Genomic DNA, 57,265 nt, shown 5'->3' with positions numbered 1-57,265 from the left:
GCCCAAGGCAGCGGCCTCACCAACAAATACGCCGAAGGCTACCCAGGCAAGCGCTACTACGGTGGCTGCGAGCATGTGGACAAAGTTGAAGCCCTGGCCATCGAGCGCGCCAAGCAGCTGTTCGGCGCCGATTACGCCAACGTGCAGCCACACTCCGGCTCGTCCGCCAACAGCGCTGTGTACCTGGCCCTGCTGAACGCCGGCGACACCATCCTGGGCATGAGCCTGGCCCACGGCGGTCACCTGACCCACGGCGCCAAGGTGTCGTCCTCGGGCAAGCTGTACAACGCGGTGCAATACGGGATCAACACCGACACCGGCCTGATCGATTACGACGAAGTCGAGCGCCTGGCGGTGGAGCACAAGCCGAAAATGGTCGTGGCCGGTTTCTCCGCCTACTCCAAGACCCTGGATTTCCCACGCTTCCGTCAGATCGCGGACAAAGTGGGGGCGCTGCTGTTCGTCGACATGGCCCACGTCGCCGGCCTGGTTGCCGCCGGCCTGTACCCGAACCCGCTGCCCTACGCCGATGTGGTCACCACCACCACCCACAAGACCCTGCGCGGTCCTCGTGGCGGCCTGATCCTGGCCAGGTCCAATGAAGAGATCGAAAAGAAACTCAACGCCGCCGTATTCCCCGGCGCCCAGGGCGGCCCGCTGATGCACGTCATCGCCGGCAAGGCCGTGTGCTTCAAGGAAGCGCTGGAGCCAGGCTTCAAGGCTTACCAGCAGCAAGTGATCGACAACGCCCAGGCGATGGCCAGCGTATTTATCAAACGCGGCTACGATGTAGTGTCCGGCGGCACCGATAACCACCTGTTCCTGGTCAGCCTGATCCGTCAGGGCCTTACCGGCAAAGAGGCGGACGCCGCCCTCGGTCGCGCCCACATCACCGTCAACAAGAACGCCGTGCCGAATGACCCGCAGTCGCCGTTCGTGACCTCGGGCCTGCGCATCGGCACCCCGGCGGTGACCACGCGTGGTTTCAAAGTGCCGCAGTGCATCGAACTGGCCGGCTGGATCTGCGACATCCTCGACAACCTCGGCGATGCCGACGTCGAGGCCAACGTGGCCAAGCACGTGTCTGCCCTGTGCGCTGATTTCCCGGTTTATCGCTGAGCGCGGTTTTGGAGTAATGACTATGCAACGCTACTCGGGCTTCGGCCTCTTCAAGCACTCCCTCAGCCACCATGAAAACTGGCAGAAGATGTGGCGCACGCCGACCCCCAAGAAAGTCTACGACGTGGTCATCGTCGGCGGCGGCGGGCATGGTCTGGCGACCGCCTACTACCTGGCCAAAGAGCACGGCATCACCAACGTGGCCGTGGTCGAGAAAGGCTGGCTGGGCGGCGGTAACACCGCGCGCAACACCACCATCGTGCGTTCCAACTACCTGTGGGACGAGTCGGCGCACCTGTACGAACACGCGATGAAGCTGTGGGAAGGCCTGTCCCAGGACCTCAACTACAACGTGATGTTCTCCCAGCGTGGCGTGTACAACCTGTGCCACACCTTGCAGGACATCCGTGATTCCGAGCGCCGTGTGAGCGCCAACCGCCTCAATGGCGTGGACGGCGAATTGCTCAATGCCAAGCAAGTGGCCGACGAGATCCCATACCTCGACTGCTCGAAAAACACCCGCTACCCGGTGCTCGGCGCCACCGTGCAACGGCGCGGCGGCGTGGCCCGTCACGATGCCGTGGCCTGGGGCTTTGCCCGTGCCGCCGACGCCCTTGGCGTGGACCTGATCCAGCAGACCGAAGTGATCGGCTTTCGCAAGGAAAACGGCGTGTGCATCGGCGTGGAAACCAACAAGGGCTTCATCGGCGCCAAGCGCGTCGGTGTAGTCACTGCCGGTAATTCCGGGCACATGGCCTCGCTCGCCGGGTTCCGCCTGCCCATCGAATCCCACCCGCTGCAAGCGCTGGTGTCGGAGCCGATCAAGCCGATTATCGACAGCGTGATCATGTCCAACGCCGTACACGGCTACATCAGCCAGTCCGACAAGGGCGACCTGGTGATCGGCGCCGGTATCGACGGCTACAACGGCTACGGCCAGCGCGGCTCGTACCCGGTGATCGAACACACCATCCAGGCCATCGTCGAGATGTTCCCGGTGCTGTCCCGCGTGCGCATGAACCGTCAGTGGGGCGGCATCGTCGACACCACGCCGGATGCGTGCCCGATCATCTCCAAGACTCCGGTGCCGAACATGTTCTTCAACTGCGGTTGGGGCACCGGGGGCTTCAAGGCCACGCCGGGCTCAGGCAACGTGTTTGCCGCCAGCCTGGCCAAGGGTGAAATGCACCCATTGGCGGCACCTTTCTCCATCGACCGTTTCCACAACGGTGCGTTGATCGACGAACACGGCGCTGCGGCCGTCGCCCACTAACAGGAGAAATTCCCTATGTTGCATATCTTCTGTCCTCACTGTGGCGAACTGCGCTCCGAAGAGGAATTCCACGCATCCGGCCAAGCGCATATTCCGCGCCCGCTGGACCCGAATGCCTGCACCGATGAAGAGTGGGGCGACTATATGTTCTTCCGCGACAACCCGCGCGGCCTGCACCACGAACTGTGGATCCACGCTGCCGGTTGCCGCCAGTACTTCAACGCGACCCGCGACACCCTGACCTACGAAATTCTTGAAACCTACAAGATCGGTGAGAAGCCACAATTCACCGCCAAGGCCTCTGGAGAGAAGGTATGAGCCAGACCAATCGCCTGTCCAACGGTGGCCGGATCGACCGTAATAAAGTCCTGACGTTTACCTTCAACGGCCAGAGCTACAAAGGCTTTGAAGGCGACACACTGGCCGCAGCCCTGCTGGCCAACGGCGTCGACATCATCGGCCGCAGCTTCAAGTACTCGCGCCCTCGCGGCATCTTTGCCGCTGGCGCCGAAGAGCCGAACGCGGTGCTGCAGATCGGTGCCACCGAAGCCACCCAGATTCCCAACGTGCGCGCCACGCAACAGGCGCTGTACCAAGGCCTGGTCGCCACCAGCACCAACGGCTGGCCGAACGTCAACAATGACGTGATGGGCATCCTCGGCAAGGTCGGCGGCAAGCTGATGCCGCCGGGGTTCTACTACAAAACCTTCATGTACCCGCAATCGTTCTGGATGACCTACGAGAAGTACATTCGTAAGGCCGCCGGCCTCGGCCGCTCGCCGACCGAGAACGATCCGGACACCTACGACAACTTCAACCGTCACTGTGACGTGCTGGTCGTCGGCGCCGGTCCTGCGGGCCTGGCTGCCGCACTGGCCGCCGCCCGCAGCGGTGCCCGCGTGATCCTCGCCGACGAGCAGGAAGAGTTCGGTGGTTCGCTGCTGGACTCGCGTGAAAGCCTCGACGGCAAGCCGGCTGTGGAATGGGTTGCCAGCGTCATCGCTGAACTCAAGGCCCTGCCGGACGTGGTGCTGTTGCCCCGCGCCACCGTCAACGGCTACCACGACCATAACTTCCTGACCATTCACGAGCGCCTCACCGATCACCTCGGTGACCGTGCGCCGATTGGCGTGGTGCGTCAGCGTATCCACCGTGTGCGTGCCAAGCGCGTGGTGCTGGCGACCGGCGCGTGCGAGCGTCCGCTGGTGTACGGCAACAACGACGTGCCGGGCAACATGCTGGCCGGTGCGGTCTCCACCTACGTGCGTCGCTACGGCGTGGCACCGGGCAAGAAGCTGGTGCTGTCGACCAACAACGACCACGCCTACCGCGTTGCCCTGGACTGGCTCGATGCCGGCCTGCACGTGGTGGCCGTGGCCGATGTACGCCACAACCCACGCGGCGCGCTGGTGGAAGAAGCCCGCGCCAAAGGCATTCGTATCCTCACCGGCAGCGCCGTGATCGAAGCCCGTGGCAGCAAGCACGTGACCGCCGCCCGCGTGGCTGCGATCGATGTGAAAGCGCATAAAGTCACCAGCCCAGGCGAATGGCTGGAGTGCGACCTGGTAGCCAGCTCCGGCGGCTACAGCCCGGTAGTTCACCTGGCTTCGCACCTGGGCGGCAAGCCGACCTGGCGTGAAGATATCCTCGGTTTTGTACCGGGCGAAGCGCCGCAGAAACGCGTGTGTGTCGGTGGGATCAACGGGGTCTACGGCCTTGGCGACTCCCTGGCGGATGGTTTTGAAGGCGGCGTGCGCGCGGCCAGCGAAGCCGGTTTCGCGCCGGTGGAAGGCACCTTGCCCAAAGCGCTGAGCCGCCTGGAAGAGTCGACTTTGGCGGTTTACCAAGTACCGCACGACAAGCCGACTGCACGGGCGCCGAAGCAATTCGTCGACCTGCAGAACGACGTGACCGCCGCCGCCATCGAACTCGCCACTCGCGAAGGTTTCGAGTCGGTCGAGCACGTCAAGCGCTACACCGCGCTGGGCTTCGGCACCGACCAGGGCAAGCTGGGCAACGTCAACGGCCTGGCCATTGCCGCCCGCTCGCTGAACGTGACCATCCCGCAGATGGGCACCACCATGTTCCGTCCCAACTACACGCCGGTGACTTTCGGCGCCGTAGCGGGCCGTCACTGTGGGCACATCTTCGAACCGGTGCGCTACACCGCGTTGCACGCCTGGCACGTGAAGAACGGTGCCGAGTTTGAAGACGTCGGCCAGTGGAAGCGCCCTTGGTACTTCCCGCGCAACGGTGAAGACCTGCACGCCGCCGTCAAACGCGAATGCCTGGCCGTGCGTGACAGCGTCGGCCTGCTGGATGCGTCCACCCTCGGCAAGATCGACATCCAGGGCCCCGACGCGCGGGAGTTCCTCAACCGCATCTACACCAACGCTTGGACCAAGCTCGACGTGGGCAAGGCGCGCTATGGCCTGATGTGCAAGGAAGATGGCATGGTCTTCGACGACGGCGTGACTGCCTGCCTCGCCGACAACCACTTCCTGATGACCACCACCACCGGCGGCGCTGCCCGTGTGCTGCAATGGCTGGAAATCTACCAACAGACCGAATGGCCAGACCTCAAAGTGTATTTCACCTCGGTCACCGACCACTGGGCGACCATGACCCTGTCCGGTCCCAACAGCCGCAAGCTGCTGGCGGAAGTCACCGACATCGACCTGGACAAGGACGGGTTCCCGTTCATGACCTGGAAAGAAGGTCTGGTCGGCGGCGTACCGGCGCGGGTGTTCCGCATTTCGTTTACCGGTGAGCTGTCATACGAAGTCAACGTGCAGGCCGACTACGCCATGGGTGTGTTGGAAAAAATCGTCGACGCCGGCAAAAAGTACAACCTGACCCCGTACGGCACCGAGACCATGCACGTATTGCGGGCCGAGAAGGGCTTCATCATTGTCGGCCAGGACACTGACGGCTCGATGACCCCGGATGACCTCAACATGGGTTGGTGCGTGGGCCGTACCAAGCCGTTCTCGTGGATCGGCTGGCGTGGCATGAACCGTGAAGACTGTGTGCGTGAAGAACGCAAGCAACTGGTGGGCTTGAAGCCGGTCGATCCGAAGGTGTGGCTGCCGGAAGGCGCGCAACTGGTGTTTGATCCGAAGCAATCGATCCCGATGAAGATGGTCGGTCACGTCACCTCCAGCTACGCCCACAACTCCCTCGGCTATTCGTTTGCGCTGGGTGTGGTCAAGGGCGGCTTGAAGCGTATCGGCGAGCGGGTGTTCTCACCGCAGGCCGATGGCAGCGTGATCGAGGCGGAGATTGTTTCTTCGGTGTTCTTCGACCCCAAAGGCGATCGCCAGAACATCTGACAGGCCAAGCCCCTCCCTCAAGTTGAAATGCATTCCCCTGTGGGAGGGGGCTTGCCCCCGATGAGGTCAGCAGCCTCACAATAGAATTCAGAACAGGTGCTTTATGACAGCAGCCAATGTTTACCAACAACGCCCCACCTCCGGCGCCAAGGCCGAGTCGTCGCTGCACCACGCCGACCTCGCCAGCCTGGTCGGCAAGGGCCGCAAGAACGCCGGCGTGACCGTGCGTGAAAAGAAACTCCTGGGCCATCTGACGATTCGTGGCGACGGCCATGACGCAGCTTTCGCCGCCGGCGTGCACAAAGCCATCGGCATCGAGTTGCCCGGCGCGCTGCAAGTGATCGTCAAGGGCGAAACCAGCCTGCAATGGCTCGGCCCGGATGAGTGGTTGCTGATCGTGCCGAGCGGTGAAGAATTCGCCGCCGAGCAAAACCTGCGCGCCGCCCTGGGCGACCTGCATATCCAGGTCGTCAATGTCAGCGGCGGCCAGCAGATCCTCGAACTCAGCGGCCCGAACGTGCGCGATGTGCTGATGAAGTCCACCAGCTACGACGTACACCCCAACAACTTCCCGGTGGGCAAGGCAGTGGGCACGGTGTTCGCCAAGTCGCAACTGGTGATCCGCCACACGGCTGAAGACACCTGGGAGCTGGTGATCCGTCGCAGCTTCTCGGATTACTGGTGGTTGTGGTTGCAGGATGCATCGGCCGAGTTCGGCCTGAGCGTCCAAGCCTGAGGAATGAGCCATGAGCCGCGCACCCGATACATGGATTTTGACCGCCGACTGCCCCAGCGTGCTCGGCACGGTGGACGCGGTCACCCGCTACCTGTTCGAACAGGGTTGCTACGTCACCGAGCACCACTCGTTCGATGACCGGCTTTCGGGCCGGTTCTTTATCCGCGTGGAATTCCGCCAGCCCGATGGTTTTGACGAACAGGCGTTCCGCGATGGCCTGGCCACCCGTGGTGAAGCCTTCGGCATGATCTTCGAGCTGACGGCGCCGAACTACCGGCCAAAAGTGGTGATCATGGTCTCCAAGGCCGATCACTGTCTCAACGACCTGCTGTATCGCCAGCGCATCGGCCAACTGTCGATGGACGTGGTCGCGGTGGTGTCCAACCACCCCGATCTGAAACCCTTGGCCGACTGGCACCAGATTCCCTACTACCATTTCCCCCTCGACCCCAACGACAAACCGTCCCAGGAGCGTCAGGTGTGGCAGGTGGTGGAAGATACTGGCGCCGAATTGGTGATCCTTGCGCGCTACATGCAAGTGCTGTCGCCGGAGCTGTGCCGCAAGCTCGATGGCAAGGCCATCAACATTCACCACTCGTTGCTGCCGGGGTTCAAGGGCGCCAAGCCGTATCACCAGGCGTACAACAAGGGCGTGAAGCTGGTAGGCGCCACGGCGCATTACATCAACAACGACCTGGACGAAGGCCCGATCATCGCCCAGGGCGTGGAGGTGGTGGATCATAGCCACTATCCCGAGGACTTGATTGCCAAGGGGCGTGATATCGAAGGGCTGACGTTGGCCCGGGCGGTGGGGTATCACATTGAGCGGCGGGTGTTTTTAAACGCCAATCGGACGGTGGTGCTCTGACTGACGCCATCGGGGGCAAGCCCCCTCCCACCTTTGGAATGCGGTCGAATGTGGGAGGGGGCTTGCCCCCGATGAGGCCCTCACTAACAACGCAATAACAGCATCTGTACCCGAGCACTTAAACGCGCTGCCCACCCCATGGGCAACGCAGTTCCATAAAAACAACAGCGAGGTGAAAGCATGTCTGGTAATCGTGGTGTCGTGTATCTCGGCAACGGCAAGGTCGAAGTACAGAAAATCGACTATCCCAAAATGCAGGACCCCCGTGGCAGGAAGATCGAGCATGGCGTCATCCTGCGCGTGGTCTCCACCAACATCTGCGGCTCCGACCAGCACATGGTGCGTGGCCGCACCACTGCCCAGACCGGCCTGGTGCTCGGTCATGAAATTACCGGTGAAGTGATCGAGAAGGGCAGCGACGTCGAGAACCTGAAAATCGGCGACCTGGTTTCCGTGCCCTTCAACGTAGCCTGTGGCCGCTGCCGCTCGTGCAAAGAGCAGCACACTGGCGTGTGCCTGACCGTCAACCCGGCCCGTGCCGGTGGTGCCTACGGCTACGTCGACATGGGCGACTGGACCGGCGGCCAGGCTGAATACGTGCTGGTGCCGTATGCCGACTTCAACCTGCTCAAACTGCCGGATCGCGACAAGGCCATGGAGAAGATCCGCGACCTGACCTGCCTCTCCGACATTCTCCCGACGGGCTACCACGGGGCCGTCACTGCCGGCGTTGGTCCGGGCAGCACTGTGTACATCGCGGGTGCCGGTCCTGTGGGCCTGGCGGCTGCCGCCTCCGCCCGCCTGCTGGGCGCCGCAGTGGTGATCATCGGCGACGTCAACCCGGTCCGCCTGGCTCACGCCAAGGCTCAGGGCTTCGAGATTGCTGACCTGTCCAAGGACACCCCGTTGCACGAACAGATCGCCGCACTGCTGGGCGAGCCGGAAGTGGACTGCGCCGTCGATGCCGTGGGCTTTGAAGCCCGTGGTCATGGTCATGAAGGCGTCAAGGCGGAAGCGCCGGCCACTGTGCTCAACTCGCTGATGGGCGTGGTGCGCGTGGCGGGCAAGATCGGTATCCCTGGCCTCTACGTCACCGAAGACCCGGGTGCTGTGGACGCTGCGGCAAAAATGGGCAGCCTGAGCATCCGCTTCGGCCTGGGCTGGGCTAAATCCCACAGCTTCCACACCGGGCAGACGCCGGTGATGAAGTACAACCGCCAACTGATGCAGGCGATCATGTGGGACCGCATTAACATTGCCGAAATCGTGGGCGTGCAGGTGATCAGCCTGGATGACGCACCGCGCGGTTATGGTGAGTTCGATGCGGGCGTGCCGAAGAAGTTTGTGATTGATCCGCATAAGTTGTTCAGTGCGGCGTAAGGCAAACAGCTGAAAAAATGGCGACCGTGGAGGTCGCCATTTTTTATGGGTTATTTGAGGGTTGAGAGTCGCAGGTAGGGATCGGCGACCTCACCGTTCTTGATCAGCCGCTGGCCGCCGTAGTCGCAATGAAACTTGCCGTCTCGTTCATTGATCTCCTCGGCTTTGAGTTCATACTCCGGGCCCAGATAGTCGTCTTTGGTTGCGGCCGTTTGTCCTGTCCACGTCTTGCCTTTGGCCGTGGCGGTGTATTGATAGCCCTCGCCATAGGGTGGTGGGAGGTCGGGGTCTGTGTAGGGCTTTGATTGAATATCACCGACGGCGGGGCATTGGTCGATCCCGGTGGCCTCGGGCCGTGAAGCCTGGTCTTGCCCGCGTGCTTGCAAATGGTTGATTGCGCTGAAGGCAGCATAAAAATTAGGTATCAATCCGATCATGATCGTTACAGCTCCTTGTTCAATTGGGCTGTCTTCCCAGTGTGTATTACCGAGAGGACTGCCCTGAGTGGCTGTCACGGTGTTTGAGTTCCGGAAAATCCTATACTGCCGTTTGCGCTCATCGCGGTCATCAGCTTCAACGTGTTGCAAGGGCGCCCTGATAGACAGTTGGCCCCGTCGGCTGCTTGCTCAGCGACCCACCCTTGGTCTCCGAACTCACCATCAACTCCACCGGCTTGCGGATGCTTTTCTGCTGGCGTGGGTTGAGTCCGATAATGCCTTTGCCATCTTCCGGTAACAGCCCCAGGGAAACCGGCGCGCTGCCTTCTGGAATGGCCCAGAGTTCCAGGCTGCGGTCCGGCTCCGGGGCCGCCGTGGCGATCGGTTCAACTTCGAGGTAATCCTTGTGCGCAATGATTTGAGCGGCCGGCTGCTGGGCCGTGGTCACCAGGGTGGCGGCGGACTTGACGTTATCCTGGGTGTAGAGCGCGCCACCGAGGCCGGCGACGATGGCCATGCAGGCGCCGATAAACACACGTGGGCGGCTCCAGAATGGGGACGTTGGCTCAATCACTTGGGGGCGTGTGGCGCTCATATGGCTATTCCTGGCTGTGTTGAAGTCATTTCATGGACTCTGGTATTCCCCTTGGGTTCCTCGGCCCGCCCGGAACAATGCGTCGGATACCCAGTCAAACGCCTGCTTTCACCCCTACACCCAGAGGTTGTTTCGATGAAGATTTCACGCGGTTTCGCCCTTTCCTGCCTGATGACCCTGGCAGCCGGCCCGGTGCTTGCCGCAGGGTTCAGCCTTGGCGACGCGGCCAATGCCATTTCCGGCATGCAGGGTGGTAACAACAAGGCAGCGGCAGCAGCGCCGTCGTCCGAGACGGCCGGGTTGCTGAGCGCCCTGACCTCGCAACTGAACATCACCCCCGAGCAAGCGGTCGGCGGCACGGGCGCCATGCTGGGGCTGGCCAAGAACAAATTGAGCGGCAACGACTATTCGCAACTGGGTAATAGCGTGCCTGGCCTCGACCAACTGTCGGGCAATAATGCGTTGGGCAGCCTCGGGGCCTTGAGCGGGATGCTCGGCCAGGCTGGCGGTAGTAAGACCAGCGGCCTGGATGGCCTGCTGGGTAACGTGAAGAACACCAACGACCTGAATACTGCGTTCAGCGCCTTGGGCATGGACAGTGGCATGGTCGGCCAGTTTGCCCCGGTGATCCTGCAATACCTGGGTGGCCAGGGTGCCAGCAGCTCGGTGCTGGGCAAGCTGGCCCAGGCCTGGGGCACCGGCAGTTAAAGGCGCTCCGCGCGCAGTTGTTCGATGCGTGCGTCCTTCTCCGTCCAGAGCTGGTTCACCCAGTCCTGGACGGTCTGGCGAAATGCCGGATCATTCTCGTAATCTCCTTGCCACAGCGCCGGGTCTAGCTCACGGGTGCGGATATCGATGATCACCTTCGGTACCGATCCGCAAATCAAATCCCAGAACCCTGGAATCCTGTCTTGCGGGTAGACCACCGTCACATCGAGCACAGCATCCAGTTGTTCACCCATCGCCGCCAGCACGAATGCCACACCGCCCGCCTTGGGCTTGAGCAAGCGGGTGAAAGGTGAGCCCTGCTGTTTGCGCTTGGCCTCGCTGAACCGCGTACCTTCCAGATAATTGACCACCGTCACCGGCTGGCGCTTGAACAGCTCGCAGGCCTCTTTGGTGATCTTCAGATCCTGCCCCGCCAGTTCCGGATGCTTGGCCAGGAATGCCTTGGTGTAGCGCTTCATGAACGGGTAATCCAGCGCCCACCAGGCCAGGCCCAGGAAGGGCACCCAGATCAGCTCTTTTTTCAGGAAGAATTTGAAGAACGGCGTACGCCGGTTGAGGGCCTGGATCAAGGCCGGGATGTCAACCCAGGATTGGTGGTTGCTGATCACCAGGTAACTGGTGTCACCCCGCAGATCGTCGCCGCCGCGAATGTCCCACTGGGTCGGGATGCACAGCGAGAAAATCAGCTTGTCGATCTCGGCCCAGGTCTCGGCGATCCACATCACCGCCCATGACATGTAGTCACGCAAGCGCCCCGGGGCTACCAGCTTGAGCAGGGCAAACACCATCAACGGACCGAACAGCACGAGGGTGTTGAGCAAGAGCAGCAGGGTGACGAAACAGCCGGTGAGCAGGCGGCGCATAAGTAACTCTTGGAATCTTGTGGGCGGGCCATCATAAGCAAGGTGAGTCTAGAGGCCAAATCGCAAATCACCGTACGAATGTTTCACAATGTGCCGGGTATGGTGGGGTTAGCTAACTAACCGGCGCTTTTGCGGTCTAGAATCCGCCTACTTCTTTCCGAGGACATCACTTCGTGAAACTGCTTCTTGCCTCCCTCGCCCTGGTTGCCGTGCCGGTCATGGCCGCCGAACCGACCCTCTACGGTCGCTACGAATATATCCAGTTGCCGGAGATCGGCGAAACCTTCAAGGCCAAGATGGACACTGGCGCGCTGACCGCCTCGCTGTCGGCCCGCGACATCCAGACCTTCACCCGTGACGGTGACGATTGGGTGCGTTTCCGCCTCGGCGGCAAGGACGCGTCCGATAAGGTCTACGAGCACAAAGTCTCGCGCATCAGCAAGATCAAGAGCCGCGCCGACGAAGATGAGGACAAGGACGAAGCCACCGTGGCCAAGCGCCCGGTGATCGACCTGGAAATGTGCCTGGGCGACGTCAAGCGCACCGTTGAGGTCAACCTCACCGACCGCAGCAGCTTCAACTACCCGCTGCTGATCGGCGCCAAGGCTCTGCGCGAGTTCGGCGCTGCGGTCAACCCGGCGCGTCGCTACACTGCTGACAAACCGGACTGCTGACGGACCACCATGCCCCACATCCTGATTGTCGAAGACGAAGCGGCGATAGCCGACACGCTGATATTCGCCCTGCAAGGCGAGGGCTTCACCACCACCTGGCTGACACTCGGCCAGGCGGCGTTGGAGCATCAACGCCAGACGCCGGCCGACCTGATCATCCTCGACATCGGCCTGCCGGACATCACCGGGTTTGAAACCTGCAAGCAACTGCGCCGGTTCAGCGAAGTGCCGGTGATGTTCCTCAGCGCACGGGATGGCGAGATCGACCGGGTGGTGGGGCTGGAAATCGGCGCCGACGATTATGTGGTCAAGCCCTTCAGCCCTCGGGAAGTGACGGCGCGGGTCAGGGCGATCCTCAAGCGCATTGGCCCAGGAGCTGCGCCGGTGGTGTTCCAGGTAGACCTGGAGCGCATGCAGATCATGTATCGCGGCCAGCCGTTGAGCCTCACGCGTCACGAATTCCGCCTGCTGCAAAGCCTGCTGGAACAGCCTGAACGTGTATTCAGCCGCGAGCAGCTGTTGGACGCGGTCGGCGTGGCGGCGGATGCCGGTTACGAACGCAACATCGACAGCCATATCAAAAGCCTGCGCAGCAAGTTACGCAACGTGGCTGCCGACGCCGAGCCGATCCAGACCCATCGCGGCCTCGGCTACAGCTACAGCCCGGGCAACAGCTGATGCGCCTGGGGCTGCGGATCTTCCTGGTGTACGCGCTGTTTATCGGCCTGACCGGCTACTTCGTGCTCAGCACCGTGATGAAGGAAATCCGCCCTGGCGTGCGCCAGTCCACCGAAGAAACCCTGGTGGACACCGCCAACCTGCTGGCCGAAATCCTGCGCGACGACGTGAAGAACGGCACCCTCGGCCAAAGCCACTGGCCCGAACTGCTCAAGGCCTATGGCAATCGCCAGCCGGGCGCGACCATCTGGGGATTGCCGAAAAACCAGGTCAACCACCGCATCTACGTGACCGACGCCAAGGGCATTGTGTTGCTCGACTCCACGGGCGAAGCGGTGGGGCAGGACTATTCCAAATGGAACGACGTGTACCTGACCCTGCGCGGCGAGTACGGTGCGCGCTCCACCCGCAGCGAGCTGGATGACCCCACTTCCTCGGTGATGCACGTGGGCGCGCCGATCCGTGACAACGGCCAGATCATCGGCGTGGTCACCGTGGCCAAGCCGAACAGCTCGTTGCAGCCCTACGTCGACCGCACCGAGCGGCGCCTGCTGTGGTACGGCGCGGGCCTGGTGATTCTCGGCCTGTTGCTCGGCGCGCTGCTGTCGTGGTGGCTGAGCGTTGCGCTGCGTCGCTTGACGGCTTACGCCGAGGCGGTCAGCGAGGGCCGGCGCGCCGAGTTGCCGCACTACCGTGGCGGTGAACTCAAGCAGTTGTCCACCGCCGTCGAGCACATGCGCACGCAGTTGGAAGGCAAGGCTTACGTCGAACACTACGTGCACACCCTGACCCACGAATTGAAGAGCCCGCTGGCCGCGATACGCGGCGCGGCAGAGTTGTTGCAGGGCGACATGACCCGTGAGCAACAGCAGCGTTTCGTCGGCAATATCGACAGTGAAAGCGCGCGCCTGCAGCAGTTGATCGAACGCCTGCTGAACCTGGCGCAGGTCGAGCAACGCCAGGGCCTGGAAGAGCAGGTGAGCATCCCGCTGGCAGCCATGGTCGATGATGTGCTCAAGGCGCAATGTGCGCGGATCGAAGGCGCCGGGTTGCACGTTGAACAGACGATTGCGGCGGATGTGAAGGTGTACGGCGAACCCTTCCTGCTGCGCCAGGCCCTGGGCAACTTGCTGGATAACGCCCTGGATTTCACACCGCCTGGCGGCACCTTGAGATTCAGCGCGCAGACCCGGCACAACGACGTACAGGTGAGCCTGTTCAACCAGGCTGCGCCGATTCCCGACTACGCCCTGCCGCGCCTGAGCGAACGGTTCTACTCGCTGCCACGCCCGGCCAGTGGCCGCAAAAGCACCGGCCTGGGCCTCAACTTTGTCGAGGAAGTGATGAAGCTGCACGGCGGCGCGTTGCAGATCGGCAACGTGCAAGGCGGCGTGCAAGTGGTGCTGCATCTCCACACAGTCTCCACATTGCCCACATAAATCTCCCACACAGGCTGCCCAGACTCTCCTCCATCCAAACAGGGAGAGACCCATGAACCGCAGCCTGCTTTTCAAACTTGGCGCGATTGCGCTGCTGATCCTGCTGTTGCTGATTCCGTTGCTGATGATCAACGGGATCATCAGCGACCGCCAGCAACTGCGCGACGGCGTCCTGATGGACATCGCCCGCAGCTCCAGCTACGCCCAGCGCCTCACCGGCCCGGTGATGGTGGTGCCGTATCGCAAGACCGTCCGCGAGTGGAAGCTCAACGAAAAACTCAACAAACGCTACGAAGTCACCCGTGAAGAGCGCGGCCGGCTGTATTTCCTGCCGGACCGTTTTGAACTCGACGGCAAGGTGCAGACCGAACTGCGCGCACGGGGCATCTACCAGGCGCGACTGTTCCATGCTGACAACCGCATCAGCGGGCGTTTCGAATTGCCCGCGCAGTTGGGTATCACCGAAGACTTCGCCGATTACCGCTTTGAACCGGCGTTTCTCGCGGTGGGCATCAGCGATATTCGCGGCATCGAAAATGCGTTGAAGCTGGAGCTGGGCAGCCAGCAGCTGGAGTTCGAACCGGGCTCCCAGGTGGACTGGCTGGGTGAAGGCGTGCACGTGGCGCTGCCGGAGCAGGACAGCAAAAAGCCCTATGTCGTGGACTTTGCCTTCGACCTGCGCCTGCAAGGCACCGAACAATTGCAAGTGGTGCCGGTGGGCAAGACCAGCCAGGTATCACTCGCCTCCAACTGGCCGCACCCCAGCTTTATCGGCAACTTCCTGCCGGCGCAGCGTGAGGTTACCGACAAGGGGTTTACCGCCAACTGGCAGACCTCATTTTTTTCCACCAACCTCGAACAGGCCCTGCAAACCTGCCTGGACGGGCAGGGCTGCAATGACTTCAACAACCGCAGCTTCGGCGTGAACTTCATCGACCCGGTGGACCAGTACCTCAAGAGCGACCGTGCGATCAAATATGCGCTGCTGTTCATCGCCCTGACCTTTGCCGGTTTCTTCCTGTTCGAAGTGCTCAAGAGCCTGGCAGTGCACCCGGTGCAGTACGCGTTGGTGGGCTTTGCGCTGGCGTTCTTCTACCTGCTGTTGTTGTCGTTGTCCGAGCACATAGGCTTTGCCCTGGCCTACCTGATCTCGGCCAGTGCCTGTGTGCTGTTGATCGGCTTCTATGTGTGCCATGTGCTGCGCAGCGTGGCGCACGGGCTGGGCTTCTCGGCGGGGTTGGCGGCGTTGTATGGCTTGCTGTACGGGTTATTGAGTGCCGAGGACTACGCGCTGCTGATGGGTTCGTTGCTGCTGTTCGGCCTGCTGGGCACGGTGATGGTGTTGACGCGCAAGTTGGACTGGTATGGCGTGGGCAAGCGCAAGGCGGCCGAGCCGTTGATGTTTGACCTGGAGGCGGTGCAATGATCGGGTTACGCGAGGATCAGCAAGTGGGGGCGCAATTAGCCGCAAGGATCGCTACATTCCTCAATACCACCGCCGTTCAATGTGGGAGTGGGCTTGCCCGCGATAGCGGTGGTTCAGAAACAGCTGTGCTGAATGACATACCGCGATCGCGGGCAAGCCCGCTCCCACATGGGGTCGGTGTGAACATCAGGTCGGTGGCTGGGTTTCCAGCATCGAAGGCCGCTGGCTGACCTCGGCGTACCAGGCGGCAAGCTGCGGGTTGTCCAGGCGCCATTGCATATCCGGGTGACGGAAATCGAGGTAACCCAGGGCACAAGCCACGCTGATGGCGGCGATATCGAAATGGCTGGCCAGTTCGGCAATCGCATCGGCTTCCAGCTCGGCGAGGGTGCGACGGATCTTGTTGCGCTGTTCGTCGAGCCACTGGTCCCAGTGTTTTTCTGCCGGGCGCAGGGCGGTTTCGTAGCGCACCAGCACGGCGGCATCCATGATGCCATCGGCCATCGAGGCCAGGGTCAGGCGGCGCCAGCGGGCCGAGCCGTCGCGGGGGATCAGCGGGGTGCCGGCGTGCTGGTGGTCGACGTAATCGAGGATCACCCGGCTGTCGTGCAGTACTGAACCGTCGGCCAGGCGCAGGGCCGGGATCTTGCCCACGGGGTTGCCTTCTACCACCTGCGCATCCGGGTTGACCGGGGTCGGCATGCAGCCGTACAGGGCGACGCGATCCTGCTGGCCGGTTTCAGCCAGCAGCACGCGAACCTTACGAACGAACGGTGACGCGGGGTTGTGGAACAAGGTCATGCTGGGAGCGGACATGGGCATTCCTCTGAATGGGCTGCGCTAATCTATCTCACCGTTTGATCAAGGCCCAAGTACCAATTGCAGCGGGGATGCCCAGCCCGAGCCAACTGAGCGAATCCCACAGCCCATCCCCGAGCAGCGCCGCAAACAACCCGGCGGCGCTGAGCAGGCCGATCCCCAGAGGGATCCCGAAGACCTTCCAGAAACTCGACTGACGTGGCTTCATGTTCGGCGCCTTACGATCCACAGGTAGATCCCGCTCACCAGCACGATGATGGTCAGCCCATCCAACACCGCCCACAGGATCTTCATCGGCATGCCGCCGTAATCGCCAAAGTGCAGCGGCTGGGACATGCCCATGGCGTCCATGTACCACGGCCGTTCGGCGACGGCGGTGACAGCCAGGGTGCTGGCGTCGATCAGTACCGGCGTGAGCAAATGCGAGGTGAGGTGGGTGCTGCCTTTCATGAACACCGCGTAATGGTGTTCGCTGGAAAAGCGTGTGCCGGGGAAGGCGATGAAGTCCGGCTCCATGCCGGGGGCGGCCTTGGCGGCAATCGCCAGCAGTTCGGTGGCCGGGGCGCGTTGAGTCAGGGGCGGGGCGTTTTTGTAAGGCTCGATCATGGCGCTGAGGCTGTCCTGGCGCCAGGCGGCGATGATCAGGTCGGCGCAGGCGCTGATCACGCCGGTCACGCCCACCACCAGCGCCCAGGTCAGGGTGACCACGCCGATCAGGTTGTGCAGGTCGAGCCAGCGCAGGCGGGTGGATTTGTCCTGACGCACGGTGGCGAACTTCAGGCGGCGCATGAACGGCAGGTACAGCACCGTGCCGGAGATGATCGCCAGCACAAACAGAACCCCCATGAACGCCAGCAGCAACTTGCCCGGCAGGCCAGCGAACATATCCACATGCAAGCGCAGCAGGAACATCGTGAACCCGCCGTTGGCCGCCGGGGTTTCCATGGCTTGGCCGGTGCGCGCGTCGAGCAGGAAGGTGTGCGACGAGTTGGGCTCGGTGCCGGCGTTGGCGGCCATGATCGCGATCACGCCGTTCTTGTCGTCTTCGTCCCAGGCCAGGTACTGCATGGCGTCGCCGGGGCGATGGGCCTGCGCGGCGCTGACCAGTTGCTCCAGGTTGAGCTGCGGCGTGTCGGCGGGCATCTGCGCCAGCTCGGGCTCGTTGCCCAGCAGGTGGTCGATCTCGTGGTGAAACACCAGCGGCAGGCCGGTGAGGGCGAGCAGCAGCAGGAATACCGTGCAGATCAGGCTGGTCCAGGTGTGGATGAAGGACCAGCGGCGGATGGTTTTGCTTTTCATGTTTTCAACCTTCAGACACACCAAAGCCGCCCATTGGGGCGGCCCGGTGGTTAACTCAGCCGATTACCACTGGTAGGTGGCACTGGCGACGACGCTGCGTTGGTCGCCGAAGTAGCAGTAGGAACCGTCACAGGTGGAGATGTAGTCCTTGTTGAACAGGTTAGTGGCATTGAGTTTGACCGAGGCGCCTTTGAGGCTGTTGTCCAGGCGACCCAAGTCGTAATGCACCGCACCGTCGAAAACGGTGTAGGCGTTGGCTTTGCCGAGCCAGGTGTTGCCCTGGTCGCCGTAGGTGTTGCCGGTGTAGCGCGCGCCGAAGCCGATACCGAAGCCGTCCAGTACACCGGTGTGCCAGGTGTAGTCGGTCCAGAGCGACGCTTGCTGATTTGGCATCAGTTGCAGGCGGTTACCTTTGAAGTCGCCTTTTTGGACTTCGGATTTGGCCAGTGTGTAGGCGGCGATCACCTTGAGGTTTTCGGTCACGTCAGACACGGCTTCCAACTCCAGGCCTTTGACTTTCACTTCGCCGGTCTGGTCGGTGACCGCCTGGCCGCCTGCACCTGTGCTGGTGACCAGCACGTTTTTCTGGGTCAGGTCATACACCGCCGCACTCAACAGGGTATTGGAACCGGGTGGCTGGTACTTGATCCCGAGTTCCCACTGCTTGCCTTCGGTTGGCTTGTACGATTTGAGTGGGTCTACGCTGGCGTTGCTCGCTGGCTGGAAAGATTCAGCGTAGGACAAGTACGGCACAAAGCCCGAGTCGAACACATAGCTCAACGCTGCGTTGCCACTGAAGTTCTTGCTGCGGTCGGTGTTGGTGACGTCGTTCTTATTGAAGTAGGTCGTGCCCTGATGGACCCAGTCTTCACGACCGCCCAGGGTCAGGCGCCAATTGTCCAAGGCCATCTGGTCTTGTACGTAGAGGCCGGTCTGGATGGTTTTTTGGTTGTAATCGTAAAACGCATCGGAGCGTGGAGGACGTACGACCGGCGTGGTGTTTACAGGATTGAAGATGTTGACGGTGCCTGCTCCGCCGTAGATCGACAGGTATGACGTATCGGTACGCTGGTAATCCAGGCCCAGCAGCAGGGTATGCGTGACATCGCCGGTGGCGAAGTCTGCCTGGAAGTTGTTGTCGACTGCGAACTGGCCGATGTTCTCGTCGACGTTGGTCGAGGTGCGGCCGATGTTACCGGCAGCGTCAACCGGGTAATAGGCATAAGCGCCCACGGTCAGTTGCTGGAACGACAGCTCCGACTTGGTGTAGCGCAGGTTCTGTTTGAACTGCCAGGTGTCGTTGAAGCGGTGCTCGAACGCATAGCCCAACGCGTAATAGGTGCGGTCGTAAAACTCGTAGTCCGGGTCGCCCAGGTTCTTGTGATGGGACACATCGCCCAATGGCGATTTGATCTTGGTGCCCACGATAGGCAGGAACTGACTGGTGGCGCCCGTATCGTCGCGAGTGAACTGCGACAGGAAGGTCAGCTTGGTGTCCGGGTCGATGTTCCAGGTCAGGCTGGGCGCAATGTTGTAGCGCTTGTTATCGATGTGGTCGACCTGGGTGCCGGCATCCCGCACCACGCCGCTGAGGCCATAGAGGAACTGGCCTTCGTCATCGATCTTGCCGGTGCTGGCGAAGTTGATCTGGCGGTAGTTGTCGCTGCCGTATTGCACCTGTACGGCATTGCTCGATTCAGCACTGGGGCGGCGGCTGACCATGTCCAGCAAACCGCCCGGCGGGGTCTGGCCGTAGATCGACGAGGCCGGGCCGCGCAGCAGGGCGAGGCGGTCGAGGTTCCAGGTTTCGGCTTTCGGGTTGGCGTACACACCGCGTGGCAGCGGCAGGCCGTCGAGGAACTGGGTTGGTTCGAAGCCGCGCACGCGCATCCAGTCGTAGCGGGTGTCGCTGCCGTAGCTGGCGGACACGATGCCGGGCATGTATTTGACCGCATCGTCCAGGTTCTGCACGTTGCGGTCCTGCATCTGCTGGCGCGTGGCAACCGAGATCGAACGCGGCGCCTCGACCAACGCGGTGTCGGTCTTGGTGCCGGCGGCAGTGCGCTTGGCCAGGTAGCCGTCGACCGGGCCCCAGGCGCTTTCATAGCTGTCCTGGCCGGTGATATTGGTGGTCGGCAACGCTACGACGCCTTCCGGAATTGCCACCAGGGTGTAGGTTCCCGCACTGCTTTGTTCCAACTGCAGTCCCGTCCCTCGCAACGCCTCACGCAGCGCTCCGGGTGCGTCGAACTGGCCCTGGACCGGCGCCGAGGTCTTGCCCGATGCCAGTGCCGGGCTGAGAGTCAGTGCCAGGCCGCCCTGGCTGGCAATCTGGTTCAGGGTGCTGGCCAGTGGCGCCGCCGGCAGGTTGTAGGCGCGCACGCTGGACGCCTGTTCGGCGGCGATCAGCGACGTGCTGGCCAGCGGGGCGCCGAGGGCAATGGCCACGGCTAACAGGCTGGGGCGCAACAAGGTGTCTAGCGTGCGGGACATAGGGCGGCTCCTGAATGGAAGTAATTCGCAATTGCCTATGTGCCGAACGAGAATCAGAAAGTGATAGGGCGGGGGGAAATATTTTTTATTTGGCGGCAGGTGCCTTGCCAGTCACCGTCACCCACCACGGCGTGTGCTGCTCGATCTGCACCGGCAGGGTCGGCAGCAGCGCATTAAGCGCCAGCGTGGTGTCGCGCAATGGGAAGCTGCCAGTGATGCGCAGGTCGGCCACGTTTTTATCCACACCCAGGTAACCGGTGCGGTAGCGGCTCAATTCCTCGATCACATCGCCCAGGCGGGCGTTGTCCACCACCAGCATGCCGCGGGTCCACGCGTCGGTGGCGGGGGTAACGGCCAGCAGTGGGCCGAGGCCGTCGCTGCGCATCAGCACTTGCTGGCCGGCCTTGAAGATTTGCTCCTGATGCAGCGCCTCGGGCTGGGCGGCCACCGCCGATTGCAGCACGCTCAAGCGCGTGGCGTCGTCTTCGCGCTTGACGATGAACCGCGTGCCCAACGCCCGCAGGCTGCCGTCGCGGGTTTGCACATAGAACGGGCGGGCATCGTTATGGCCGGTCTCGACCAGGATCTCGCCTTCCTGCAATACGATCAGGCGACGTTTTTCATCAAAACGCACGTCGATGGCGCTGTGGGTATTGAGGTTGATCAGCGTACCGTCCGCCAGCTTCAGCGTGCGCTGTTCACCCGTGGCGGTACGTTGGTCGGCCAGCCAATAGTGGATCGGCACATAGCGCTCGCCTGCAAACAACGCCAGGCCGATCACCAGTGCAATGCTCGCCAGCCCACTGCCCAGCTTGCGCACGCGTTGGCGAATGCCTTCGCGCGATTGCAACAACGCCACCCGCGCCGGGCCCGAGGCCATGCTGAAACGCTGGTCGAGCATGCCCAGTTGGCGCCAGGCGCGGGCGTGCTCTTCATCGCTGGCCAGCCATTTATCGAACTCTTCGCGCTCAATGGCGCTGCCGTCGCCTGAATCAAGGGACAGCTGCCAGGCAATCGCCGCATCCAGCACGCGGGCCGACACGGGTTTGGAGCTGATCACCGTCACAGCGGCTCGCCATACAGCGCGATGTAGCACTGGCGAATGCCCTGGGCCAGGTACTGGCGCACCCGGGGTACGGATACGCCCAGGCGATGGGCGATTTCCGCGTGGCCCAGCCCGTCGAGGCGGTTATAGAGGAAGGCGGCGCGGGCCTTGCTCGACAGCTTGCCGAGCAGACGGTCGATGGCCTTGAGGTCTTCGAGGATCAGTTGCTGTTCTTCCGGCGAGGGATGTTCGCTTTCCGGGATCAGCATCAGTTCGGTGAGATACGCCTGCTCCAGGGCGGCGCGGCGGAAGTAGTCGAACAACAGGCCCTTGGCGATCGCCACCAGAAAGGCCCGTGGCTCGCGGGGTTCGCGCAGCTCATCACGGCCGAGCAGACGTGTGAAGGTGTCCTGGCTCAAATCCTCGGCACGGCTCGGGCAGGCGACGTTGCGTCGAAGCCAGGCCAACAGCCAGCCACGATGGTCGCGATACAACGCACCAACAAGCTCACTGCGTGGGTTCTGGATCGACGACAAGGCATCACCTGGTAAACGCGATGTTTAAACTAACGAGAATTATTCGCGATTGTGTCAGAGCCGTGGGGTGGGCGCAATTGGCGTCTGTCGGTTTGTACCGGGGCAAGCCTGCTCACCACAAGGATCGGCGGCCTTAGAAAGAGGGCGCGTGTTTACGCCGTTTCCATTGGCTCAAACGCTCTAGCAGCGCCTGTGGCGTGTCGATGTGCTGCGCCCGTGCGCGGCTGAACAGGATCAGCATCAGCTCTGCCGTGGCCAGGGCATCGGCGCTGGCGTGATGGCGCTCGCCCACGTGCAGGTTGAAATGGTTGATCCAGTCGTCCAGCCCGGCCTCGCGGATATGCGCGTCGGGGCACAGCAAAGGGGCGATGTCGGCCACGTCCAGGAACGGGTGGGCCAGGCGGTAACCCAGGCTGTCCTTGAGCGCCCGGCACAGCATGTGTTGATCGAATGGCGCATGGAAGGCCAGTAAAGGGCTGTCGCCGACGAACTCCATGAAATCCAGCAGTGCCTCGGCCGGGTCGCTGCCGGCGGCAATGGCACTGGGGCCGAGGCCGTGGATCAGTACGCTGGGGCTGAGTCTGGTCTCGGCGCGTTGCAGGGTGCGTTCGAACATCTGGGAGAAGTCCACCGCGCCGTCCTCGATCACCACCGCGCCGATGGACAGTACCTGGTCGCGATTGAGGTTCAGGCCACTGGTTTCCAGGTCCACCACCACCCAGCGCTGGCTGCGCAAAGGTTCGTTGCCTAGAGGCGAAGGCTTGCACAGTTGCTCCAGGCGCTGTTGTTGCGTGCTGTCGAGCCCCGGTTTTTTCGTACGCAGCCAGTTGAACAAGCTCACAGCTGATACCGTAACGTCAGGCTGCTTTGCAGGCGTTGGGCCTGGCGCAGGGATTCCCGCAGGATGCGCCGGTCCAGATGGTTGAGGCTGTCGGGGTCGACGCGGTTGGAATACGGCTGGTTCTCGCGGGTCTGCAACTGGTGCTGCTGCATGCGGGTTTGCTGGATAAAGTGGTAGGCCTCTTCGTAGGCGGCGCCGTCCAGGGGCTCGATCACTTCCTTGACCACCAGTTGGCGCAGGCGCTCCAGGGTGTTGTTGGCGTGGATGCCATTGGCCAGGGCCAGCAGGCGCGCGCCGTCCACAAATGGCGTAAGGCCCTGCACCTTGAGGTCGAGGGTGGCTTTCTCGCCCCCTTTACGGGTCAGCACAAACTCGCGGAAGCGTCCTACAGGTGGGCGCTGGCGCAACGCGTTCTCGGCCAGCATGCGTTGGAACAATCGGTTGTCCGCGACCTGATCCAGAATGCCCTGGCGCAGTTGCTCGCAGCCACGCTCGTCGCCCCACACCACCCGCAGATCGAAATAGATACTGGAACCCAGCAGATTCTCCGGCGTGGCCTCGCGGATAAACGCTGCGAAACGGCGCGCCCACTCAGCCCGCGACAGGCACAACTCCGGGTTGCCGGCCATGATATTGCCCTTGCACAAGCTGAACCCGCAGAGCGCCAGGCTCTGGTTGATCTGCTGCGCCAGCGGCAGCAGCCGGCCACGCATCTCGGCCGCTTCGGCGGCGTCCTTGGCATCGAACAGGATGCCATTGTCCTGGTCGGTATACAGCGTCTGCTCGCGGCGGCCTTCGCTGCCAAAGCACAGCCAGCTGAACGGCACGCCGGGGTCGCCTTTCTCGGCCAGGGTCAGTTCGATCACCCGGCACACGGTGTGGTCGTTGAGCAGCGTAATGATGTGGGTGATCTGGGTGGACGACGCACCATGTGCCAGCATGCGCTCCACCAATTGGCCGATTTCGCCGCGAATCGCTACCAGGTTGTCTACCCGCGGTGCGTTGCGGATGGTGCGCGCCAGGTGCACCAGGTCCACCCGTTGCAGGGAAAACAGGTCGCGTTCGGACACCACGCCGCACAGGCGCTGCTCCTTGACCAGGCACACATGGGCGATATGCCGCTCGGTCATGGCGATGGCCGCGTCGAAGGCGCTGTGGTCCGGGGTCAGGAAAAACGGTGCCTGGGTCATATGGCCTTCAATGGCCCGGCTGAAATCGCTGGTGCCATCGGCCACCACCTGGCGCAGGTCGCGCAGGGTGAAAATCCCCAGGGGCGCTTTGTGTTCATCGACGATCACGATACTGCCCACCTGCTGCTCATGCATCAGCGTAACGGCCTCGCGCAGCGGTGTGGTGGGGCTGCACGTTACCGGGTGGCGCATGGCCAATTCACCCAGGCGAGTGTTCAGGGAGTATTGAGTGCCGAGGGTTTCCACCGCCTTTTGCTGCACTTGCTGGTTGACCTGGTCCAACAGGCTGCTGACGCCGCGCAGGGCAAAGTCGCGAAACGGGCTGGACAGCGCGAACAGCTTGATAAACGCCGGTTTGTTCAGTTGCAGGCAGAAGGTGTCTTCGGCGGCCTTGTGCTCGGTGCGGGTGGCCCGTTCGCCGAGCAGGGCTGCCAGGGGGAAGCATTCGCCCGTGGTGATTTCAAAAGTGGTTTCGGCGCTGTCCGGCCGCTCGCCCACGACGCGACCCTGCTTGACGATATAAAAATGCTCTACCGGGCCGCCCGACGGTTTGAGGATGCTGTCGCCGGGGCTGTAGAAGCGTAACTGGCACTGTTCCACCAAAAACGCCAGGTGCGCGTTTTCCATCTGGTTGAACGGCGGGAAACGTTGCAGGAATTGCAGGGTGCCGTGGATATTTTGCAGTACAGCAGTTTTCCCCGCCTGGGCGTAGGCATCAGCTTTACTCATAACAGTGACCGCAGTTTTTTTGTCGTTATCGTCCCTCATGGTCGACTCCTGCGCAGCGGGTGCCCATTGGACGTAAGTCTAGGTCGCTGAAAACACCATAGAACTAGGGAAAAACCTTACATGACTATCGTCCAAACCCCGTAGAACACCCACTAGTCAAACTTTCCGACGAAGTGCACATTGATCGCCCTTCCACAGATGTCTGACGAGTGTGCTGGGAGCTAGATGAGAATTGCTGAGAACCGTATGTCCGACCACGATATTTTGAGCGATGCCGAGCGTGAGGCGCTGAGCGCCGTGATGCTGGAGCCTGATTTACCGCCACAACGCGTGTTGATTGTTGACGATGACAAGGACGCGCGTGAACTGCTGGCGGAAATCCTGGGGCTGGACGGTATTCGCTGCATGACCGCCGACAGTGGTGAGGCGGCGTGGGATTTGTTGAAGTCCAGCAGCTCTATCGGTTTGTTGATCACCGACCTGCGCATGGCGCCCAGCAATGGCCTGGAACTGATCCGACAAGTGCGTGAATCCACCCGGGCGGCGTTGCCGATCATCATCATGTCGGGAGACGCCGAAGCGCCGGACGTGATCGATGCGATGCACTTGAGCGTAGTGGACTTTTTGCTCAAGCCGATTGATAGCGTGAAATTGGCAAAGATGGTGAAGCGGGAGTTGGGGATGGCGTCCTGATTCTGCGGTGTCTATAACGGCCTTATCGGGGGCAAGCCCCCTCCCACATGTTCTATGAGTTGGGGGAGGGGGCTTGCCCCCGATAGCGCCAGTTCAGCCACCACAACCCCAAAGAAAAAGCCCCGATCTCTCGATCAGGGCTTTTTCATTTACAGGCCGTTTTTAGCCTTGAACTCCCGACGCCGACGGTGCAACACCGGCTCGGTGTACCCGTTCGGCTGCTTGGTCCCTTCAATCACCAACTCCACCGCTGCCTGGAACGCGATGTTGCTGTCGAAATCCGGCGCCAGCGGACGATACAACTTGTCCCCGGCATTCTGACGGTCCACCACCGGCGCCATGCGCTTGAGGCTTTCCATCACCTGGGCTTCGTCGACGATGCCGTGGCGCAGCCAGTTGGCGATGTGCTGGCTGGAGATACGCAGGGTGGCGCGGTCTTCCATCAGGCCCACATCGTTGATGTCCGGCACTTTCGAGCAGCCGACGCCCTGGTCGATCCAGCGGACGACATAACCCAGGATGCCCTGGGCGTTGTTGTCCAGCTCGTTGCGGATCTCTTCGTCAGACCAATCGGTGTTGCTGGCCAGGGGAATGGTCAGGATGTCGTCCACCGACGCGCGCTCGCGCTTGGCCAACTCGGCCTGGCGGGCGAACACGTCGACCTTGTGGTAGTGCAACACGTGCAGCGCCGCCGCCGTAGGCGATGGCACCCACGCGGTATTGGCACCGGCCAGTGGGTGGGCGATTTTCTGTTCGAGCATCGCCGCCATCAGGTCGGGCATCGCCCACATGCCTTTACCGATCTGCGCACGGCCTTGCAGCCCGGTGCTCAAACCGATATCGACGTTCCAGTTTTCGTAGGCGCCGATCCATTTTTCCGCCTTCATCGCCGCCTTGCGCACCATCGCGCCGGCTTCCATGGAGGTGTGGATCTCGTCGCCCGTACGGTCGAGGAAGCCGGTGTTGATAAACACCACGCGCTCGCTGGCGGCCTTGATGCAGGCCTTGAGGTTGACCGTGGTGCGGCGTTCCTCGTCCATGATCCCGACTTTCAGCGTATTGCGTGGCAGCTTCAGCACGTCTTCGATACGGCCGAACAGCTCGTTGGTGAACGCGGCTTCTTCCGGGCCGTGCATCTTTGGTTTCACGATGTACACGGAACCGGTGCGGCTGTTCTTGCGGCTGCTGTTGCCGTTGAGGCTATGGATCGCGGCCAGGCTGGTGATCAGCCCGTCGAGAATGCCTTCCGGCACTTCGTTGCCGTCTTTGTCGAGGATCGCGTCGATAGTCATCAGATGACCCACGTTGCGTACGAACAGCAGCGAACGGCCATGCAGCGTCACGTCCTGGCCATTTACGCCGGTGTACACGCGGTCGGCGTTCATGGTCCGGGTGAAGGTCTTGCCGCCCTTGGACACTTCTTCGGCCAGGTCGCCCTTCATCAGGCCGAGCCAGTTGCGGTAGATCACCACTTTATCGTCGGCATCCACGGCGGCGACGGAGTCTTCGCAGTCCATGATGGTGGTCAGCGCGGCTTCCACCAGCACGTCTTTGACGCCGGCGGCGTCGGTCTGGCCGACCGGGGTGTTGGCGTCGATCTGGATTTCGAAGTGCAGGCCGTTGTGTTTCAACAGGATCGCAATCGGCTGGGCGCTGTCACCCTGGAAGCCGATCAGTTGTGAGTCGTCGCGCAGGCCGCTGTTGCTGCCGCCCTTGAGGCTGACGATCAGCGTGCCATCGACGATCTTGTAGCCGGTCGAATCCACATGGCTGCCGGCGCTGAGCGGTGCGGCTTCATCGAGGAAGGCGCGGGCGAAGGCGATCACCTTGTCGCCACGGACTTTGTTGTAGCCCTGGCCCTTCTCGGCGCCGTCGGCTTCGCTGATGGCGTCGGTGCCGTACAGGGCGTCATACAACGAGCCCCAACGCGCATTCGAGGCGTTGAGGGCAAAGCGCGCGTTCATCACGGGCACCACCAGCTGCGGGCCGGCCATGCGGGCGATCTCGTCATCGACGTTTTGGGTCGTGGCCTGGAAATCCGCGGCTTCTGGCAGCAGGTATCCAATGTCTTGCAGGAAGGCTTTGTAAGCCACGGGGTTGTGCGCTTTACCTGCGTGAGTCTGGTGCCAGGTATCGATCCGCGCTTGGAAATCGTCGCGTTTGGCGAGTAGGGCTTTGTTCTTCGGTGCCAGGTCGTGGATGACCTTGTCGGCACCGGCCCAGAACTGGTCGGCAGTGATGCCGGTACCGGGAATGGCTTCGTTGTTCACGAAGTCGAACAGGACTTTGGCGACCTGCAGGCCACCGACTTGAACGTGTTCAGTCATTGCTTGCCTCACTCTGCGGAGCTTATGCGCTTTTTCAGATTTTCATTATGTAGTGCACGGTTGGGCATACTACATGATGACTTGCGGTTGTGAAAATTAGACTAAATACGTCGTTTAGCGACCCACTTTGGTCGTACGGTCACAGCGGAGAACCGGATGTTCTCAAAAAACTATTGGATTGTTCCAGATAAATATAAAAATGGTACACGATTTGTTTTCGAGGGCTTCCGAGTCCACCTTGTAGATTGAATTCAGAGGGCTTCGCCATGGACCATCTTGTACTCACAATTATCGCCGCCGACAAACCCGGCCTGGTTGAACGCATCGCGCAGAATATTGCCACCCACGGTGGCAATTGGCTGGAAAGCCGCATGGCGCACATGGCCGGGCAATTTGCCGGGATCCTGCGGGTCAGCGTTCCAACAGAGAACCGTCAGGCGCTGGTCGGCGCGCTGGAGGACTTATCCACACACGGCATTCGCGTGCTGGTGGGCGAAGGCAGCAGCGGGCAGGCCTCGGCCTCCAAGTCGATCATGATGACGCTGGTGGGCAATGACCGTGCGGGCATTGTGCGCGAGATTACGGCGCTGCTGAGCAAGCAGGGCGTGAACCTGGAGAGCCTGAGCACGGACGTGCGCCCGGCGCCCATGAGCGGTGATCCGTTGTTTACTGCTGAAGCGCTGCTGCAGGTGCCGGCAGCGTTATCCCTGGATACCTTGCAGTTGTCCCTGGAAACCCTGGCGGACGACCTGATGGTGGAACTGCATCACGAGGAATAATTGGCCCACAGGGTTATGCATGGAAATCTTGCATGGGCCTGTGGATAACCTGTAGAGACCCGGCGCCAGGCCACGCCGTGCGGGGTTCTTCGCTACTTGAGCAAAAAACGAGCAGTTTCAAGGGCTTGTGCACAAATGGCGGGGATCAGGTTGTGGATAACCTTGGGGTGGATGTCTGCAAGCCACGTAGATTATGGCTTGCAGAGGTTTGTACGTTATTTGATCAGCGTTTGCGTGCGCTGAGCCAGATATCCACGCTGTACACCACCAGGCCCGCCCAGATGAACGCGAAGGCGGTCAAAGTGCTTGGTGCCAGATGCTCGCCGAACAGCAGCACGGCTTCCAGCAATACCAGGGTCGGCGCGACGTACTGCAAAAAGCCCAGGGCGGTATAGGGCAAATGCCGTGCGGCGGCGTTGAAACACACCAGCGGGATCAGTGTCACCGGGCCGGCGGCTACCAGCCACCAGGCTTCGGAGGTGCCCCAGAATTCCATCTGCGCACTGTGGGCGGTCGGGTTGAACAGCAGCCATGCAACCGCAATCGGCACCAGCATCCAGGTTTCCACCACCAGCCCCGGCAGGGCTTTCACCGGTGCCTGCTTGCGAATCAGCCCGTAGAAACCAAAGGTCAACGCCAGTACCAGCGATACCCACGGCAGGCTGCCCACTTGCCACACCTGCTGCGCCACACCCACCGCAGCCAGCCCAACGGCGACCCACTGCAAACGGCGCAGGCGTTCACCCAGGATCAACATGCCCAGTACCACATTCACCAACGGGTTGATGTAGTAACCCAGGCTCGCCTCCAGCATGCGCCCGGTGTTGACCGACCACACGTATGTCAGCCAGTTACCCGCGATCAACGAACCACTGAGTGCCAGGATCGCCAGGCGCTTGGGGTTGTCGCGCAGTTCGCGGAACCAGCCGGGATGTTTCCACACCATCAACAGCAAACCGCCGAACAGCGCCGACCACAGCACGCGGTGCACGATGATCTCTGCGGCGGGCACGCTGGCGATGGCTTTGAAGTAGAGCGGGAACAGGCCCCAGATGACATAGGCGCTCAGGCCCAGGATGTACCCCTTGCGGGGGTTGGCGGCGTGCATTGCAGAATCCTTGCTTAGGCAGCTAACAAAGGCGTGATTGTAAGTACATTTGGCGGGCAATGTGATCTGCTTTGCTTTGGGTGGGAGGGGGCTTGCCCCCGATTGCTGTGTGTCAGTCACAGATGCATCAACTGGCAGACTGCAATCGGGGGCAAGCCCCCTCCCACATTTAACTCGACAGGTCAGAAGAGTTTCAGGGGTTCTTCGTTGAGGGCCGCCAATTGCTCGCGCAGCGCCAGCACCTGATCGCCCCAATACCGCTCGCTGCCGAACCACGGGAAGCTATGGGGGAACGCCGGGTCATCCCAGCGGCGTGCCAGCCAGGCGCTGTAATGCATCAGGCGCAGGGCACGCAGGGGTTCGATCAGCGCCAGTTCACGCGGGTCGAAGTCGTGGAACTCCTGATAGCCGTCCATCAATTCCGACAGCTGCCCCAGACATTCCTGGCGATCGCCGGCGAGCATCATCCACAGGTCCTGCACCGCCGGGCCCATGCGGCAGTCATCCAGGTCGACGATGTGGAACATCTCGTCGCGGCACATCATGTTGCCGGGATGGCAATCGCCGTGCATGCGGATGTTCTTGTGCGGCGTGGCCTTGTACACCTCTTCCACACGCTTGAGCAGGTCGCGGGCCACGGACTCGTAGGCCGGCAACAGGCTCTTGGGGATGAAATTGCCTTCGAGCAGGGTGGTGAGGGAGTCGTGCCCGAAATTCTTCACGCCCAGGGCTTCACGGTGTTCGAACGGGCGGGTAGAGCCCACCGCATGCAAACGGCCGAGCAGCTGCCCGAGGCGATAGAGTTGGTCGAGGTTGCCTGGTTCCGGCGCGCGGCCGCCACGGCGCGGGAACAGGGTGAAGCGGAATCCGGCATGTTCGAACAGGCTTTCGCCGTTGTGAATCAGTGGCGCGACCACCGGCACTTCGCATTCGGCCAGTTCGAAGGTGAAGCGGTGTTCTTCGAGGATCGCCTCGTTGGTCCAGCGCTGCGGGCGGTAGAACTTGGCGATCAGTGGCTCGGCGCCTTCGATGCCCACTTGGTAGACGCGGTTTTCGTAGCTGTTGAGTGCCAGGACGCGAGCGTCGCTGAGGAAACCGATGCTTTCGACGGCGTCGAGGACCAGGTCGGGGGTGAGTGTTTCAAACGGGTGGGCCATGCGAACTCCTGCGCGCAGCAGGGCGCCGCGTCCGGCCGGGTATGGTAACGCACCGGGGCTGAGATAGGTGGTGGCTGTGCCATTGCTATCGGGGGCAAGTCGAATCGTCGCACCGCCCCTCCCACATTGACTGCATTCACATATTTTGACTGTGAACACAGTCAGTGTTGGAGGGGGCTTGCCCCCGATGAGGCTTTGTCAGGCGCCGACGATACCGCCGTCATCCCGCCGAATTGCCATCACTGACGAGCGCGGCTTGCCATTTGGCAGATGTTCCGGCCAGGTCGAACCGCCGGTTTCGCCTGGGTGCTGAATCCCCACAAACAACGTCTTCTGATCCGGCGAGAAGCTGATGCCCGTCACTTCACACGCTACCGGGCCGACCATGAAACGGCGGATTTCCCCGGTGGAGGGGTCGGCGCAGAGCATCTGGTTGTTGCCCATGCCCGCGAAGTCACCCGCGTTGCTGTAGTCGCCATCGGTGAGAATCCACAGGCGTCCAGCCTTGTCGAAACCCAGGCCGTCCGGGCTGTTGAACATGTTCTGCGGGTTGATATTCGACGAGCCACCCTTTGGCGTGCCAGCGTGCACGCCCGGGTTGCCGGCCACCACAAACAGGTCCCAGCTGAATTCGGTGGAACCGTGGTTATCCGCGTCGGCCTTCCAGCGCAGGATCTGGCCGTAGACGTTTTTTTCACGCGGGTTGGGGCCACCCACCGGCTGGCCGTCTTCACCACGTTTGGCGTTGTTGGTGAGGGTGCAATAGACCTGGCCATCGGTGGGGCTGACCACAATCCATTCCGGGCGGTCCATGCGCGTGGCCTTCACCACGCTGGCGGCCAGGCGCGCGTGGATCAGCACTTCGGCCTGGCTGGCGAAACCGGTGCTGGCGTCGATGCCGTTCTTGCCGTGGGTGAGTTCGACCCATTGGCCCTTGCCCTTGGGGTGATCGGCGTTGCCGTCGCCCGCGTCGAAGATCGCCACGTACAAGGTGCCGTGGTCGAGCAGGTCCTTGTTGGCCTTGGGGTTGTGGTGGTTGATCGGGTCGCGGCTGACGAACTTGTAGATGAACTCGCCGCGTTCGTCGTCGCCCATGTACACCACGGCGCGGCCGTCACGGGTTTCGGCCAGGGCGGCGTTTTCGTGCTTGAAGCGGCCCAGGGCCGTGCGCTTGACCGGCGTGGACTTGGGGTCGAACGGGTCGATTTCCACCACCCAACCGTGGCGGTTGAGTTCGTTGGGGTTCTTGGCGATGTCGAAGCGCGGGTCGTGCGGGTGCCAGTTGATGTCTTTGCTGGCGGCCACCACACCGTAGCGTTTCTGCCCGGCGTCGAAGGTTTGTTGCGGGTTGCTGCTGCCAAAGCAGTCGGTAAAGTTCTCTTCGCACGTCAGGTAAGTACCCCACGGCGTCTTGCCGTTGGCGCAGTTCTGGAAGGTGCCGAGGGCTTTCTTGCCGGTTTTGTCGGCGCTGGTTTTCAGCCAGGCGTGGCCAGCGGCGGGGCCGCTGAGGTTGATCGGCGAGTTGCCGTGGATGCGCCGGTTGTAGCGCGAGTCCTGCACGAACTGCCAGGTGTCGCCCTTGCGCCGTACTTCGATCACCGACACGCCTTCGCTGGCCTGGGCCTTGCGCACGTCTTCGGCCGATTGCGGCGCGCCGCCGTGGGCGAAGAGGTAGCGGTAATTGGTGTATTCGTTGTTGATCGCCATCAGCGCACGGTTGTCGTCGCCCGGGAAGGCGAACAGGCTCATGCCGTCGTTGTTGTCACCGAACTGCTGCTCCTGGGCCTTGGCCGTGCCGTTGCCGGACGGGTCGAAGGCGGGTGCGCTCTTGCTCAGCGGTTGGCCCCAACTGATCAGCACCGAGGCGCTGTAGCCTGGCGGCAAGGTGATGGCGTCACTGGTGGCGGCGGCGATGCTGGTAAAGCCCAGCAGCGGGCTGCTGGCGCTGGCGGCGTTGACGGCCAGGGCGCTGCGGCTCAGCAGGTTGCCACCGAGGAACATTGCGGCACCGCACAGGGCGCCAGCGCCGATAAAGCGGCGGCGGGTGAGGCCGACCATCTGTTCAAGGTCGGTGGCTTGGTTTTCTTCTAGTAGGCTCATCTCAGGCTCCCTGCGGTTTTTGCAGACACCATAAGGAGCGGGCGTGACGAAATGGTTGCAGTTTGAAGGCGGGCTGCGGCTACACCGGCGTACCGAGCAGCACATTGCTCGGCGCGAACTGCACGGTGATGGTTTTACCTACGACGGCGCCCACGTCCTTGAGTGCGTCGGGCCGCGCCAGGGCGCATAAAACCTGGCCATTGGGCAGGGCGATGCGCACTTCGCCGGGGCCGTCGTCGGCGTCGAGAATGGCGTCGACGGTGCCGCTCATGCAATTGTGTCCAGGTGTTGCAGATTGCTTGGATGGGAGCAATTCCAGCCATCCGGCCTTGATCAATGCGACCACTTCCACACCGGTTTCCAGCTCCAGGCGCTGCGTGCTGTCGTGGGTGATCTGCGCGTCCAGGCTCAGGCCGCCGGCCAGTTGCAGGCGGATCAGATCGTTACGGCCCTGCTGCTCGATGGCGATGACCTGGCCATGCAATTGGTTGCGCGCGCTGGTGCGCAGCATCAAGCGGCCGAGCAGGTTGAAGTCGCTGGCGGCTTCATCGGAGCCCAGCACCTCGGCTTGCAGCGCTTGCAGACGCTGGTACAGACGCAACACGCGCTCACCTTCGGTCGTCAACTTGGCACCGCCGCCGCCCTTGCCGCCCACGCTGCGTTCTACCAACGGCTTTTGTGCGAGGTTGTTCAACTCGTCGATGGCATCCCACGCCGCCTTGTAACTCAAGCCTGCGCTTTTGGCCGCGCGGGTGATGGAACCCTGCTCGGCGATATGCGCCAGCAAGGCAATGCGCTGGGGGCGGCGAATGATGTGTTGGCTGAGGGAGGCTGGCAGAGACATGGGATACGCTTCGATGGGATTGGCCGAACGTTGCGGGCACGGTGGGCTGGAGTCAAGTCAACTGCCCGGTTTGGGCGTGCGGGCCAGGCAATACACATCGACCTGCTTCGCACCGGCGTTCATCAATAACCGCGCCAGGCTGTGGGCCGTGGCGCCGGTCGTCAGCACGTCGTCGACCAGGGCGAAATGCCGGCCCTGCACCTGGGCGTCGGGCGCCAGGGCGAAGGCGCCGAGCAGGTTGCGTTTACGGTTCTTGGCGTCAAGGGCCTGTTGGGCCACGGTTTCATGGGGGCGTAACAACAGCTGTTCATCGTGGGGGATGTTCAAGTCGCTGCCGAGCCAGCGCGCCAGCATCAACGCCTGGTTGTAGCCGCGTTCGCGCAGACGCTTGCGCGCCATGGGCACCGGTAGCAGGCACTCGGGGCGTACGAGTTCGGTATTGTCAAAGCGATGTTGCAGGTGTTGCGCCAGGAGCCGCGCCAGCATCTGCCCGAGGGGCCAGCGTGCCTGATGCTTGAAGCGGCTGATCAGGCTGTCGATGGGAAAGCTGTAGGACCAGGGGGCGATGACCTGTTTAAACGCGGGGGGATTTTTTTGGCATTGCCCGCAAATCAAACCCTCCATCGGCAGGGGCAGGGCACACACATCGCAGTGCTCCATGAGCCAGGGCAGCTCGGTTTCGCAGACGTTGCACACACACTGGGTGGATTGTGTCGCTTCATCACAGATTAAACAGGTCTGTATGTTATTTAACCAGATGTAAACCTGGTGTTTGTATATCGGTTGACAGTGCATGAATCTTCCTTAAATATGCCGAGCATCCGTGTCGTGCCTGTGGGTATTGCCCTTCCCGCAGCGCTTGCCAAAGCATAATCAAGGAATCGCCCATGAGCGCCAGCACCACCGCCACCTTGCGTCACGATTGGTCCCTCGCCGAAGTCAAAGCGCTGTTCGTGCAGCCGTTCAATGACCTGCTGTTCCAGGCGCAGACCGTGCACCGCGCGCATTTCGACGCCAACCGTGTGCAAGTGTCGACGCTGCTCTCGATCAAGACCGGCGCCTGCCCGGAAGATTGCAAATATTGTCCGCAGTCGGGCCACTACAACACCGGCCTGGAAAAAGAAAAGCTGATGGAGGTGCAGAAGGTCCTCGAAGAGGCCGCCCGCGCCAAGGCCATCGGCTCGACCCGCTTCTGCATGGGCGCCGCCTGGAAACACCCGTCGGCCAAAGACATGCCTTACGTGTTGCAAATGGTCAAAGGCGTGAAGGCCATGGGCCTGGAAACCTGCATGACCCTCGGCCGCCTTGACCAGGACCAGACCGAAGCCCTGGCCCAGGCCGGCCTGGACTACTACAACCACAACCTCGACACCTCGCCGGAGTTCTACGGCAGCATCATCACCACCCGCACCTACAGCGAGCGTCTGCAAACCCTGGCCTATGTGCGTGATTCGGGGATGAAGATCTGCTCCGGCGGCATCCTCGGCATGGGCGAGTCCCTCGACGACCGCGCCAATTTGCTGATCCAGCTGGCCAACCTGCCGGAGCATCCGGAGTCGGTGCCGATCAACATGCTGGTGAAGGTGGCGGGGACACCGCTGGAAAACGCCGAAGACATCGACCCATTCGACTTCATCCGCATGCTCGCCGTGGCGCGCATCCTGATGCCGAAGTCCCACGTGCGCCTGTCGGCCGGCCGTGAGGCGATGAACGAGCAGATGCAGGCGTTGGCGTTCTTTGCCGGTGCCAACTCCATCTTCTACGGCGACAAGTTGCTGACCACCGCCAACCCGCAGGCTGACAAGGACATGCAACTGTTCGCGCGCCTGGGCATCCTGCCGGAAGCCCGTGAAGAACATGCCGATGAAGTGCATCAGGCGGCAATCGAGCAGGCGTTGGTGGAGCAGAAGAGCAGCGAGCAGTTCTACAACGCTGTTGTTTGATTGAAATGCCAGCCAACTGTGGGAAAGGACTGGTGTGGGAGGGGGCTTGCCCCCTCCCACACTGGATCCCCTTCACATTCTTTAGCGCGTACATCCTGTTTAATCGAGGCCAGCATGTCTTTCGATCTCGCCGCGCGCCTCGCTGCCCGTCGTGCCGAACACCTTTACCGCCAACGCCCGCTACTCGACAGCCCCCAAGGCCCGGAAGTGGTGGTGGACGGCCAGCCGCTGCTGGCGTTCTGCAATAACGATTACCTGGGCCTGGCCAATCACCCGCAAGTGATCGAGGCCTGGCGCGCCGGTGCCTCCCGTTGGGGTGTGGGCGGCGGCGCTTCGCACCTGGTGGTCGGGCATGCCACGCCGCACCATGAACTGGAAGAGGCCCTGGCCGACCTCACCGGTCGCCCGCGTGCGCTGCTGTTTACCACCGGTTACATGGCCAACCTCGGCGCGGTCACGGCGTTGGTGGGGCAGGGCGATACGGTGCTGGAAGACCGTCTCAACCATGCGTCGCTGCTGGACGCGGGCTTGCTCTCGGGGGCGCGTTTCAATCGTTACCTGCATAACGATGCGCAGAGCCTGGCCAAGCGCCTGGAAAAAGCTACCGGCAATACCCTGGTGGTCACCGATGGTGTGTTCAGCATGGACGGCGACCTGGCCGACCTGCCCGCGCTGGCCCGCGAAACCAAGGCCAAAGGCGCCTGGTTGATGGTGGATGACGCCCATGGTTTTGGCCCCCTGGGCGCCAACGGCGGCGGGATCGTCGAGCATTTCGGCCTGAGCCAGGAGGACGTGCCGGTGCTGGTCGGCACCCTCGGCAAGGCGTTCGGCACGGCCGGGGCGTTTGTGGCCGGCAGTGAAGAGCTGATCGAAAGCCTGATCCAGTTCGCCCGCCCTTACATCTACACCACCAGCCAACCGCCCGCCCTGGCCTGCGCCACCTTGAAAAGCCTGGAACTGTTGCGCACTGAGCATTGGCGGCGCGAGCACCTCAACCGCCTGATCAGCCAGTTCCGCCAGGGCGCCGAGCAGCTTGGGCTGGACCTGATGGACAGCTTCACGCCGATCCAACCCATCCTGATCGGCGACAGCGCCAAGGCCATGCGGCTGTCGCAGATGCTGCGCGAACGCGGCCTGATGGTCACAGCTATTCGCCCACCGACCGTGCCCGCCGGCAGTGCGCGTCTGCGCGTGACATTGACGGCGGCCCACAGCGCGGCGCAGGTGCAGCTATTGTTAAACGCACTGGAAGCGTGTTTCCGCTTGTTAGGCAGTTCGGAGCCCAACCATGCGTGATCGACTGATATTGCTGCCCGGCTGGGGCCTCGGTGTATCGCCGCTGGAGCCGTTGGCCGCCGCATTGCAAGGTTTGGACGAGCACCTGCAGGTGCAGATCGAACCGTTGCCCGCACTGGATTCCAGCGACCTGAATGAGTGGCTCGACGAACTCGACGCCACGCTGCCGGACAACGCCTGGCTGGGCGGCTGGTCCCTGGGCGGCATGCTGGCTTCGGAGCTGGCGGCGCGGCGTGGCGAACGTTGCTGTGGCCTGCTGACCCTGGCGAGTAACCCGTGTTTCGTCGCCCGCGCTGGCTGGCCAAGCGCGATGCCCGCCGAGACCTTCGACGCGTTCCTCGCTGGCTGCCATGCCGACTCCCAGGTCACCCTCAAGCGCTTCGGCCTGTTGTGCGCCAAGGGCGCCGAAGACCCGCGCGGACTGTCGCGCCTGCTGGTCAGTGGTGCGCCGAACACGCCCTCCAGTGTGTTGATGCCCGGCCTTGAGCTACTCGCCCAGTTGGATACCCGTGAAGCCTTATTGGCCTATCGCGGCCCGCAGTTGCACCTGTTCGCCGGCTTGGACGGGTTGGTACCCGCCGAAGCCGCCAGCGACCTGCTGGCCCTGCTGCCGGATGTTGAAATCGGCCTGATTGAACAGGCCGGCCACGCTTTTCTTCTGGAAGACCCTCACGGTGTAGCGGGGGCCATCCAGGCTTTTTTGCATGAGTGCGTCGATGACTGATTTATCCCACGCCCCGCTGCCGGGCGCGTTGCCGGACAAGCGCCAGGTGGCGGCGTCCTTTTCCCGTGCCGCCGCCAGTTACGACAGTGTTGCCGAATTGCAGCGGGCGGTGGGCAGCCAATTGCTGGCGCGCCTGCCGGCCAATACCGCGCCGCAACGCTGGTTGGACATGGGCTGCGGCACCGGGTATTTCAGTCGCGTGCTGGGTGAACAGTGGCCCGCCAGCGAAGGCATCGCGCTGGATATCGCCGAAGGCATGCTCAACCACGCACGCCCCCTGGGTGGCGCCGAGCACTTCATCGCCGGCGACGCCGAACGCTTGCCGCTCAAAGCTGAGAGCGTGCAGCTGCTGTTTTCCTCCCTCGCGGTGCAGTGGTGTGCGAATTTCGAGGCGGTGCTCAGCGAAGCCTATCGGGTGTTGCAACCGGGCGGAGTGCTGGCCTTCGCCAGTCTCTGCGTGGGCACCCTGGAAGAACTGCGCGAAAGCTGGCGTGCGGCGGATGGCCTGGTGCACGTCAATCGCTTCCGCACCTTCGAGGCGTATCAACACTTGTGTGCGGCCAGCGGCCTGCGGGTGGTGAGCCTGGAGCGCCGTCCTCATGTGTTGCATTACCCGGATGTACGCAGCCTGACCCACGAATTGAAGGCCCTGGGCGCGCATAACCTCAACCCCGGTCGCCCCGGTGGGTTGACGGGGCGCGCGCGGATTGTTGCACTGGTGCACGCGTATGAGCGGTTCCGCCAGGCCCAAGGCCTGCCGGCGACTTACCAAGTGGTGTATGCCGTACTGGAGAAACCTCTATGAGCGCCGCCTACTTCATCACCGGTACCGACACCGATGTCGGCAAGACCACCATCGCCGCCGGCCTGTTGCACGCGGCGCGGCAAGCCGGTAGAAGCACCGCGGCTGGCAAGCCGGTGGCCTCCGGTTGCCAGGTCACGCCCAAGGGCTTGCGCAACGCCGATGCACTGGCGTTGCTGGCTGAATGCTCGTTGCCGTTGAGTTATGCCGAGGTCAACCCGGTGGCCTTCGAACCGGCCATCGCTCCCCACCTGGCGGCGCGGGAGGCAGGTTTCTCGCTCACCGTGCAATCGTTGTTGAAGCCCATGCAGCAGATTCTGGCACGGCAAGCGGATTTCACCCTGATCGAAGGCGCCGGCGGCTGGCGGGTGCCATTGGCCGATCAGGCGAACCTGTCGGACCTGGCCATGGCGCTGAAGTTGCCGGTGATCCTGGTGGTGGGCGTGCGCCTGGGTTGCATCAGCCATGCCTTGCTGACCGCCGAAGCCATCGCCCGGGACGGCCTGCAGTTGGCCGGGTGGGTGGCCAATATCATCGAGCCCAAGACCTCCCGTCTGGAAGAAAACCTCGCCACCCTGGCCGAGCGCCTGCCTGCGCCATGCCTGGGGCGTGTGCCGAAACTCAAGCACGCCGGGGCTGAAGCGGTTGCCGAGTACTTACAGTTGGACCTGCTTGACTGATTTTGGCTATCGACAAGGCATTATGCCATTAGTGTTTTTGACGAGCCCTTTGACGGGATATCTGCTTCAATTCAACTTCACGATTCTCTAAAGGCAGGCTTACGCCATGGAAATCTCTGGAAGCAGCGCGTTTTATTCGGGCCTGAGCAGTATTCAGTCTGGACAGAACCGTGTCGATCAGGCCGCCGGCAGAATTGCCAGCGCCGCGACTACCCAGCCATCGGATGCGCAAAGCGACCGTCTGCAAGCCAACGACCGCGCCCAGCCGTCCAACTCCGCCAGCAATATGGTTGAAATGGCCCAGGGCAAATTCCAAGTGGAGCTCGGCGCCAAAGTCGCCAAGGCTTCGGATGAAATGCTCGGCACCTTGATCGACACCTACGCCTGATCTGCTGGCGCTAAAAAATGTGGGAGGGGGCTTGCCCCCGATAGTGATGGATCAGCCAATGTGTGTATGGCTGACATGGCGCTATCGGGGGCAAGCCCCCTCCCACATTTTTACTGTGCCGTCCTTCTGAACTTCTACACTCCCGCAGTCATGTGGCGTCTTGCCGCAAGCGTTGCCGTGCGCGCCATTGATTCGCGTCATGACAAACGGCATCGGGACGACGCTTGACATCCCCAAGTGGTAAACGTATGTTTCAAACACCTGTTTGACCGCCCCAACACTTCCACGCGGTTGTTCATTCCAGATACATCAGCAGAGGTTTATCGCTATGCCTGACTACAAGGCCCCCTTGCGTGATATTCGCTTCGTTCGTGACGAACTGCTTGGCTATGAAGCGCACTATCAGAGCCTGCCGGCTTGCCAGGACGCTACCCCGGACATGGTTGACGCCATCCTTGAAGAAGGCGCCAAGTTCTGTGAGCAAGTGCTGGCACCGCTGAACCGCGTGGGCGACATCGAAGGCTGCACCTGGAGTGAGTCGGGCGTCAAAACCCCTACCGGTTTCAAAGAAGCCTACAAACAATTCGTCGAAGGCGGCTGGCCAAGCCTGGCCCACGACGTGGCGCACGGCGGCCAAGGCCTGCCGGAATCCCTGGGCCTGGCCGTGAGCGAAATGGTCGGCACCGCCAACTGGTCGTGGGGCATGTACCCGGGCCTGTCCCACGGTGCGATGAACACCATCTCCGAGCACGGCACCCCCGAGCAGCAAGAGGCCTACCTGACCAAACTGGTGTCGGGCGAATGGACCGGCACCATGTGCCTGACCGAGCCACACTGCGGCACCGACCTGGGCATGCTGCGCACCAAGGCCGAGCCTCAGGCTGATGGTTCCTATAAGGTCTCCGGCACCAAGATCTTCATCTCGGCCGGTGAACACGACATGGCCGACAACATCGTCCATATCGTACTGGCCCGCCTGCCGGACGCACCGGCCGGCACCAAAGGCATCTCGCTGTTTATCGTGCCGAAGTTCCTGCCGAACGCCGATGGCTCGATTGGCGCGCGCAACGCCGTGAGCTGTGGTTCCCTGGAACACAAGATGGGCATCCACGGCAACGCCACCTGCGTGATGAACTTCGACGCGGCCACCGGTTTCCTGATCGGCCCGGCGAACAAAGGCCTGAACTGCATGTTCACCTTCATGAACACCGCTCGCCTGGGTACCGCGCTGCAAGGCCTGTCCCATGCCGAGATCGGTTTCCAGGGCGGCCTGAAATATGCCCGCGACCGTCTGCAAATGCGCTCCCTGACCGGCCCGAAAGCACCGGACAAAGCCGCCGACCCGATCATCGTGCACCCTGATGTGCGCCGCATGTTGCTGACCATGAAGGCCTTCGCCGAAGGCAACCGTGCGATGGTGTACTTCACTGCCAAGCAAGTGGACATCGTCAAATACGGCACCGACGACGAAGCCAAGAAACAGGCGGACGGCCTGCTGGCCTTCATGACCCCGATCGCCAAGGCCTTCATGACCGAAGTCGGCTTTGAATCGGCCAACCACGGTGTGCAGATCTATGGCGGCCACGGTTTCATCGCCGAGTGGGGCATGGAGCAGAACGTTCGCGACAGCCGCATTTCGATGCTGTACGAAGGCACCACCGGCATCCAGGCCCTCGACCTGCTGGGCCGTAAAGTGCTGATGACCCAAGGCGAAGCGCTCAAGGGCTTCACCAAGATCGTGCACAAGTTCTGCCAGGCCAACGAAGGCAACGAAGCGGTCAAAGAATTCGTTGCACCGCTGGCTGCGCTGAACAAAGAGTGGGGCGAGTTGACCATGAAGGTCGGCATGGCCGCGATGAAAGACCGTGAAGAAGTGGGGGCCGCCTCGGTGGACTACCTGATGTACTCCGGTTACGCCTGCCTGGCTTACTTCTGGGCCGACATGGCGCGCCTGGCGGCCGAGAAACTGGCTGCCGGCACCACCGAAGAAGCGTTCTACACCGCCAAGCTGCAGACCGCGCGCTTCTACTTCCAGCGCATCCTGCCGCGTACCCGTACGCACGTAGCCACCATGCTGTCGGGCGCCAACAACCTCATGGACATGAAAGAAGAAGACTTCGGCCTGGCTTACTAAGCCTTACCGGGGTTCACTTGCAGAGCCGCCGCTCCCTTGCGGGAGCGGCGGCTTTTTTGTACCCGATAAAAAACCACAGCGCAGCACTCAGGGATTACTGTCGGCTGCCGTTACAGTGATGGCAATGTGATACATGTTCGACGGGTTGTGTTTAACTGTCTGCATAAAGGCACAGTGCCATCATTTTTTGCGGGTCGGAGTTTTACCCTTGTCACGCGTGTCCGCTGTACGTTTCAGTCACTTTCTCCCTTCGTTGCTGCTCTTGCTGGCCGGGCTCTCGGCTGCGTACGTCAAGGACCTCAACGTCTTCTTCACCTCGCTGTTCAATGTATTGCCGACCCTGGTGCTGTTGCTCGGTGGTTCGTACTGCGCGGTTTACCGCCGCCAGCGTGAACTGTTCCTGATGATCACGGTGTACATCGTCTACTTCCTGCTCGATACGCAGACCGACTTCTACCGCGACAATGGCCGCGTGCGCGAAGACGCCGCGGTGGTGTTTCACCTGTGCTGCCTGCTGCTGCCGTTGTTGTTCAGCATCTACGCACTGTGGCAGGAGAAGACCCACCTGTTTCGTGACTTCGTTGCCCGTGGCGCGGTGTTGCTGGCGGTCGGCAGCGTGGCGCTGGCGCTGGAGCAGAGTTATCCCCAGGCGGTGCTGAACTGGCTGGCGGAGATCCGCTGGCCGGCGCTGCATGGTACTTGGATGAGCCTGATCCAGTTGTCTTACCCGATGTTCCTGATCGGCTTCCTGACCCTGGCAGCGCAATACTGGTACCAGCCGCGCCCGCTGCATGCGGCGCAACTGGTGGGGTTGCTCGGCCTGTTCTGGATGTTGCCGCAGACGTTCATCCTGCCCTTCACCCTGAATATCATGTGCAGCCAGGTGATGCTGATGATCGCCGCCGGTGTGGCCCACGAGGCTTATCAAATGGCCTTCCGCGATGAGCTGACCGGCCTGCCGGGGCGTCGTGCGCTGAACGAGCGCATGCAGCGGCTGGGGCGCAACTATGTGCTGGCGATGAGCGACGTCGACCACTTCAAGCGCTTCAACGATACCCATGGTCATGACGTGGGCGACCAGGTATTGCGGCTGGTGGCGAGCAAGCTGTCAAAGGTCAACGGCGGCGGGCGTGCGTACCGCTACGGCGGTGAAGAATTCGCCGTGGTGTTCGCCGGCAAGACCCTGGATGAATGCATGCCGCACCTGGAGGAGATCCGCGAGATCATCGCCGACTACGACATCAAGCTGCGTCATTCGGACCGCCCCCAGGACGATCAGCAGGGTCGCCAGCGCCGTTCAGGCAGCGGCGCCTCCAGTGTCTCAGTGACCATCAGCATCGGCGTGGCCGAACGCCAGGCCGAGCAGCGCACGCCCGAGGAAGTGCTCAAGTCCGCCGACCAGGCGCTGTACGCCGCCAAGGGCGCGGGGCGCAACTGCGTGGTGGCGTCCGGGCAGACCCGGCGTGGCGCGGTGCGCATGGAGAGCGCTGCCGGTTGAGTGATGGCGCTGTATTCAGCGGTTCTACAGTGATTGTTCCGGGCGTTGGCCGGCGGTAGGTTGAAACCATCTGCTGACGGAGACATTGCCATGCCTGAGTACAAAGCTCCCCTTCGCGACATGCGCTTTCTGATCGACAACGTGTTTGATTTCCACGGCCACTACGCCGCATTGGGCGCTACCGATGCCAGCCCGGACATGGTCGCTGCGATCCTCGAAGAAGGCGCAAAATTCTGCGAGAACGTGCTCGCGCCGCTCAACCGCAGTGGCGACGAAGAAGGCTGCCATTTCGACAATGGCGTGGTCACCACGCCCAAGGGCTTCAAGGAAGCCTTCGCCCAGTACGTTGAGGGCGGCTGGCACGGCGTGGCAGCGGACCCGGCCTACGGTGGCCAGGGCTTGCCGCAGTCGCTCGGCCTGGTGCTGAGCGAGATGATCGGCTCCAGCAACACCTCCTGGGGCATGTACCCGGGGCTGACCCACGGCGCGATGTCGGCGATCCACGCCCACGGCACCGCCGAGCAGAAAGACACGTTCCTGACCAAACTCACTGCGGGCGAATGGACTGGCACCATGTGCCTCACCGAAGCCCACTGCGGCACCGACCTGGGCCTGATCAAGACCCGTGCCGTGCCCCAGGCGGACGGCAGCTATGCGGTCACCGGCAGCAAGATCTTCATCTCGGCCGGCGAGCACGACATGAGCGCCAATATCATTCACCTGGTGCTGGCCAAGCTGCCGGATGCGCCGGCGGGCACCAAGGGCATCTCGCTGTTCATCGTGCCCAAGTTCCATGCCGACACAGGCGAGCGCAATGCGGTGCACTGTGGTTCCATCGAACACAAGATGGGCATCAAGGCGTCCGCTACCTGTGTGTTGAACTTCGATGGCGCCAAGGGTTTCCTGATCGGTGAGCCGAACAAGGGCCTCAACTGTATGTTCACCATGATGAACCATGCGCGCCTGGGCACCGGCATGCAGGGCCTGTGCAATGGCGAGGCGAGCTTCCAGGGCGCGATCACCTACGCCAACGACCGTCTGCAAATGCGCTCGCTGACTGGCGCCAAGGCCCCGGACAAAGCCGCCGACCCGATCATCGTGCACCCTGATGTGCGCCGCATGCTGCTGACCATGAAGGCCTTCAACGAAGGCAACCGTGCGCTGACCTACTTCACCGCACAATTGCTCGACACCGCGCACCTGAGCAAGGACGCGGCGCAGCGTCAGGAGGCCGAAGACCTGCTGGCGTTCCTCACGCCCATCTGCAAAGCCTTTATGACCGACACTGGCCTTGAGGTGACCAACCACGGCATGCAGATCTTCGGTGGCCACGGTTACATCCGCGAATGGGGCATGGAGCAACTGGCCCGCGATGCGCGGATTGCGCCGATCTATGAAGGCACCAACGGCATCCAGGCCCTCGACCTGCTGGGGCGCAAGGTACTGGGCAGCCAGGGCAAGTTGCTGCGTGGGTTTACCAAAATCGTGCATAAGTTCTGTACCGCGAATGCCGAGCATCCGCAGCTCAAGGGCTATGTGGCGCAACTCAATCAGTTGAACGGGGAATGGGGTGAGCTGACCACGAAGGTCGGCATGGCCGCGATGAAGAACCCCGATGAAGTGGGCGCGGCGGCGGTGGATTACTTGATGTACAGCGGTTACGTGGTGCTCGCGTACCTGTGGCTGCGCATGGCGATCGCTGCCCTTGAACAGCCAGATGGCGATTTTGCCAAGGCCAAGTTGGCCACGTGCGAGTTCTACTTCAAGCGTCTACTGCCGCGTACGGCTACCCATCGCGCGGCCGTGGAAGCGGGCAGCGAATGCCTGATGAGTCTGCCTGCGGAGGCGTTTGCGTGGTGATGACTTAAAAATACCAATCAGTCACAAGTGGACCCTATGTGTCTGAAAAGTTGTTCGGGTACACTCTGAGCCTGTAAAACCGACTCTTACCGAATTACTTTTCACGTTCTCACGAGGTTTGCCATGGCTGATTACAAAGCGCCGCTGCGTGATATGCGCTTCGTCCTCAACGAAGTCTTTGAGGTCGCCACCACTTGGGCCCAGTTGCCGGCATTGGCAGACACCGTTGACGCCGAAACCGTAGAGGCCATCCTCGAAGAAGCCGGCAAGGTCACCGCCAAATCCATCGCCCCGCTCAGCCGTGGTGGCGATGAACAAGGTTGCCGTTGGGATAACACAGCGGTATTTACGCCGGACGGTTTCCCGCAAGCCTACAAAACCTACGCTGAAGGCGGTTGGGTGGGTGTAGGCGGCGACCCTGCGTTCGGCGGCATGGGCATGCCCAAGGCCGTGTCGGCCCAGGTCGAAGAGATGATCAACTCGTCGAGCCTGGCGTTCGGTCTGTACCCGATGCTGACCTCCGGCGCCTGCGTGTCGATCAACACCCACGCCAGCGAATCGCTCAAGGCCGCTTACCTGCCGAAGATGTATTCCGGTGAGTGGGCCGGTTCCATGTGCCTGACCGAGGCCCACGCCGGGACCGACCTGGGGATGATCCGCACCAAGGCTGAGCCGCAGGCGGACGGCTCCTACACAGTCAGCGGCACCAAGATCTTCATCACCGGCGGTGAACACGACCTCACCGATAACATCATCCACCTGGTACTGGCCAAGCTGCCGGACGCGCCGGCGGGGCCCAAGGGGATTTCGCTGTTCCTGGTGCCGAAGTTCATGGTGAACACCGACGGCAGCCTGGGCGCACGCAATGCCGTGAGCTGTGGTTCCATCGAGCACAAGATGGGGATCCAGGCGTCGGCGACCTGCGTGATGAACTTCGACGAGGCCGTGGGTTACCTGGTCGGTGAGCCGAACCGTGGTCTGGCGGCGATGTTCACCATGATGAACTACGAGCGCCTGGGTGTCGGTATCCAGGGCCTGGCGTCCGGCGAGCGTTCCTATCAGAACGCTATCGAGTACGCCCGCGACCGCCTGCAAAGCCGTGCACCGACCGGCGCCCAGGCCAAAGACAAAATGGCCGACCCGATCATCGTGCACCCGGACGTACGGCGCATGCTGCTCACCATGAAGGCCGCCAACGAAGGTGGCCGTGCGTTCTCCACCTACGTGGCGACGCAACTGGACATCGCCAAGTTCAGCGACGACGCCGCTGCCCGCGAGCGTGCGGATAACCTGGTGGCACTGCTGACGCCGGTGGCCAAGGCGTTCCTGAGCGACCTGGGCCTGGAAACCACTGTGCTGGGCCAACAGGTATTTGGCGGCCACGGTTACATTCGTGAGTGGGGCCAGGAGCAACTGGTGCGCGATGTGCGCATCACCCAGATTTACGAAGGCACCAACGGCATCCAGGCCCTGGACCTGATGGGGCGCAAGATCGTCGGCAGTGGCGGGGTGTTCTACACCCTGTTTGCCGATGAGATCCGCGCGTTCATTGCCTCGGCGGGTGCCGAGCTGGCCGAATTCACCAAGCCGCTGGGCGCGGCGGTGGATAACCTGGATGAGCTGACCGCCTGGGTGCTGGACCGCGCCAAGGCCAACCCGAATGAAATCGGCGCGGCGTCGGTGGAGTACCTGCATGCCTTTGGCTACATGGCGTATGCCTATATGTGGGCTCGCATGGCCAAGGCCGCGTTGGGCAAGGAGTCGCAAGAAGACTTCTACGCCAGCAAACTGGGAACTGCGCGTTTCTACTTTGCGCGCCTGTTGCCACGCATCCACTCGCTGAGTGCGTCGGTAAAGGCCGGTAGCGAATCACTGTTTTTGCTGGATGAAGCCTTGTTCTAAGGGCTTGGAGGGCGTGTAAGCATTCTCTTACATGACGTGCTGCTATTCGTCCTCTATCGCCATATTGGATCCACGGATAATCTACTTCACATGGACGTCGCGCAGGAAGCGCAAAGCAACAACACGGACACGTAGGATTCTGCCAGGACGGCGGAGTGAAATGGATGTCAGGGAAACAGTCTGCAAAGCCCCGCTTCGGCGGGGTTTTCTTTTGCCCGCGAAAAAGTCAGGCTGGCGCCTGCGGGGCATTCATCACGTCTTCCAGCAAGGTGCGCAGCAACGCCACCGTCGCCTGCTGGCGCTGCACATCGCGGCACACCAGACCGACTTTCAGCGGCACCCTGGGTTCACTCAAGGGCTTCCAAAGCAGCGCCTGGCTGTTGTGTTCATCCTGGGAGCGCCCCGGCAGCACCGTCGCCAGTTTGGTGTGAGGCAGGCTGTCGAGGATCCCCACCATGGTGTTGAGTTCCGCCTGGACTTGCGGGCGTCGCCCGAGGTTGGACAGCTGGCCCTGCCAGATCTGCCGCACCTGAAACTCTTCCCCCAACAGCAACATCGGCAACTCCGCGGCCTGCTTCAGTGAGACTTTCTTGAATTCCCGCAAGGGATGGTCTTCGGGGATGACCACCTTCAACTCATCTTCGTACAGCAACACGCCGTGCAACCCCGGCTGGCGTGGCGGCAGGTAACTGATGCCGATATCCAGCGAGCCGTTGAGTAGCCGCCGCTCAATTTCGAGCCCGGTCAATTCGTAGATCTGCACCACCAAATGCGGCTGGGCCTTGCGCACGCGCTCGAGCATCTGCGGGACCAGGCTGGTGTGCACGGTTTGCAGCACGCCGATGGCCAGCGTGCGCATCGCCTGGCCCTTGAAGTTGCGCAGGGCCTCAACTGCCTGTTGCATGCCATCGATCAGCGGCAAGGCGTGGTTGTACAGCGTATGCGCCGCCAGTGTCGGTAGCAGGCGCTTGCTGCTGCGTTCGAACAGGCTCACATCCAGGTTCTGCTCCAACTGGCGAATCTGCTGGGACAGCGCCGGCTGGGAGATCGACAGACGCTCCGCAGCACGGCCTACATGGCCCTCCTCATACACCGCGACGAAATAACGCAGTTGCTTGAAATCCATAAGGCTTACTTATCGAAAAAGCTGGAAAATCGAAATGGCCGCTGGCCCCCGAGACGCCTAGTCTAGCGCCTATTCGCAGGGCTTACAGGGCCGTATCGGGCAATGAACAGCGTTTATATTGATGGCGTTTACATAGGCAAGGCAAAAAACCTCAAGGCAATGTTGGCACCTCGCACCGACCAAGGCCCAGTTGCTATTGGGGGCGAGCCATGAATCTATTCCGTCGCCCCGCGCCGAGCCTGGACGATTTAGTTCTGGAGACACCCAGCGATAATCCTCCCAACGAATCCCTGATGCCCTCCGTCGCACGGCCGCCGCAAGTGTTCGTGCGCGGCCAGGGTTCCTGGCTCTGGGACAGTGACGACCGGGCCTACCTGGATTTCAGCCAGGGCAACGCAGCCAACAGCCTCGGCCACAGCCCACAGGTGTTGATCAAGGCGCTGGCCGACCAGACTCAGGCGCTGATCAACCCAGGCAACGGCTTGCATAACCGCGCTCAACTCAACCTCGCCGAGCGCCTGTGCCATCGCACCGGCAGTGACCAGGCCTACCTGCTCAACAGCGGCGCGGAAGCCGTTGAAGCCGCGATCAAGTTGGCGCGCAAATGGGGCCAACTGCATCGTGGTGGCGCTTACCGCATCATCAGCGCGAGCGGTGGTTGCCATGGTCGCAGTTTTGCGGCGATGTCGGCGTCGGCGGGCGAGAGTACCAATCGCTTCGAACCGCAACTGCCGGGCTTCAGCCATGTGCCCTTCAACGACCTGCCGGCCCTGCATGCCGCGGTCGACGCGCAAACCGTCGCCATCCTGCTGGAGCCGATCCAGGGCGAGGCCGGAGTGATCCCCGCGACGGAGCACTATCTCAAAGGGGTCGAGCGGCTGTGCCGTGAACTGGGGATCCTGCTGATACTCGACGAGGTGCAAACCGGCATAGGCCGCTGCGGCACCTTGCTCGCCGAACAGCAATACGGCGTACGTGCGGACATCATCACCCTGGGCAAAGGCCTGGGCGGCGGTGTGCCCCTTGCGGCGCTGCTGGCGCGTGGTAAAGCCTGCTGTTTTGAAGTGGGCGAGCTGGAAGGCACCCATCACGGCAATGCGCTGATGGCATCGGCCGGGCTGGCGGTATTCGATACGGTGCTGGAGCACGGCTTTCTGGAACAGGTGCGTGAGTCCGGCCTTTACCTCGGCGAAGGCCTTGCCCGCCTGGCCTATCGCTACGACCACGGCCCGCTGCGCGGCCACGGCCTGATGTGGGGCCTGGCGCTGTCGGATGATTCTGCGGATGCGGTGGTAAAAGCGGCCCTGCACGAAGGCCTGATCCTCAACGCCCCACAGCCCGGCTGCCTGCGCTTCACCCCGGCCCTCACGGTGAGCAAAAGCAACATCGACGAAATGCTCCTGCGCCTGGCCCGTGCCTTCTCCCGCGTGCGCACCGCACAACTGCAATGCCGCAAGGGCATTGCTGTTTAACCCCTATTCCTGAACCGTCTCGCGGTCTACGCGACGCCTCCGGCCTGATTCTTTTGGCTGGGGGCGTTTTTTTGCCTGGATGGCCCAACGCCAGATCCCACTGAACCCTCACGAACGCCCAAGGTCGATTAGCTACACGGCTCACACGAGCCGATTTTCTGGAGCTGATCCCATGGATTTCATTCGTATCATCATCGCCATTCTGTTGCCGCCACTGGGTGTGTTCCTGCAAGTGGGTTTCGGCGGCGCGTTCTGGCTGAATATCCTGCTGACCCTGTGCGGCTACATCCCGGGCATCGTGCACGCGGTGTACATCATCGCCAAGCGCTGAGGCCGTCAGCCTTTGGCGATGAGCCGTGAGTTGCGCTCATTGCGAAAGGCCAGTTGCTCGATGGTCTGGGTGGCGTGCTCGGCCTCTTCCCGCGCTTGCAGGATGATGCCGTGCTGCTCGGACTTGCTGCACACCGGGTCGGCATTGCTCGCGTCCCCGGTGAGCATGAAGGCCTGGCAACGGCAGCCGCCGAAGTCCTTTTCTTTTTCATCGCACGAACGGCACGGCTCGGGCATCCAGTCGTAGCCACGGAAGCGGTTGAAGCCGAACGAGTCGTACCAGATGTGCTGCATGCTGTGGTCGCGCACGTTGGGAAATTGCACCGGCATTTGTCGGGCGCCGTGACACGGCAGGGCGGTGCCGTCTGGCGTCACAGTCAGAAAGATACTGCCCCAGCCGTTCATGCAGGCCTTCGGGCGTTCTTCGTAGTAGTCCGGTGTGACGAAGATCAGCTTGCACGGGTGACCTTCCGCTTCCAGCCGGGCGCGATATTCGTTGGTGACGCGTTCGGCGCGCACCAGCTGCTCCCGGGTCGGCAACAACCCCACCCGATTGAGCTGTGCCCAGCCGTAGAACTGGCAGGTGGCGAGCTCCACGAAGTCGGCCTCCAGCGCAATGCACAGTTCGATGATGCGGTCGATCTTGTCGATATTGTGCCGATGGGTCACGAAGTTCAGCACCATCGGGTAGCCGTGGGCCTTCACGGCCCTGGCCATTTCCAGTTTCTGTGCGAAGGCTTTTTTCGAGCCGGCCAGCAGGTTGTTCACCTGTTCGTCGCTGGCCTGGAAGCTGATCTGGATATGGTCCAGGCCGGCTTTCTTGAAGTCGCTGATCTTCTGCTCGGTAAGGCCGATGCCCGAGGTGATCAGGTTGGTGTAGAACCCCAGTTTGCGCGCTTCAGCGATCAGCTCGGCCAGGTCCTGGCGCACCAGCGGTTCACCGCCGGAAAACCCCAGCTGCGCGGCCCCCATCTCGCGGGCTTCGCGGAACACCTTGAACCACTGCTCGGTCGTCAGCTCCTTGCCCTGCTCGGCAAAGTCCAACGGGTTGGAGCAGTACGGGCACTGCAACGGGCAGCGGTAGGTCAGCTCGGCCAGCAACCACAGCGGCAGGCCGATGGCCGGCTTTTCAGGCAAGGGTGATCCAGTGCTCAGCACGGGCGACCTCCATGAACTGCTCGATGTCTTCACCGAGCTCAGGCACACCAGGAAATTGTTTCTCCAGCTCGGCGATGATGGCCGCCACGTCGCGCTCGCCGTCGATCAAGCCACCAATCAATGCGGCGCTGTCGTTGAGCTTGATCATGCCTTCGGGGTAGAGCAACACGTGGCCTTTTTGCGCCGGCTCGTACTGGTAACGGTAGCCTGGGCGCCAGGTCGGTTTCTTGCTGCGGTCAAAGCTCATAGGGTGATCCCTTTATGCCACACCCGCTGCTCGGTCACGCTGTGATATGGCGGGCGCTTGAGTTCATAGGCCATGCTCATGGCATCTAGCATGCTCCACAGGATGTCGAGTTTGAACTGGAGAATCTCCAGCATGCGCTCCTGGCCTTCACGAGTGGTGTAGTGCTGCAGGGTAATTGCCAACCCGTGTTCCACATCGCGGCGGGCCTGGCCCAGGCGGGTGCGGAAATATTCATAGCCGGCCGGGTCGATCCAGGGGTAATGCTGCGGCCAGCTATCGAGGCGCGACTGGTGGATCTGCGGCGCGAACAGCTCGGTCAGCGAGCTGCTCGCGGCTTCCTGCCAACTGGCGCGACGGGCGAAGTTGACGTAGGCGTCTACCGCGAATCGTACGCCAGGCAGTACCAACTCCTGCGAGCGTAGTTGGTCGGGGTCGAGGCCCACCGCCTGGCCCAGGCGCAGCCAGGCTTCGATGCCGCCGTCCTCACCGGGGGCGCCATCGTGGTCGAGCAGGCGCTGGATCCACTCGCGACGGATCTCACGGTCCGGGCAGTTGGCCAGGATCGCGGCGTCTTTGAGCGGGATATTCACCTGATAATAGAAACGGTTGGCGACCCAGCCCTGGATCTGCTCGCGGGTGGCGCGGCCTTCGTACATCGCCACGTGATACGGGTGATGGATATGGTAGAAGGCGCCCTTGGCCCGCAGGGCGGCTTCGAATTCGGCGGTGGTCAATGGCGTGTCAGTCATCTCGTCAGCTCCTACAATTCAATGCTCATGCCGTCGTAAGCCACTTCGACATTGCGCCGCACCAGCTCCGCTCGCTCGGGGGAGTCTTCATCGAGGATCGGGTTGGTGTTGTTGATGTGGATAAGCACCTTGCGCTGCTCGGGCAACTGTTCCAGCACTTCAAGCATGCCGCCGGGGCCGTTTTGCGCCAGGTGGCCCATCTCGCGGCCGGTGCGGGTGCCAACGCCACGGCGCTGCATTTCATCGTCATCCCACATGGTGCCGTCCACCAGAAGACAGTCGCTGCCGGCCATGATCTCCAGCAATGGCGCGTCGACCTTGCCCAGGCCCGGGGCGTAGAACAGCTTGCCGCCGGTGCGCAGGTCTTCGACGATCAGGCCGATGTTGTCGCCGGGGTGCGGGTCGAAGCGGTGTGGCGAGTAGGGTGGGGCTGCGCTGCGCAGGGGCAGCGGGGTGAAGCGCAGATTGGGGCAGGCCGGGATGGTGAAGCTGGCGTCCAGCTCGATGCGGTTCCAGGCCAGGCCGCCGTTCCAGTGGGTGAGCATGCTGAACAGCGGGAAACCGGTGCTGAGGTCTTCATGGACCATGTCGGTGCACCACACCTGGTGCGGGCAGCCTTCGCGCAGGCTCAGCAGGCCGGTGGTGTGGTCGATCTGGCTGTCCATCAGGATGATCGCGCTGATGCCGGTATCGCGCAGGGCGCGGCCGGGTTGCATCGGTGCAAAGCCCTGGAGTTGCGCGCGGATATCCGGCGAGGCATTGCACAGCACCCAATTCACGCCATCGTCGGAGATCGCGATGGACGACTGGGTACGCGCCTGGGCCCGCAGGCTGCCATCACGAAAACCCGCGCAGTTCACGCAGTTGCAGTTCCACTGCGGGAAACCACCGCCGGCGGCGGAACCTAGAATCTGGACAAACATGGTCGCTCCATCAAGCTCAAAACAAAAACGCCCCGGGCGAACCGAGGCGTTGTAGTACCCAGCGGATTAACGGCTGGCGAAGTACATGGTGACTTCGAAACCGATGCGCAGATCAGTGTAAGCAGGTTTGGACCAGGTCATATTCTTACTCCTACGAAGGGATGGGACGTTTACTACCAAGTAATACATATAGTCCACCTCCAGTCGGAGATGTTCAGATGTGTGCGTGGGAATATTACTCAATTCTTTTCAAGTTAGCGCTGTCTTGAGGGAGAAAGCCTTTTGCAGGGGCGGCAATGATCACCCTGCCGCTTGCCACGCAGTCGAGATGCGCGGGCCGTTGGCGATGCAGCGCCAGCCGCCTGCGGCGTCGTTTAATTGTTGCGCGGCATGCTGCAATGTTTCGCGGGTACAGGTTTGGATCCGGGCTTGAAGTTGAACCAGGTAGTCCGACGGATGGCCCGCCAGATGGGCATGCCACAGCAGTTCGGCGGCTTGGGCGTTGGGCAGCGTCCGTGCGCAGAACTGCTCGGCCAACGCCAGGTTGCCCAGGTCGTCGCTGCGGTCGATCAGCGCCGGCAGTTGCTTGAGGAAGGTGTTCAGGTGATCGACGATGCCCGACAGGGACAGGCCAGGGGATTGCACACCGAACAGCAGGCCGGTCTGGCCGTTTATCTGTCGGATGCTGCTGAACACGGCGTAGCCGATTTGCAGCTCTACCCGCAGGCGTTGGTAGAACGGCGCCTGGAGCAGATGGCCGAGTAGTCGCCATGCGGCTTCGTCCGCCAAGGATTGGCTTGGCGTTGGACAAAACAGCAGCAACGCGGCTTCGTTTGAGTCGGTTTGCACCTCATGCCAGATACGTTGGCCGCTCAGGGATGGCGCGACGTGATTGAGGCTCGCGGGTTGCCCCGGCAGGCGGGCCGCAGCAGTTTTGATCAAGGCTTCATGGGAGGTAGAGAAACCCAGCCCCAGGCCGTGCCAACGTGCGGAGTCCCACGAGGCTGGTTCGGACGTGGTCGAGGTGCAGCAAGCGGGCAGCGTCTTGAGCAATTCGCGGATAGCGATCATGGGCGGCGCGGCGGCTTGTGCCTCTTGCGGATCGCCCAGGCGTTGCGCCAGCACTTCCAGAACTGCTGGGATCGGCTCCTGTAGCCCGACCATTTTCACCAGCCAGTGACTGCCCAGGTTTTCGAACGACACTTCGACACCCGCCTGGCGGGCATCGTCGCGCAACGACTGCAACGCGTTTTCCGGGTGTGGCGGAGCTGATTGCCATTGCAGATACAATGCTCCTTCGTTGCTGTCGTCCGCCAATGCCTGGCTGAAGGTCAACGCCGATGCATCACGACGCCCTCTGGAGCGATCCTGGGCAAACGTGCGCAAGCCTCGGTGGGCGCTGGTCTGGCCGCGGATCAGGCCGGCGCGTTCTTCCTTGACCGGCGGACGCAGGAAGGGGTTGTTCGGCGGCAACTGCCAAGTGAGTGTAGAGGGCGGCAGGTGCAGCGAATCCAGCATGGCCTTGAGGGCGGCGACATCCAGTTCCGACAGGCCTTGGTTGTCGTTTCGGGCCAAGGCCAGAGCGCCTTGGGTCTGTTGTTGGCGAACGGCCAGCAGTGCGAATTCTTCGCGCAACGCCGTCCAGTCGCTATGTGCGAAAAAGGCCAGCCAGTCGTACAGCAACGCCTCGACGTGTGTCGCCGATTCAGCGGGACCACTGAGTGTAAAGTCGATAGCCAGCACCGCTTGCCCAGCGAAGTGATACAGCACCGACGCCTGCAGTGCGCTCGCCAGTTGCTGCGCTTTCAGCTCCGCCAGCAAGCCACCGGGTGCCGAAGCGTTAAGCCAGGTGCAGAGGAATGCCAGTGCTTCCCGGGGGGCATTGCACGTGATGACCTGATGCAGGTGATCATTGGCGATGTGCCGATAGCGCTGGGCTTGCCCCTGCATCAAGGCCGGTGGCGCGGATTGCACACGTGGAAGTCCTGAGATCAGGTGCTCACTGAACCGCTGTGCCAAGCCTTCCAGTGCCTCCAGCGATTGTGGGCCGGCCAGGCTCAAGGTCATCTGCCCACTCTGATAGAACTGCGTATGAAATTCCCGCAGGGCTTGCTGAAATGTCTCATGCTCTACTGGCAGGCTGTCGCGGTTGCCCGCATGGAAACCCCGCAGCGGATGATCCGACGCCAGGCCTTCCAGTAGTGCCACTTGCTGTTGTGCCGTTGCATCCTGGGACCAGGCGATAAACTCCGCGTGCAGCACCTCGCGCTCACGCAGTTGGTCCTCCAGCGCCAGGCGCGGATGGGTCAGCATGTCGGCCAAGCGCTCCAGGCCCCCGGCAAACGTGGCAGCCGGCAGTTCAAAGAAAAAGTCCGTAGTGCGCTCGCGGGTGCTGGCATTGACCTGGCCTCCATGGCGTTGCACGTAGGCCATCAACCCTTCGCTTGTGGGAAAACGCTCGGTCCCGAGGAACAGCAAATGCTCCAGGAAATGCGCCAGTCCCGGCCATGCCAATGGCACGTCGTGGCTGCCGGCCGCCACCCTCAGCACGGCCGCGCAACGCTTTAACCGTGGGGCGTGACGCAAGGAAACCCGCAAGCCATTGGCCAGGGTCAGGTGAAGGTAATGAGGGTGGGCCGGCGCAGGCATGGGCACTTCCGAAACAGAGAATGCGCCTATGCTAGCAAACCGGCTGGATCAGGGCTTGTGCAGCGCGCCGTACAACTCGGGGCGGCGATCTTGCAGGTAGTGATTGGCACTGCGGGCGTCGAGGAGCGATTGGCGCTCCAACTCCCCGACGATCAGCGCTTCGTCCAGGCCGGCCTGGGCAATACGCTGGCCATTCGGTGCAGCAATGCTGCTCTGCCCGCAGTACTGGATCTCGCCTTCATGCCCGCAGTAATTGGCGTAGGCCACATAACACTGGTTTTCAAAGGCCCGCGCCCGCACGGTGACATCGGCGACAAAATCGAACGGCACCATGTTGGCAGTGGGCACCAGGATCAGCTCAGCGCCAGCCAGGGCCAGGCGCCGGGTGTTTTCCGGGAACTCCAGGTCATAGCAGATCAGGAAACCGAGCTTCCAGCCGTTGAGTTCTACCAGTGGGAAATCATCCTCACCGGCGCTGAACATCGAATGGTCCAGATCACCAAACAGATGGGTCTTGCGGTAGTTGCACAGGCGCTGGCCGTGGGCGTCGATCAACTGCACGGCGTTGTAGATCTGGCCATCTGCGGCCCGCTCAGGGTAGCCGTACAGAATCGCCAGCCCGGCGCTTTTGGCCAGTTCGGCAATGGCCTGCGCCGACGGCCCGTCCTGCGTCTCGGCCAAGGCGCCAACGGCCTCGGCACCGATGTTGTAGCCGCTCAGGAACATCTCCGGCAGCACCAGTACATCGGCATCGGATGCCTCGTGCGCCAGTTGGTGCAGGCGCTTGAGGTTGCCGGCCACATCCAGCGGCAGCGGCGGGCATTGGTACAGGGCGACGCGCATGTTCAACTCCTTAATCCGCCAGGGCAATCGGCCCGATTTCATCGAACACATCACCCGGCCCCGGATTCTCGGGGTGAGTGCTGCCGCCGAAGTGGGTCATGATGCCCCACACCGCGTTCAGTGAGGTTTGCACCGCGCCCTCCACCCAGGCCGGCGTCCAGGACACATCATCACCAGCGATAAAAATCCCACGTTGTTCGGCGGGCATGTCCTTCTGCATGAAGTGTGCATACATGCGCTGGTTATAGCGATAGTGACCCGGCAACGCGCCCTTGAAAGCCCCGAGGAAGTGCGGGTCGGCTTCCCAGGACACGGTGATTGGATCGCCGATAATGCGTGCCTTGATATCGACTTTCGGGTAGATCTTTTTCAGCGCGTCGAGGGCAAGTTTCACCCGCTTGTCGATGGGCTGCGGCAGCATTTTCAGGGCGTCGCTCATCCACGAGTACGACAGGCAGATCACCCCCGGCTTGTCGTCGCCGTTATCGAACAGGTAGGTGCCACGGGTCAGGCGGTCGGTGAGGGTCATGCTCATCAGGTCACGGCCGGTTTCCGGGTCTTTGTCCTTCCAGAACGGGCGGTCGACCATCACAAAGGTTTTCGATGATTGCATGTAGCGTGTGCGGTCCAGGGCCATCCACATTTTTTGCGAGAACAGGCTTTCGTCGCATTCGATCTGGGTGGTCAGCAGCCAGCTCTGGCAGGTGGTCAGCACGGCGGCGTATTCGCGGGTGTCGCCATAGTTGTCGGTGACGGCAAAACGGCCATCGGCGGCATGGGCGATACGTTTGACGCCCGCGCGTGGCGCGCCGCGATGCAGTGAACTCAGGCTGGTGCCGGCCGGCCAATGGGCGCAGCGCTCCGGTACATGGCGCCAGATGCCCATCGGCACCTGGGCTACGCCGCCGACCACCAGGTGTTGGTGGTCGTCGCAGTTGGTCATCACCACGCGGAAGATTTCCAGCATCGAATTGGGGAAGTCAGAGTCCCAGCCGCCGGTGCCGAAACCCACCTGGCCGAAGACTTCACGGT

Annotated in this window: 52 protein-coding genes (2 of these 52 only partly in view); 26 read left to right on the top strand and 26 right to left on the bottom strand. The window is 62.1% G+C overall.

Translation table 11 applies throughout. From position 1 onward, the window contains the following. The 7 genes from glyA to fdhA all read left to right on the top strand — a co-directional run. On the top strand, positions 1–1,119 hold the 3' portion of the coding sequence (glyA, locus tag LUU92_RS26600) for a serine hydroxymethyltransferase (protein WP_257102861.1). The gene continues 135 nt to the left of window position 1, outside the view; 1,119 of the gene's 1,254 nt are visible here — the last part of the coding sequence; the start codon falls outside the window, past its left edge; it ends in the stop codon at positions 1,117–1,119. Positions 1,120–1,141: 22 nt separating this feature from the next. Further along, positions 1,142–2,392: a sarcosine oxidase subunit beta gene (locus tag LUU92_RS26595; protein ID WP_010207084.1), complete on the top strand. Its 1,251-nt coding sequence runs from the start codon at positions 1,142–1,144 to the stop codon at positions 2,390–2,392. 15 nt (positions 2,393–2,407) lie between these two features. Next, a complete protein-coding gene (locus LUU92_RS26590; RefSeq protein WP_010207083.1) occupies positions 2,408–2,710 on the top strand; it encodes a sarcosine oxidase subunit delta in 303 nt (100 codons plus the stop codon). Then, positions 2,707–5,724, top strand: a complete 3,018-nt coding sequence (locus tag LUU92_RS26585) for a sarcosine oxidase subunit alpha (protein ID WP_257102860.1) — start codon at positions 2,707–2,709, stop codon at positions 5,722–5,724. The genes LUU92_RS26590 and LUU92_RS26585 overlap by 4 nt, the downstream gene beginning before the upstream one ends. A gap of 103 nt (positions 5,725–5,827) precedes the next feature. Next, on the top strand, positions 5,828–6,460 hold the full coding sequence (locus tag LUU92_RS26580) for a sarcosine oxidase subunit gamma (protein WP_092242174.1): 633 nt from the start codon (positions 5,828–5,830) through the stop codon (positions 6,458–6,460). A gap of 10 nt (positions 6,461–6,470) precedes the next feature. Further along, on the top strand, positions 6,471–7,328 hold the full coding sequence (gene purU, locus LUU92_RS26575) for a formyltetrahydrofolate deformylase (protein ID WP_005792124.1): 858 nt from the start codon (positions 6,471–6,473) through the stop codon (positions 7,326–7,328). A gap of 180 nt (positions 7,329–7,508) precedes the next feature. Then, entirely contained in the window at positions 7,509–8,708 is a 1,200-nt protein-coding gene (fdhA, locus tag LUU92_RS26570) for a formaldehyde dehydrogenase, glutathione-independent (RefSeq protein WP_016972852.1), read from the top strand. 50 nt (positions 8,709–8,758) lie between these two features. On the opposite strand, the gene LUU92_RS26565 is transcribed toward fdhA, so the two are convergent. Together LUU92_RS26565 and LUU92_RS26560 are read right to left on the bottom strand one after the other, a co-directional pair. Then, the gene (locus LUU92_RS26565) at positions 8,759–9,145 is read right to left on the bottom strand and encodes a hypothetical protein (RefSeq protein ID WP_071490286.1); all 387 of its coding nucleotides are present in this window, start codon (positions 9,143–9,145) and stop codon (positions 8,759–8,761) included. Positions 9,146–9,281: 136 nt separating this feature from the next. After that, positions 9,282–9,740, bottom strand: coding sequence for an anti-sigma factor (locus LUU92_RS26560; RefSeq protein WP_071490285.1), 459 nt, complete (start codon positions 9,738–9,740; stop codon positions 9,282–9,284). A 135-nt stretch (positions 9,741–9,875) separates the two neighbouring features. Here LUU92_RS26560 and LUU92_RS26555 point away from each other — a divergent pair, with 135 nt between their 5' ends. Continuing rightward, the gene (locus tag LUU92_RS26555) at positions 9,876–10,448 is read left to right on the top strand and encodes a DUF2780 domain-containing protein (RefSeq protein WP_071490284.1); all 573 of its coding nucleotides are present in this window, start codon (positions 9,876–9,878) and stop codon (positions 10,446–10,448) included. Here LUU92_RS26555 and yihG read toward each other — a convergent pair. Next, entirely contained in the window at positions 10,445–11,332 is an 888-nt protein-coding gene (yihG, locus tag LUU92_RS26550) for a 1-acylglycerol-3-phosphate O-acyltransferase, YihG family (RefSeq protein WP_071490283.1), read from the bottom strand. The two genes, LUU92_RS26555 and yihG, sit on opposite strands and share 4 nt — an antisense overlap. A gap of 173 nt (positions 11,333–11,505) precedes the next feature. Here yihG and rloA2 point away from each other — a divergent pair, with 173 nt between their 5' ends. The 4 genes from rloA2 to creD are packed head-to-tail and all read left to right on the top strand — an operon-like array spanning position 11,506 to position 15,549. Beyond that, positions 11,506–12,006 (top strand): retropepsin-like aspartic peptidase RloA2, encoded by a 501-nt coding sequence (gene rloA2, locus LUU92_RS26545; protein ID WP_058426668.1) that lies wholly within the window; start codon positions 11,506–11,508, stop codon positions 12,004–12,006. Between the two features lie 9 nt (positions 12,007–12,015). Further along, entirely contained in the window at positions 12,016–12,684 is a 669-nt protein-coding gene (creB, locus tag LUU92_RS26540; protein WP_071490282.1) for a two-component system response regulator CreB, read from the top strand. Next, complete coding sequence (gene creC, locus LUU92_RS26535; protein ID WP_257102859.1) at positions 12,684–14,123, top strand: two-component system sensor histidine kinase CreC; 1,440 nt, start codon at positions 12,684–12,686, stop codon at positions 14,121–14,123. The genes creB and creC overlap by 1 nt, the downstream gene beginning before the upstream one ends. A 52-nt stretch (positions 14,124–14,175) precedes the next feature. After that, positions 14,176–15,549 carry a cell envelope integrity protein CreD gene (gene creD, locus LUU92_RS26530; RefSeq protein ID WP_257102858.1) on the top strand — a complete coding sequence of 458 codons (1,374 nt, stop codon included), beginning with the start codon at positions 14,176–14,178 and terminating at the stop codon, positions 15,547–15,549. A gap of 186 nt (positions 15,550–15,735) precedes the next feature. Here the strand turns inward: creD and LUU92_RS26525 are convergent, their stop codons facing one another. The 8 genes from LUU92_RS26525 to LUU92_RS26490 all read right to left on the bottom strand — a co-directional run bounded on the left by LUU92_RS26525 (position 15,736) and on the right by LUU92_RS26490 (position 24,501). Beyond that, positions 15,736–16,365, bottom strand: coding sequence for a glutathione S-transferase family protein (locus LUU92_RS26525; RefSeq protein WP_257102857.1), 630 nt, complete (start codon positions 16,363–16,365; stop codon positions 15,736–15,738). A gap of 34 nt (positions 16,366–16,399) precedes the next feature. Then, positions 16,400–16,576 (bottom strand): hypothetical protein, encoded by a 177-nt coding sequence (locus LUU92_RS26520; RefSeq protein ID WP_092242210.1) that lies wholly within the window; start codon positions 16,574–16,576, stop codon positions 16,400–16,402. Continuing rightward, entirely contained in the window at positions 16,573–17,667 is a 1,095-nt protein-coding gene (locus LUU92_RS26515) for a PepSY-associated TM helix domain-containing protein (RefSeq protein ID WP_257102856.1), read from the bottom strand. The genes LUU92_RS26520 and LUU92_RS26515 overlap by 4 nt, the downstream gene beginning before the upstream one ends. A 63-nt stretch (positions 17,668–17,730) precedes the next feature. Next, positions 17,731–20,160, bottom strand: a complete 2,430-nt coding sequence (locus LUU92_RS26510) for a TonB-dependent siderophore receptor (protein ID WP_257102855.1) — start codon at positions 20,158–20,160, stop codon at positions 17,731–17,733. Positions 20,161–20,245: 85 nt separating this feature from the next. Continuing rightward, entirely contained in the window at positions 20,246–21,226 is a 981-nt protein-coding gene (locus LUU92_RS26505; RefSeq protein ID WP_071490276.1) for a FecR domain-containing protein, read from the bottom strand. Then, complete coding sequence (locus tag LUU92_RS26500; RefSeq protein WP_071490275.1) at positions 21,223–21,741, bottom strand: RNA polymerase sigma factor; 519 nt, start codon at positions 21,739–21,741, stop codon at positions 21,223–21,225. Before LUU92_RS26500 ends, LUU92_RS26505 begins: the two co-directional genes overlap by 4 nt. A gap of 133 nt (positions 21,742–21,874) precedes the next feature. After that, positions 21,875–22,582, bottom strand: a complete 708-nt coding sequence (locus LUU92_RS26495; protein ID WP_071490274.1) for a 3'-5' exonuclease — start codon at positions 22,580–22,582, stop codon at positions 21,875–21,877. Further along, the gene (locus LUU92_RS26490; protein ID WP_170856044.1) at positions 22,579–24,501 is read right to left on the bottom strand and encodes a putative nucleotidyltransferase substrate binding domain-containing protein; all 1,923 of its coding nucleotides are present in this window, start codon (positions 24,499–24,501) and stop codon (positions 22,579–22,581) included. Before LUU92_RS26490 ends, LUU92_RS26495 begins: the two co-directional genes overlap by 4 nt. A gap of 246 nt (positions 24,502–24,747) precedes the next feature. Between LUU92_RS26490 and LUU92_RS26485 the strand changes: the two genes are divergently transcribed. Continuing rightward, positions 24,748–25,194: a response regulator gene (locus LUU92_RS26485; protein WP_058426679.1), complete on the top strand. Its 447-nt coding sequence runs from the start codon at positions 24,748–24,750 to the stop codon at positions 25,192–25,194. A gap of 149 nt (positions 25,195–25,343) precedes the next feature. Here the strand turns inward: LUU92_RS26485 and LUU92_RS26480 are convergent, their stop codons facing one another. Further along, positions 25,344–27,521, bottom strand: coding sequence for a malate synthase G (locus LUU92_RS26480; RefSeq protein WP_071490272.1), 2,178 nt, complete (start codon positions 27,519–27,521; stop codon positions 25,344–25,346). Between the two features lie 266 nt (positions 27,522–27,787). On the opposite strand from LUU92_RS26480, the gene LUU92_RS26475 reads away from it, so the two are divergent. Continuing rightward, positions 27,788–28,300, top strand: coding sequence for a glycine cleavage system transcriptional repressor (locus LUU92_RS26475; protein ID WP_071490271.1), 513 nt, complete (start codon positions 27,788–27,790; stop codon positions 28,298–28,300). Between the two features lie 223 nt (positions 28,301–28,523). On the opposite strand, the gene rarD is transcribed toward LUU92_RS26475, so the two are convergent. The 5 genes from rarD to LUU92_RS26450 form a co-directional block, all read right to left on the bottom strand. Next, positions 28,524–29,408 carry an EamA family transporter RarD gene (rarD, locus tag LUU92_RS26470; protein WP_071490270.1) on the bottom strand — a complete coding sequence of 295 codons (885 nt, stop codon included), beginning with the start codon at positions 29,406–29,408 and terminating at the stop codon, positions 28,524–28,526. Positions 29,409–29,590: 182 nt separating this feature from the next. After that, positions 29,591–30,565, bottom strand: a complete 975-nt coding sequence (locus tag LUU92_RS26465) for an SrkA family protein kinase (RefSeq protein WP_257102854.1) — start codon at positions 30,563–30,565, stop codon at positions 29,591–29,593. Positions 30,566–30,763: 198 nt separating this feature from the next. Further along, on the bottom strand, positions 30,764–32,665 hold the full coding sequence (locus LUU92_RS26460) for a PhoX family protein (RefSeq protein ID WP_222540541.1): 1,902 nt from the start codon (positions 32,663–32,665) through the stop codon (positions 30,764–30,766). Between the two features lie 79 nt (positions 32,666–32,744). Further along, the gene (locus tag LUU92_RS26455; protein ID WP_071490267.1) at positions 32,745–33,509 is read right to left on the bottom strand and encodes a molybdenum-dependent transcriptional regulator ModE; all 765 of its coding nucleotides are present in this window, start codon (positions 33,507–33,509) and stop codon (positions 32,745–32,747) included. A gap of 57 nt (positions 33,510–33,566) precedes the next feature. Next, positions 33,567–34,304: a ComFC family protein gene (locus LUU92_RS26450; protein WP_257102853.1), complete on the bottom strand. Its 738-nt coding sequence runs from the start codon at positions 34,302–34,304 to the stop codon at positions 33,567–33,569. 92 nt (positions 34,305–34,396) lie between these two features. Between LUU92_RS26450 and bioB the strand changes: the two genes are divergently transcribed. From bioB to LUU92_RS26400, 10 genes are all read left to right on the top strand, one after another. Further along, complete coding sequence (gene bioB / locus LUU92_RS26445; RefSeq protein ID WP_058426686.1) at positions 34,397–35,452, top strand: biotin synthase BioB; 1,056 nt, start codon at positions 34,397–34,399, stop codon at positions 35,450–35,452. A 114-nt stretch (positions 35,453–35,566) separates the two neighbouring features. Next, positions 35,567–36,748, top strand: a complete 1,182-nt coding sequence (bioF, locus tag LUU92_RS26440) for an 8-amino-7-oxononanoate synthase (protein ID WP_257102852.1) — start codon at positions 35,567–35,569, stop codon at positions 36,746–36,748. Then, complete coding sequence (locus tag LUU92_RS26435) at positions 36,741–37,472, top strand: alpha/beta fold hydrolase (protein ID WP_071490264.1); 732 nt, start codon at positions 36,741–36,743, stop codon at positions 37,470–37,472. The genes bioF and LUU92_RS26435 overlap by 8 nt, the downstream gene beginning before the upstream one ends. Beyond that, positions 37,465–38,277 (top strand): malonyl-ACP O-methyltransferase BioC, encoded by an 813-nt coding sequence (bioC, locus tag LUU92_RS26430; RefSeq protein WP_071490263.1) that lies wholly within the window; start codon positions 37,465–37,467, stop codon positions 38,275–38,277. Before LUU92_RS26435 ends, bioC begins: the two co-directional genes overlap by 8 nt. After that, the gene (bioD, locus tag LUU92_RS26425) at positions 38,274–38,954 is read left to right on the top strand and encodes a dethiobiotin synthase (RefSeq protein ID WP_092242245.1); all 681 of its coding nucleotides are present in this window, start codon (positions 38,274–38,276) and stop codon (positions 38,952–38,954) included. Before bioC ends, bioD begins: the two co-directional genes overlap by 4 nt. A 106-nt stretch (positions 38,955–39,060) precedes the next feature. Continuing rightward, entirely contained in the window at positions 39,061–39,342 is a 282-nt protein-coding gene (locus LUU92_RS26420) for a hypothetical protein (RefSeq protein ID WP_058426691.1), read from the top strand. Between the two features lie 328 nt (positions 39,343–39,670). Continuing rightward, complete coding sequence (locus LUU92_RS26415; RefSeq protein ID WP_071490261.1) at positions 39,671–41,476, top strand: phenylacyl-CoA dehydrogenase; 1,806 nt, start codon at positions 39,671–39,673, stop codon at positions 41,474–41,476. A gap of 208 nt (positions 41,477–41,684) precedes the next feature. Then, a complete protein-coding gene (locus LUU92_RS26410; protein WP_071490260.1) occupies positions 41,685–42,974 on the top strand; it encodes a GGDEF domain-containing protein in 1,290 nt (429 codons plus the stop codon). Positions 42,975–43,064: 90 nt separating this feature from the next. Continuing rightward, a complete protein-coding gene (locus tag LUU92_RS26405; protein WP_071490259.1) occupies positions 43,065–44,834 on the top strand; it encodes an acyl-CoA dehydrogenase C-terminal domain-containing protein in 1,770 nt (589 codons plus the stop codon). A gap of 123 nt (positions 44,835–44,957) precedes the next feature. After that, positions 44,958–46,736, top strand: coding sequence for an acyl-CoA dehydrogenase C-terminal domain-containing protein (locus LUU92_RS26400; RefSeq protein ID WP_257102851.1), 1,779 nt, complete (start codon positions 44,958–44,960; stop codon positions 46,734–46,736). A gap of 226 nt (positions 46,737–46,962) precedes the next feature. Here LUU92_RS26400 and LUU92_RS26395 read toward each other — a convergent pair whose 3' ends face one another. After that, entirely contained in the window at positions 46,963–47,862 is a 900-nt protein-coding gene (locus tag LUU92_RS26395; protein ID WP_071490257.1) for a LysR family transcriptional regulator, read from the bottom strand. Positions 47,863–48,071: 209 nt separating this feature from the next. Here LUU92_RS26395 and LUU92_RS26390 point away from each other — a divergent pair, with 209 nt between their 5' ends. Both LUU92_RS26390 and LUU92_RS26385 read left to right on the top strand, forming a co-directional pair. Then, a complete protein-coding gene (locus LUU92_RS26390; protein WP_222540535.1) occupies positions 48,072–49,334 on the top strand; it encodes an aspartate aminotransferase family protein in 1,263 nt (420 codons plus the stop codon). Between the two features lie 172 nt (positions 49,335–49,506). Next, positions 49,507–49,665: a YqaE/Pmp3 family membrane protein gene (locus tag LUU92_RS26385; protein ID WP_003228885.1), complete on the top strand. Its 159-nt coding sequence runs from the start codon at positions 49,507–49,509 to the stop codon at positions 49,663–49,665. Positions 49,666–49,670: 5 nt separating this feature from the next. Here LUU92_RS26385 and pqqE read toward each other — a convergent pair whose 3' ends face one another. From pqqE to LUU92_RS26345, 8 genes are all read right to left on the bottom strand, one after another. Then, complete coding sequence (gene pqqE, locus LUU92_RS26380; protein WP_371322069.1) at positions 49,671–50,801, bottom strand: pyrroloquinoline quinone biosynthesis protein PqqE; 1,131 nt, start codon at positions 50,799–50,801, stop codon at positions 49,671–49,673. After that, on the bottom strand, positions 50,794–51,069 hold the full coding sequence (pqqD, locus tag LUU92_RS26375) for a pyrroloquinoline quinone biosynthesis peptide chaperone PqqD (RefSeq protein WP_092242265.1): 276 nt from the start codon (positions 51,067–51,069) through the stop codon (positions 50,794–50,796). Before pqqD ends, pqqE begins: the two co-directional genes overlap by 8 nt. Further along, positions 51,066–51,818, bottom strand: a complete 753-nt coding sequence (pqqC, locus tag LUU92_RS26370) for a pyrroloquinoline-quinone synthase PqqC (protein WP_017138042.1) — start codon at positions 51,816–51,818, stop codon at positions 51,066–51,068. The genes pqqD and pqqC overlap by 4 nt, the downstream gene beginning before the upstream one ends. A gap of 11 nt (positions 51,819–51,829) precedes the next feature. Continuing rightward, positions 51,830–52,741, bottom strand: a complete 912-nt coding sequence (gene pqqB / locus LUU92_RS26365) for a pyrroloquinoline quinone biosynthesis protein PqqB (RefSeq protein WP_058424746.1) — start codon at positions 52,739–52,741, stop codon at positions 51,830–51,832. Between the two features lie 66 nt (positions 52,742–52,807). After that, positions 52,808–52,882, bottom strand: a complete 75-nt coding sequence (gene pqqA / locus LUU92_RS26360; RefSeq protein WP_003194766.1) for a pyrroloquinoline quinone precursor peptide PqqA — start codon at positions 52,880–52,882, stop codon at positions 52,808–52,810. Between the two features lie 159 nt (positions 52,883–53,041). Further along, positions 53,042–55,390, bottom strand: a complete 2,349-nt coding sequence (gene pqqF, locus LUU92_RS26355) for a pyrroloquinoline quinone biosynthesis protein PqqF (protein WP_257102850.1) — start codon at positions 55,388–55,390, stop codon at positions 53,042–53,044. Positions 55,391–55,438: 48 nt separating this feature from the next. Next, positions 55,439–56,233: a carbon-nitrogen hydrolase family protein gene (locus LUU92_RS26350; RefSeq protein ID WP_093120830.1), complete on the bottom strand. Its 795-nt coding sequence runs from the start codon at positions 56,231–56,233 to the stop codon at positions 55,439–55,441. A 10-nt stretch (positions 56,234–56,243) separates the two neighbouring features. Beyond that, a protein-coding gene (locus tag LUU92_RS26345) for a flavin monoamine oxidase family protein (RefSeq protein WP_071490480.1) crosses the window boundary here: on the bottom strand, positions 56,244–57,265 show its 3' portion. The gene runs 661 nt beyond the window's last position; only the last 1,022 of its 1,683 coding nucleotides appear in the window; the start codon falls outside the window, past its right edge; the stop codon is at positions 56,244–56,246.

Origin of the sequence: Pseudomonas extremorientalis (genome assembly GCF_024584605.1) — a bacterium.
GTDB classification, from domain to species: Bacteria; Pseudomonadota; Gammaproteobacteria; order Pseudomonadales; family Pseudomonadaceae; genus Aquipseudomonas; species Aquipseudomonas extremorientalis.
Note: the sequence above shows the minus strand (reverse complement) of the source record. Positions and strands in the feature narration are given on the sequence as shown.

Bases quoted from the DNA above. Each gene is read 5' to 3' on its own strand.
- LUU92_RS26595 (WP_010207084.1), top strand. From the start codon at position 1,142: ATGCAACGCTACTCGGGCTTCGGCCTCTTCAAGCACTCCCTCAGCCAC.
- LUU92_RS26590 (WP_010207083.1), top strand. From the start codon at position 2,408: ATGTTGCATATCTTCTGTCCTCACTGTGGCGAACTGCGCTCCGAAGAG.
- LUU92_RS26585 (WP_257102860.1), top strand. From the start codon at position 2,707: ATGAGCCAGACCAATCGCCTGTCCAACGGTGGCCGGATCGACCGTAAT.
- LUU92_RS26580 (WP_092242174.1), top strand. From the start codon at position 5,828: ATGACAGCAGCCAATGTTTACCAACAACGCCCCACCTCCGGCGCCAAG.
- purU (WP_005792124.1), top strand. From the start codon at position 6,471: ATGAGCCGCGCACCCGATACATGGATTTTGACCGCCGACTGCCCCAGC.
- fdhA (WP_016972852.1), top strand. From the start codon at position 7,509: ATGTCTGGTAATCGTGGTGTCGTGTATCTCGGCAACGGCAAGGTCGAA.
- LUU92_RS26565 (WP_071490286.1), bottom strand. From the start codon at position 9,145: ATGATCGGATTGATACCTAATTTTTATGCTGCCTTCAGCGCAATCAAC.
- LUU92_RS26560 (WP_071490285.1), bottom strand. From the start codon at position 9,740: ATGAGCGCCACACGCCCCCAAGTGATTGAGCCAACGTCCCCATTCTGG.
- LUU92_RS26555 (WP_071490284.1), top strand. From the start codon at position 9,876: ATGAAGATTTCACGCGGTTTCGCCCTTTCCTGCCTGATGACCCTGGCA.
- yihG (WP_071490283.1), bottom strand. From the start codon at position 11,332: ATGCGCCGCCTGCTCACCGGCTGTTTCGTCACCCTGCTGCTCTTGCTC.
- creB (WP_071490282.1), top strand. From the start codon at position 12,016: ATGCCCCACATCCTGATTGTCGAAGACGAAGCGGCGATAGCCGACACG.
- creC (WP_257102859.1), top strand. From the start codon at position 12,684: ATGCGCCTGGGGCTGCGGATCTTCCTGGTGTACGCGCTGTTTATCGGC.
- creD (WP_257102858.1), top strand. From the start codon at position 14,176: ATGAACCGCAGCCTGCTTTTCAAACTTGGCGCGATTGCGCTGCTGATC.
- LUU92_RS26525 (WP_257102857.1), bottom strand. From the start codon at position 16,365: ATGTCCGCTCCCAGCATGACCTTGTTCCACAACCCCGCGTCACCGTTC.
- LUU92_RS26520 (WP_092242210.1), bottom strand. From the start codon at position 16,576: ATGAAGCCACGTCAGTCGAGTTTCTGGAAGGTCTTCGGGATCCCTCTG.
- LUU92_RS26515 (WP_257102856.1), bottom strand. From the start codon at position 17,667: ATGAAAAGCAAAACCATCCGCCGCTGGTCCTTCATCCACACCTGGACC.
- LUU92_RS26510 (WP_257102855.1), bottom strand. From the start codon at position 20,160: ATGTCCCGCACGCTAGACACCTTGTTGCGCCCCAGCCTGTTAGCCGTG.
- LUU92_RS26490 (WP_170856044.1), bottom strand. From the start codon at position 24,501: ATGAGTAAAGCTGATGCCTACGCCCAGGCGGGGAAAACTGCTGTACTG.
- LUU92_RS26485 (WP_058426679.1), top strand. From the start codon at position 24,748: ATGTCCGACCACGATATTTTGAGCGATGCCGAGCGTGAGGCGCTGAGC.
- LUU92_RS26480 (WP_071490272.1), bottom strand. From the start codon at position 27,521: ATGACTGAACACGTTCAAGTCGGTGGCCTGCAGGTCGCCAAAGTCCTG.
- LUU92_RS26475 (WP_071490271.1), top strand. From the start codon at position 27,788: ATGGACCATCTTGTACTCACAATTATCGCCGCCGACAAACCCGGCCTG.
- rarD (WP_071490270.1), bottom strand. From the start codon at position 29,408: ATGCACGCCGCCAACCCCCGCAAGGGGTACATCCTGGGCCTGAGCGCC.
- LUU92_RS26465 (WP_257102854.1), bottom strand. From the start codon at position 30,565: ATGGCCCACCCGTTTGAAACACTCACCCCCGACCTGGTCCTCGACGCC.
- LUU92_RS26460 (WP_222540541.1), bottom strand. From the start codon at position 32,665: ATGAGCCTACTAGAAGAAAACCAAGCCACCGACCTTGAACAGATGGTC.
- LUU92_RS26455 (WP_071490267.1), bottom strand. From the start codon at position 33,509: ATGTCTCTGCCAGCCTCCCTCAGCCAACACATCATTCGCCGCCCCCAG.
- LUU92_RS26450 (WP_257102853.1), bottom strand. From the start codon at position 34,304: ATGCACTGTCAACCGATATACAAACACCAGGTTTACATCTGGTTAAAT.
- bioB (WP_058426686.1), top strand. From the start codon at position 34,397: ATGAGCGCCAGCACCACCGCCACCTTGCGTCACGATTGGTCCCTCGCC.
- bioF (WP_257102852.1), top strand. From the start codon at position 35,567: ATGTCTTTCGATCTCGCCGCGCGCCTCGCTGCCCGTCGTGCCGAACAC.
- LUU92_RS26435 (WP_071490264.1), top strand. From the start codon at position 36,741: ATGCGTGATCGACTGATATTGCTGCCCGGCTGGGGCCTCGGTGTATCG.
- bioC (WP_071490263.1), top strand. From the start codon at position 37,465: ATGACTGATTTATCCCACGCCCCGCTGCCGGGCGCGTTGCCGGACAAG.
- bioD (WP_092242245.1), top strand. From the start codon at position 38,274: ATGAGCGCCGCCTACTTCATCACCGGTACCGACACCGATGTCGGCAAG.
- LUU92_RS26420 (WP_058426691.1), top strand. From the start codon at position 39,061: ATGGAAATCTCTGGAAGCAGCGCGTTTTATTCGGGCCTGAGCAGTATT.
- LUU92_RS26415 (WP_071490261.1), top strand. From the start codon at position 39,671: ATGCCTGACTACAAGGCCCCCTTGCGTGATATTCGCTTCGTTCGTGAC.
- LUU92_RS26405 (WP_071490259.1), top strand. From the start codon at position 43,065: ATGCCTGAGTACAAAGCTCCCCTTCGCGACATGCGCTTTCTGATCGAC.
- LUU92_RS26400 (WP_257102851.1), top strand. From the start codon at position 44,958: ATGGCTGATTACAAAGCGCCGCTGCGTGATATGCGCTTCGTCCTCAAC.
- LUU92_RS26395 (WP_071490257.1), bottom strand. From the start codon at position 47,862: ATGGATTTCAAGCAACTGCGTTATTTCGTCGCGGTGTATGAGGAGGGC.
- LUU92_RS26390 (WP_222540535.1), top strand. From the start codon at position 48,072: ATGAATCTATTCCGTCGCCCCGCGCCGAGCCTGGACGATTTAGTTCTG.
- LUU92_RS26385 (WP_003228885.1), top strand. From the start codon at position 49,507: ATGGATTTCATTCGTATCATCATCGCCATTCTGTTGCCGCCACTGGGT.
- pqqD (WP_092242265.1), bottom strand. From the start codon at position 51,069: ATGAGCTTTGACCGCAGCAAGAAACCGACCTGGCGCCCAGGCTACCGT.
- pqqC (WP_017138042.1), bottom strand. From the start codon at position 51,818: ATGACTGACACGCCATTGACCACCGCCGAATTCGAAGCCGCCCTGCGG.
- pqqB (WP_058424746.1), bottom strand. From the start codon at position 52,741: ATGTTTGTCCAGATTCTAGGTTCCGCCGCCGGCGGTGGTTTCCCGCAG.
- pqqF (WP_257102850.1), bottom strand. From the start codon at position 55,390: ATGCCTGCGCCGGCCCACCCTCATTACCTTCACCTGACCCTGGCCAAT.
- LUU92_RS26350 (WP_093120830.1), bottom strand. From the start codon at position 56,233: ATGCGCGTCGCCCTGTACCAATGCCCGCCGCTGCCGCTGGATGTGGCC.